This window comes from Amycolatopsis sp. NPDC021455, from assembly GCF_040640995.1.
Taxonomy (GTDB): Bacteria; Actinomycetota; Actinomycetes; order Mycobacteriales; family Pseudonocardiaceae; genus Amycolatopsis.
Map to the genome: position 1 here is coordinate 1 of NZ_JBFACT010000071.1, position 45,367 is coordinate 45,367.

Genomic DNA, 45,367 nt, shown 5'->3' on the forward strand with positions numbered 1-45,367 from the left:
CGGGCCCCCCCCGGGCGGTCCCCCCACCCGGCGGGGCGGCTCGCCCCCCGGGGGGGGGGGGGCCCCCCCCCCCCCCCCCGGGGGGGGGGGGGGCCCCCCCCCCCCCCCCCCCCGCCACATTGGGGCGCTTGGTTCAGCCCGTGGCGCGGTCGGCCAGGCCGGCCAGGAAGCGCTCGGCGAACGCTTCGCCGGTGACGTGCCCGACCGCGTGGTAGCGGGCGCGGGCCTCGCGGGCCGTGCCGTCCGCGAGCATCGAGCGGCCCGCCGCCGCCTCCACCGCCGCCAGGCCCAGCAGGGCCGCCGCCTCCAGCACGCGGAACCCGCCCGCGCGGGCCGCGTCCAGCGCCGTCCGCGCGTGCTCGCCCGCTTCGGCCGCTCGGCCGTCGGCCGCCAGTACCCGCGCGAGTGTCGCCGACGCCTCCGCCAGCAGGCCCCGCAGGCCCGACTCCGCGGTCAGTTCCCTGGCCTCGCGCAGCACGCGCTCCGCCGCTCCCAGGTCACCGTGACCCTCGTAGGCCCGGCCCAGCGCGATCAGCACGGCCGCCTCCACCTGCCGGTCGCCGTCGCGGCGGACGCACTCCAGGGCCGCCTCCGCCGTCGCCACCGCCGAGTCGTGCTCGCCTCTGGCGACCTGCAGCGCGCTCACCGCGTTCAGCGCGGTGGCCTCGCCGAAGCTGGACCCCAGGTCGCGGAAGGCCCGCAACGCCTCGTCGAGGACGTCTCCCGCTTCCGCCTGCCGTCCGGTGGCGAGCAGCACCCAGCCCAGATCCGCGAGGTTCGCGGCCTCCCAGAACGCCAGGTCCTCCTTGCGGGCCAGCGCGATCGCCTCCACCAGGCAGTCTTCGGCCTGCTCCAGCCGGCCCAGCTGCCGGTAGTGGCAGCTCAGCGAGTTCAGCGCGAGTGCCTCGCCCGAGCGGTTGGCCAGCTCGCGGAACAGCTGGATCGCGCGCCGGCTGTGTTCGACCGCCTCCGCGAGCCTGCCCGTCCACTCCAGCATCGCCCCGAGGTTCGCGACCGCCGTCGCCTCGCACTGCCGCCAGCCGCACGCCCGGCTGGCCAGCACCGCCTTCTCCGAGTGCCGGATGCCCGCTTCGTGCTGGCCTTCGCGGAAGTACGCGCCGCCGATGGACAGGTGCACCAGCGCTTCGGCGGGCTGCGCGCCGCGCTCCTGCGCCGCGCGCAGCACGATCGGGGCCAGCTCGAGCCACTCCGCGCGACGGCCGTGGTCGTGGAAGAACCGCCGCAACGCGTCGGCGAGATACCACGCGCCGGGGAACGGCCCGCGCGTCGCGGCCTGGCGCAGCGCGGCCGACAGGTTCGGCACCTCGACGTCCAGCCAGGCCACGGCTTCGGCGGCGTCGCCGAAGACGATCGGGCTCGGTGCCGGCGGCGCGTCTTCGCGGGGGAGCGCCACGATCCGCGCGCCGAGCTGGGCGACCGCCGCGTCCGCCGCCGCGCAGTAGCCGGTGAAGAGCCGCGCCCACGCCGCTTCGCGCTCGGTCTCGTCCTCCTCCGCGAGGACGCACTGCTCGGCGTAGCGCCGGGCGAGGTCGTGGAACCGGTAGCGGCGGGGCGCGTGCGCATCGAGGAGGTTCGCCGCGATCAGCCCGCGCAGCCGCCGGGTCGCCTCCTCGGCCGGCACCGCCAGCAGGGCCGATGCCGCCACCGCCGTGAAGTCGGCGCCCGGCACCAGCGCCAGCAGCCGGAACGCGTGCCGCAGCACCGGCGGCAGCGCCTGGTACGACACCGAAAACGCCTTGGCGACCGCGCTTTCCCCGTCGAAGCCGAGGTGGGCGAGGGGGTCGCCGCGCAGCTCGTCGACGAGCTCCCCGATGCTGGCGACCCCGGTGTTCGCCGCGGCGATCCGCAGGGCGAGCGGGTGGTGGCCGCACAGGCGGGCCAGCTCGGCCGAGGCTGCCGGCTCGGCGGCCGTCCGGTCGCCGAGCAGGGCGGTCAGCAGCTCCCGGGAGTCCTCCTCGCGCAGCTGCGCCAGGCTCAGCAGCCGCGCGCCGGTGCGGGCGACGAGCTCGTCGAGCCGGTGGCGGCTGGTCACCAGCACCCGGCCGGACGACGGCAGCAGCGGCAGCACCTGGGCCGTGTCGCGGGCGTTGTCCAGCACGACGAGGGCCTGCCGGTCGGCGAGCAGCGACCGGTAGAGCTTGCTCTGGTCGTCGACGCCCGGCGGCACGTCCCGCAGGTCGACGCCGAGGGTCCGCAGCAGCTGCGCGAGCGCGGCGGCGGGCGTGAGGGGCTCGTCGTCGGCGTCGAAGCCGCGCAGGTTCACGTACAGCTGGCCGTCGGGGTAGCGCTCCCGCGCGGTGTGGGCCCAGTGCACGGCCAGCGCGGTCTTGCCGACGCCGGCGGTGCCCGTGATCACCCAGACGTCGCCGGGCTCGTCGAGCGCGGCCAGCTCCGGCGCCCGGCCGGCGAACCCGCGGACGTCCAGCGGCAGTTCGGCCGGCCGCGGCGGCGCGACCGGGACCGCGGCCGGTTCGCCTTCGCCGCGCAGGATCCGCATCCGCAGGTCCTGCAGGGCCTGGCCGGGTTCGATGCCCAGCTCGTCCACCAGCAGGTCGTGCGCCCGCGTGTACGTCTCCAGCGCTTCCCGGCTGCGGCCGCAGCGGTGCAGCGCGAGCATCAGGGCGGCCCGGAGCCGTTCGCGGAACGGGTACTCCTCGACGAGCTGCCGCAGCTCGCCGACCACTTCGCCGTGCCGTCCCGAAGCCAGCTCCTGCTCGTACAGCTCCTCCAGCACGACGAGACGGCGTTCGGCGAGCGCCGGGCCTTCGCGCTCGGTCAGCTCTTCGCTCGCCCCGCCGAGCGGGGTGCCGTCCCACAGCGCCAGCGCGGCCCGCAGGTGCGCGACGGCGGCCGGCCCCGCGGTGGCCCTGGCCTGGGCGACCTCGTCGTCGAACACGTCGAGGTCCCGGTCGCCGGGCGCGACCTCGATGACGTAGCCCGGCGCGCGCCGCACGATGACGTCGCGGCCGAGGAGCTTCCGCAGTTCGGAGATGTGTACCTGCAGCCGCCCGCGGACGCTCGGCGGCGCGTTCTCGCCCCAGGTCAGGTCGATGAGCCGGTCTTCGCTGACCACGCGGTTCGGGTTCAGCAGGAGCGCGGCCAGCACGGACGTCTGCTTCTGGCCGCCGGGACGGACCGGGCCCGGGTCGCCGAGGACCGTGACGGGTCCGAGCAGGCGGTAGCGCACGTGATACCCCCCGGAAGACGGACCGAAGCGAAACGGAAGTGCCGTGGCCGACCCTATCTCCGGACACGCGGGAAAGGAGGCCACGGGTGGACCGAGACGGCGAGGAGCGCTTGTTGTTCGTCTGTTTCCCCGACGCGGGCGAAGCCGCGGGCCACTACCGGGCCTGGCGCGATCCGCGGATCTCCGTGCAGGTCGTCGAGCTGCCGGGCCGCGGCGAGCGCCGTGACGAACACCCGTACCGGGACATGTGGCTGCTGGTGGAGGCCCTGTCCGCGGAACTGGTGGACGTGCTCGCCCGCCCGCACGTCCTGTTCGGAGCCGGGCTCGGCGCGCTCGTCGCGTACCGGCTGGCGCAGCGGCGGGTGGCCGCGGGACTGGGGGTCCCGCGGGCACTCGTCGTGGCGCACCAGGCACCGCCCGCCCGGGTCGCGCGGGCGGTGCCCGAGCAGGCGGAACGCGCCGACGTGAGCCTGCTGATGAGCGACGCGCACGTGCCGGTGGCGCCGCCGCTGCCGTGCCCGATCCGCGGGTTCGGCGACCCGCAGGTGATGACCGGCTGGGGTGAGCACACGGGGGCCGGGTTCGTGCTCGCCCCGGCGCGGGCGCAGGACAGCGCCGCCCTGCTGCGCGACGCCGTCCTGCGGTCGGCCTACCTGATCTCCGCCATGGCCGGGCGGGGGCAGGCACCGGAGAGGCCCGGGACGAAGGTCGCCGAGTCGCCGAGGTAGCGAGCTTTCACGGGAAAGCTCCATCCGAGGGCGGCCTCCCGGATATATAAGCGCTGTTATAGTTGGCGCGTGATCCGGTCATGCCCCTGACGCGAACTCTCGTCGACCTCGCTCCGCTTCGCACCTCGCCGCCGTTCCGGCGGCTCTGGCTGGGCCGGGTCTTCTCCGGCTTCGGCGCCCAGATGACCCTCGTCGCCGTGATGTTCCAGGTCTGGGAGCAGACCCGGAGCAGCGTGTGGACCGGTGCCGTCGGGCTCGCCCAGGCCCTGCCCGTGGTCGTGTTCGGGCTGTTCGCCGGGACGCTCGTGGACCGCGTCGACCGGCGGAAGTTCGCCCTCGTCACCACCACCGGCCAAGCCGTCTGCTCCGCGCTCCTCGCCGTGCAGGGGTTTCTCGGCGACGTGCCGGTCGTGGTGGTCCTGGGCCTGGTGGCCGTCCAGTCCTGCTTCGTCGCCGGTGGCGGGCCGGTCGCGCGGACCTTCGTCGGGCGGTTGCTGCCACCCGAGCAGCTCGCCGCCGGGCTCGCGCTCAACCGGATCGCCTTCCAGGGCGCGATGCTGCTCGGCCCGGCGCTCGGCGGGCTCGTCCTCGGGTGGCTCGGCGTCGGCGGTTGCTACCTCGTCGACGCGCTCACCTTCGGCATGGCGTTCCACGGCATCGTCGGGCTCCCGTCCCTGCGGCCCGGCGGTGAACCGTCGCGGCCCGGGCTGCGCGGCGTCCTCGACGGGCTCTCGTTCCTCGTGCGGACGCCCGTCGTGCGCGGCGCGCTGCTCACCGACCTCGCCGCGACCGTGCTGTCCATGCCGATCAGCCTCTTCCCGCTGGTCAACGACGAGCGCTTCGCCGGTGACCCCCGCACGCTCGGCCTGTTCCTCTCGGCGATCGCGGTCGGCGGCGTGGCCGCGTCGGTGTTCTCCGGGGCGTTCACCCGGCTGCCCCGGCCGGGCCGGGTGATGCTCGCGGGCTCGTCCGCCTGGGGTGCCGCGCTCATCGGGTTCGGGCTGGCGCCGGATCCCTGGCTCGGCCTGGCCTGTCTCGTCCTCGCGGGTGCCGCAGACACGGTCTCGGTGGTTTCCCGCGGCGCGCTCGTCCAGCTCGCCACCCCCGACGCCCTGCTCGGCCGGGTCGCCGCGGCCGAGCAGATCGTCGGGCAGGCGGGCCCGGACCTCGGCAACTTCCGGGCCGGCCTCGTCGCGACCGCCACCTCCGGCGCGTTCGCCCTCGTGAGCGGCGGACTGTTGTGCGTCGTCGCGGTGGTCCTGGTCGCCGCGGCCACGCCGGGCCTTCGCCGCTTCGCGACACCCGTCGGGAACTGATCCGGCTGAGTTGCCCGGTTCGGCGAACGGCGGGGGGCAACCGGTGTTTCGTCTCGCCGGCAAACCTCCTGCCGAACATCCCACCAGCTTTCCCCGAGGATCCGCGGGAAATCGTTCTCCTTGGCGGCCGGAGCCCGGACGACGCCGGAAAGCGCCTTGACGAGTCCCGTTGTTTCGCGGCCCGGATGCGCCGTGCGCGGCGAGGATCTCCGCTCTGTGCGGGGCTTTCGCCCGGCTGGGCTGATCGGCCCAGCCGGGCTTCGTCCGTTCGGAGCTTTCTGATGACGATGGCGGCGACCTCGTGTATTCATTTGCCGCCGCGGGGCCGCACGGGTCGAATCCGGAGCGGTCCGTTCGTCAATTTCAAGAATTGGCGGAGGGGGTAAAAGTTCATTTTCACCACCGCATTTCCACTCCTGGCAGGAGGTGGCGGGGTCCCCGTGTCGCCGGAGGCTGCATTCAGCGGGTCGCGGCGCGATTCCGCTCTGTTGCGGCAGCTGGGAGCGCGACCACCTGCGGTGGCTAGATCACCGAGAACCGGTACATTCCGGTGGGTTTGTTTCCTTGGTGAACATGCTGCGACGTATTTCTCGGCAACGTATTTGCGGACCCGGAAATCGTCATCTACAGTCCGGCGAATCACGGCTCGACGAGCCGGACTTCGTGATCGAAAAGATTCTTTCTCCAGGAGAGCTATGCCCCATCGCGCCTCGCCCCGCCGGCTCGCCGCGCTCGCTCTCGTCGTCGCCGCTCTGCTCAGCGCGTGCAGTCAGCCGGGCCGGTCCCAGGCCGCCGGTGACGTCGAAAAGCCGTCGATCCGCGTCGCGATCCTCACCACCGTCGACCTCGCGCCCCTGTGGCTGGCGCAGGAAGGCGGGTACTTCAAGGCCGAAGGCCTCGAGGTGCAGACCGACGTCGGCGCCAGCGGCCAGGAGACGCTGAACCGGATGACGAACGGCCAGGACGACCTCGCGCTGTCCACCTACACCCTGTTCTTCCTCGCGAAGAACAGCGGGACGGACGTGAAGCTGGTCAGCGACGGCACGTCGGCGAGCCCGCGCAGCAACGAGATCGTCACCGTGCCGAACTCGCCGGTGAAGACCGTCAACGACCTGGGCGGCAAGCGGATCGCCATCAGCTCGAAGAACGCGGCTTCGGACGTGCTGACCCGGTCGGTCATGCGCGACCACGGCGTCGACGTCGACAAGGTGCAGTGGGTCCCGATGCCGCTGCCCGAGATGGGCGTCGCGCTGGCGCAGGGCCGGGTCGACGCGGCTTACCAGCCGGAGCCGTTCCTCACCCAGGCCGCCAAGGCCACCGGGGCGTACCCCGTGGTCGACGCGGCGAGCGGCAGTACGCAGGCGTTCCCCCTCACCGGCTACGGCGCCACCGCCAAGTGGGTCCAGGAGCACCCGAAGACGGTGCGGGCCTTCCAGCGCGCGATGCTCAACGCCACCCGTGCCGCGGTGGACCGGGCCCGGATCGAGCCGCTGGTCGTCCGCAACGCCCGGGTCGACCAGGACATCGCGAGCCTGATGGTGATGCCGGCCTTCGGGTCCACCCTGGACGCCCGCCGCATCCAGCGGGTGCCGGACCTGCTGCAGCAGCTGGGCGTCGTCCAGACCAAGATCGACGCCTCCTCGATGATCGCCCCGCAGACCGGGACCGGCTGAGCGGAGGACGGACCGCGAAGGGCGGGTGCGCGAACGCGCACCCGCCCTTTTTGTCGCGTCCGGTTTCGGCGGTTCGCACCCTTGACATGACCGCCGTCACAGCCCACCCTCTTCATACCGACCGTGCGGTACGGGTCCACCTGTTGAGACAGGAGTCATCGATGACGCTCCCCGGCGAGGACTTGCTCGTGGTCGACGGCCTCACGGTGCGCTTCGGTGGCCTCACCGCGTTGCACGACGTCCGGCTGAGCGTCGACGCCGGCACCGTCGTCGGTGTCATCGGACCCAACGGCGCCGGCAAGACGACGCTGTTCAACGTCGTCTGCGGGTTCGTGCGGCCGCAGGCCGGCCGCGTGCTGTGGCGGGGACAGCCCCTCGTGCGGCACCGCACCGAACACCTCGCCCGGCTCGGGATCGTCCGGACTCTCCAGGGCCTCGGCCTGTTCCCGGGGCTGACCGTGCTCGAGAACGTGCTGGCCGGGGCGGGCCGGCACGCCCGGACCGGCGTGCTGCCCGCCCTGGCCGGCGCCGGACGTTCGGCACGCGACGAAGCCGCGTTGGCCGCCCGCGCCCGCGAAACCCTCGGGGAGCTCGGGATCGCCGATCTCGCCGACCGGCTTCCCGGCGTTCTCCCTTATGGGGTGAGGAAACGCGTCGCGCTCGCGCGGGCGCTGGTGGCCGGCCCGGACCTGCTGCTGCTCGACGAACCCGCGAGCGGGCTGTCGGCGGCCGAGCTCGACGAGCTCTCGACGTTGATCCTCTCCCTGCGCCGGCACATGGCGGTCGTCCTCGTCGAACACCACATGGACCTCGTCATGCAGGTCTGCGACCGCGTGGTGGTGCTGAACTTCGGCGAGGTGATCGCGGCGGGCACCCCGGCCGAGATCCAGGCCGACCCCCGCGTAGCCGAGGCCTACCTCGGCGACCCGGCCGAGGAGGCGCCCGGTGCTTGAGATCGACGACCTTTCCGTGGCCTACGGCGCGGTCCGCGCGCTCGACGGCGTCGGTCTCACGGTCGAGCGCGGCGGGATCACCGCCGTGCTCGGCGCGAACGGGGCCGGCAAGACGACGCTGCTGCGCACGATCAGCGGCCTGCAGCCCGCCCGCGGCGGCCGGATCTCCTGGGACGGCAGGGAACTGACCGGCCTGGCGCCGGACCGCATCGCCCGCGGCGGGATCGCGCACGTGCCCGAGGGCGGCGGCGTGATCACCGAGCTGACCGTCGACGAGAACCTCCGGCTGGGCGCGCTGTGGCGGCGTGACCGCGCCGACCGCGCGGCCGCGCGCGAGGAGGTGTACGAGCTTTTCCCGCCGCTGGAAGAACGTTCGGCGAAACCCGCGTCGACGCTGTCGGGCGGCGAACGGCAGATGCTGGCCATCGGCCGCGCCCTGATGAGCCGACCGGCGCTGCTGCTGCTGGACGAGCCGTCGCTGGGGCTGGCCCCGCTGATCACCGCCCGGATCATGGGCATCCTGCGGGACCTGCGGGCCACGACCGGGCTCACCGTCGTGCTCGTCGAGCAGAACGCACACAGCGCGCTGTCCATCGCCGACCGCGGGTACGTCCTCGCGCTCGGCCGCGTCGTGGCGGTCGACACCGCGGCGGAACTGCTGGCCGACGACGGCCTCCGCCACGCCTACCTGGGTTTCTGATTCTTGGAGGTGACCGGTCCGGTATGCAGGACTTCTTCGACCTGACCCTCGGCGGGATCTCGGCCGGCGCGGTGTACGCGGCGCTCGGGCTCGCGCTGGTCATCATCTACCGGGCCACCCGGGTGGTGAACTTCGCGCAGCCCGCGCTCGCCCTGATTTCGACGTACCTCGCGTACTCGGTCACGAAGTCCTCCGGCAGTTACTGGCTCGGCTTCGCCGTCGCGATCGCCGCCGGGACGGTGCTGGGCGTCGCCACCGAGCGGCTGCTGATCCGGCCGTTGCGGCACCGCTCCGAGCTGAGCTCGATCATCGTCACCCTCGGGCTTCTGCTGGTGCTGCAGGCGGTCGCGGGCATGATCTGGTCCAACGAGCCGCTGGCGTTCCCGTACGCCTTCGACTTCCGCGGCCGGTTCTCCGCCAACGACCTGTTCGTGGTGCTGGTGGTGCTCGCCATCGCCGCGTTCGTGCTGGTGGTATTCAAGTACACGCCGCTGGGCCTGCGGATGCGCGCGGCCGCGTTCGCCCCCGACGTGGCGCGCACACTCGGCGTACGAGTCGGGCTGATGCTCACCATCGGCTGGGGACTGGCCGCGGGCGTCGGCTCGCTGGCCGGGCTGCTCGCCACCCCGCCGTTCCTCTTCCCGAACGTGCTGGACGGCGTGTTCGTCTACGCGCTCACCGCGGCGGTGATCGGCGGTCTCGAGAACCCGCTCGGCACCATCGCCGGCGGGTTCGTCCTCGGCGTCGGACTGTCCTATGTGTCCGGCTACCTGGGACCGGAGCTGGTGACGATCGCCGCGCTGGCGATCCTGGTGGTCGTGCTGACGCTGCGGCCGAGCGGGCTGTTCGGCCGGGCCAAGGCGAGGCGGGTATGAGCGTGCGCACGGAACTCCCGGAAACCGCGGTGGAAACGCCGAAGCGACGCCGGGTGCTGCCGCCGGTGGTGGTCCACGCGCTGGCCGCGCTGGGCGCACTCGCCGTCGTCGTCGCGCTGACCCTGGTCACCGACGAGTTCACCAATCTGCGGATCGCGACGATCGGCTACTACCTGATCGCCGTTGCCGGGCTGACGCTGCTCACCGGCCTCACCGGCCAGGTGTCGCTGGGGCACGGCGCGTTCATGTTCATCGGCGCCTACACGGTCGCGTTGCTGGTGCGCCGCGTGCCGTCGTTCCCGCTGTGGGCCGACCTGCTGCTGGCCTCGGCCGCCGGCGGGCTCGCCGGGCTGCTGGCGGGCGCCGCCGCGGCCCGGCTGCGCGGTCCGTACCTCGCCGGGGCGACCCTGGCCCTGGCCGTCGGCCTGCCCGCGCTCACCCGCCGGTTCCCCGACTTCCTCGGCGGCAGCAACGGGTTGAGCTTCACCGTCCACAGCAGACCGTCCATCGTGGTCGGTGTCATCCCGGAGCTGCGTTGGCAGACCTGGATCGTCTGGCTCAGCGTGCTCATCGCGCTGGTGCTGGTGGTCAACATCGTCCGCGGCCGGCTCGGCCGCGACTTCCGCGCGGTCCGCGACGACGAGGTCGCCGCCGCGCTGGCCGGGATCGCCGTCGGGCGCACGAAAATCCTCGCGTTCCTGGTCAGCGCGGTCTGCGGCGGGCTCGCCGGCGGCCTGCAGGCGTTCCTGCTCGGCACCGCCGCACCCGGCTCGTTCACGCCCGCGCTGTCGCTGAGCCTGCTGGCGGCCGTGGTGCTGGGCGGCCTGGGCTCGCTGTGGGGCGCGTTGTGGGGCGCGGTCGCGCTCGTCTACTTCCAGGCCTGGTCCGAGGACCTGGCCGACGTCCTGCACCTGAACACCGACGTGGCCAACAACCTCCCGCTCGCGGTGTACGGCGTGATCCTCATCGTCGTCGTCCTCGTCTTCCCGCGCGGCATCCAGGGCGGCTTTCGGTGGCTGCGCACCTCTCTGACCTCGATCCGCCGAGCAAAGGAGAAGCATGAGAACCACTAGGTACGGCGCGGGTTTCCTGGCTCTCGCCCTCACGCTGACCGCGTGCGGCGGCGCGGGCGAGAGCGACGGCGGTGGCGCGAAGACCGCAGACTCGGCCGTCGGCGTCACGAAGGACGCCGTCGTCATCGGTACCCACCAGCCGCTCACCGGCCCGGCCGCGCCCGGGTACAGCCGGATCTCCGTCGGCGCCCGCGCGGTGTACCAGGCGATCAACGACGGCGGCGGGGTCAACGGCCGCAAGATCGACTACCGCGTCGAGGACGACGGCTACAACCCGACGAAGACCGTCGAGGTCGTCAAGAAGCTCGTGCTGCAGGACAAGGTGTTCGCGATCGTCGGCGGCCTCGGCACGCCGACGCACTCCAAGGTGGTCGACTACCTCAACTCCGAAGGCGTGCCGGACGTGCTGGTGTCGTCGGGCGCGCTGGCCTGGGACAACCCGCAGAAGGCGCCGATGACCTTCGGGTACCAGGTGGACTACACCCGCGAGGGCAAGATCCAGGGCAAGTACATCAAGGACACCTTCGCGGGCAAGAAGATCGGCTACTTCACGCAGAACGACGACGTCGGCCGCGACACCCAGGCCGGGCTCGACCAGTTCGTCAAGGATCAGACCGTCGTCCGGCAGGGTTATGACACGGCCAACACCGACGTCACGCCGCAGCTGTCCGCGCTCAAGGCGGCCGGCGCGGAGGTCGTCGTCTGCGAGTGCATCCCGGCGTTCACCGCGCTCGCGATCCTGTCCGCGGCGAAGATCGGCTACCACCCGCAGTTCGTCGTCAGCAGCATCGGCGCCGACCCGACGACGCTTTCCGGGCTGTTGCAGGACTTCGCCAAGCGCGGCGGCGCCAGCGTCTCGAGCGCGCAGCTGCTGTCCGGCCTGATCGGCACCGGCTACCTGCCGGACGTCGCGCTGACTTCGGACCCGTGGGTCGCCTACTTCAAGGGCATCCACGACAAGTACATCCCGAAGGAGCCGTTCACCAACACGCTGTTCTACGGGATGGTGCAGGCGTTCACGTTCGCGCAGGCGCTGAAGGCGGCGGGCCCGGACCCGACACGGCAGAAGCTCGTCGACGCGATGAGCTCGGGCGCCCTCAAGGGGCCGGGGCTGACGCCGTTCGGGTTCTCGAAGGACTCGCACTCCGGTTACACCGGCGCGTACGTGTTCAAGATCAACCCGGACACCACGACGACGGTGATCCAGCCGCCGGCCGTCACCGACCGGGGCACCGGCGCGATCACGCCGTACACCGGTGAGCGCGCCACGCCGGAACAGGTGAACCCGCAGGGCAAGTGAGGACCGGGCCGGGCTCGTGGCGGGCCCGGCCCGTCCCGCTCACTCGAATAGGGTGACGACATGACGGTCAGGGAGAAGGTCGTGCGGGCGGCGGTGCGCCTGTTCGCGGAGAAGGGGTTCGAGGCGACCACGGTCCGCGAAATCGTCGAAGAGGCCGGCGTGACCAAAGGCGGGCTGTACCACTACTTCGAGTCCAAGGACGACCTGCTCTTCGAGATCTACGCGGCCATGCTGCGGATGCAGACCCGCCGCATGGTGACGATCGCCGAGTCGGACCTCCCGCTGCCGGAACGGCTGCACGCGATCATCGCGGACGTGGTGGTTACGAGCATCGCCGACCTCGACGCGGCGACCGTGTTCTTCCAGTCGTTCCCGCTGCTGGAAAAGTCCAAGCAGGTCCAGGTGCGCGCCGAGCGGCGCACGTACCACGAGCGGGTGCGGGACCTGGTGTCGGAAGGCCAGCGAACGGGCGTGTTCCGCGCCGACGTCCCGGCCGACCTGGTCATCAACTACCATTTCGGCGCCATCCACCGGCTGGGTATGTGGTACCACGCCGACGGCGAGCTGTCGGGGGAGCAGGTGGCCGATCACTTCGCCGACCTGATGCTGCGCAGCCTCCGTCCTTGATGGACGGTCCCCTGCGCTCGCTCGGGCGCGCCGCGGCTCTCTAACGCCCCAATGTGGCGTTGGGTGCGTTGGACGCACCGAACGCCACATTGGGTGCGTTGGACGCAACCAACGCCACATTGGGGCGCATGGGTCGGGCCGTCCGCGCTACCCCGCGTCCCGCCCGAGGTACGCCAGGACCGCCAGCACCCGGCGGTGTCCGGAACCTTCGTCGGACGGCAGCCCGAGCTTCTGGAAGATGTTGCGGATGTGCTTGAGCACCGCGCCGTCGCTGACCACGAGCAGCTCGGCGATCGTGCTGTTGTTGTAGCCCTCCGCCATCAGCCCCAGCACTTCGCGCTCCCGGGAGGTCAACGCCTCCAGCGGGTCGGCGGTGCGGCGGCGGGCCATCAGCCGGCCGATCACCTCCGGGTCCATCGCCGTGCCGCCCTTCGCGACCCGCCGGAGGGCGTCGAGGAACCGCTCGACCTTGCCGACGCGTTCCTTCAGCAGGTAACCCACTCCGCCGACGCCGTCGGCGAGCAGCTCGACCGCGTAGCTCGTCTCCACGTGCGCCGACAGCACCAGGACCGGGAGCGCCGGGTGGATCTCGCGGGCTCGCACGGCCGCGCGCAGGCCCTCGTCGCGGTGGGTCGGGGGCATGCGGACGTCCATCACGACCGCGTCGGGCCGGTCGCTCTCGATGAACGTCAGGAAGTCCTCCGCGTTGTCGACCGCGGCGGCCACTTCGATGCCCGCCGTCTTCAGCAGCAGGGCGAGGCCTTCGCGCAGCAGTGCGTCGTCCTCGGCGATCACGACCCGCATGGCAGCTCCACTCGCAGCACGGTCGGCCCACCGGGTGGGCTGGTCAGGGTGAGGGTCCCGTCGAAGGCTTCGGCGCGGCGGCGGATCCCGGCCAGCCCGCTGCCGCGCGAACCGTCGGCGCCGCCGCGGCCGTCGTCGCGGATCTCCAGGTACAGCAGTGAATCCGTGCCGCCGAGGGTGATGTCCACAGTGGACGCGTTGGCGTGCTTGGTCACGTTGGCCAGCGCCTCCGCGACGACGAAGTACGCGGCCGCCTCGACCGCGGCCGGGCGGCCGGTCTCGCATTCGACGTGGACGGCGGCCGGGACCGGGCATTGCTCGGCGAGCGCGCGCACCGCCCCGGCCAGGCCGCGCTCGCTCAGCAGCGGCGGGTGGATGCTGCGCACCACCGTGCGCAGCTCGGCCAGCGCGTCCGTGGCCGTGTCCTGCGCCTTGACCAGCAGTTCGCGCGCCGCGTCCGGGTCGCGGTCGTAGAGCTGGCCGGCCACCCCGAGCTGCAGGACGACCGCCGCGATCCGGGCCTGCGTGCCGTCGTGCAGGTCACGCTCGATGCGGCGCAGCTCGGCCCCGTGCGCCTCCAGCGCCGCGGCCCGCGTCGCGGTCAGCTCGGCGACCCGGTCGGCCAGGACGACGCCCGGGGCGGGCCGGAGCAGCTTCCGCGCGGTCCGCGCCTGCCAGCGGGCGACGCGCGGCAGCTGCAGCGTCGCCGCGACCATGGCCGCCGCGACCAGCAGGTCCAGCGCGGCCTTCGGCCAGGAGTCGACGACGATCCCCAGCGAGCCTTCGAGCCCGCCGGGGACGAGCGGCCAGACGAAGACGGTGACGACCTGCTGGACCGCGCCCAGCGGCAGGCCGAACGCGAGGGCGCCGATGATCAGCCCGGTCGCGGCGTGGATCGCGAGCCAGGCGAGGTCGCGGCGGGTGGCCGGGTCCTTCAGCGGGGAGCCGTCCCGGTACGGCTCGGGGATCGGCTCACCGAGCCGGCGGGCGGCGCGACGGCGGTCGGCCCCCAGTGGCCACCGCGCCAGCCGGATCGCGGGCGCCAGCGCGGGGATCCCGACGCCGAACGGGCACAGCAGCAGCACGGCGAACAGCCCGGCGAGGGCGAACAGCGACAGCAGCGACGTGCCGGCGCCGACCACCAGGTAGCGAGCCGCCGACCAGCACTCGCGCAGGCGGGTCGTCACGGCCCCAGTGTCCCACCCCACCACCGTGGTGGTGCTGGCGCTACCCCGGATCCACCTCTCCACGGGATCGATCCCCCGGCGGCGCCGACCTAGTTTTCCTTACGAGAGAACGAAGGGGATCGAAAATGACCACAACGAGCGCGTATGCGCTGGAGCTGGCCGGGGTGCGGAAGGTGTACGGCTCCGGCGACGGCGCGGTCACCGCGCTGGACGGCGTGTCGGCGGGCGTCGCGCGGGGGACGTTCACCGCCGTCATGGGCCCGTCCGGCTCGGGCAAGAGCACCTTCCTGCACTGCGCGGCCGGGCTGGACCGGCCGACGTCGGGACGCGTGCTGCTCGGCGGCACCGAAATCGGCGGGCTGAAGGAAAACGCGCTGACGCGGCTGCGGCGCACCCGGATCGGGTTCGTCTTCCAGGCCTACAACCTGCTGCCGTCGCTGAACGTGCTGCAGAACATCACGCTGCCGATGCGGCTCGCCGGGGTCAAGCCGGACCCGCAATGGCTGCGGCAGGTCGTCGACGGCGTGGGGATCGCGAACCGGCTGGAGCACCGCCCGGCGGAGCTGTCCGGCGGGCAGCAGCAGCGCGTCGCGATCGCGCGGGCGCTCGTCACCAGGCCCGAGGTGGTGCTGGCCGACGAGCCGACCGGTGCCCTCGACACGCGCACCGCGCGGCAGGTGCTGGACCTGCTCCGCGCGGTCGTCGAGGGGATGGGGCAGACCGTCCTGATGGTCACCCACGACCCCGTCGCGGCCTCCGCCGCGCACAGCGTCCTGTTCCTGGCCGACGGCAAGCTGGCCGGTCACCTGCCGCACCCCACCCCCGAGCGGGTGGCGGAGCGGATGACGCACCTCGGGGAGTGGTGACCGTGCTGACCCTGGCCTGGCAGACGATCCGGACGCGGCTCGGCGGGTTCGCCGGCGCGTTCATCGCGATCCTGTGCGGCACCGCCCTGGTGGCGGCGTGCGGCGTCCTCATGGAGTCCGGCCTGCGCGCCGGCGTCCCCACGCAGCGGTACGCCGCCGCGGCCGTCGTCGTCGGCGGCGCCCAGTCCGTCCGGCCGCCGGGCGCCGACGCGCTTTCCTTCGAGCAAGTCGGCGAGCAGCCTGCGGTCCCGGCGGCGCTCGCCGGGCGGATCGCTTCCGTGCCCGGAGTGCGCGCCGCGGTGGCGGAGCAGAGCTTCCCCGCGCAGGTCGTGGCCCGTGACGGGCAGCTGCTCGGCGGCAGCGAGTCGCTCGGCCACAACTGGGACGCGACCGTGCTGGCGCCGTTCACCCTGCGTGGCGGCGACGCGCCCGCGGCCGCCGACGAGGTCGTCCTGGACGCCGACCTGGCGCGCCGGGCCGACGTCGGCATCGGCGGGCAGGTGCGGATCACGACCCGGTCGGTGCCGGCGACGTTCAAGGTGAGCGGTGTCGTCGACAGCGTGCCGCGCCAGTCGGCGTTGTTCTTCACGCCGGAACGGGCCGCGCAGCTGGCCGGGCAGTCCGGCCGGGCGCACGCGATCGGCGTCCTCGCCAACCCTGGGGTGACGCCGGAAACCCTGGCCGAGCGGGTGCGCGCGGTCGCGGACGGCGCCGAGGTCACCACCGGCGTCGAGCGCAGCAGCGTCGAGTTCCTCGACGTCAGCCAGACGCGGACGCTGCTGCTGGCGATCGCCGGCTCGTTCGGCGGCTTCGCGTTGCTGGTCGCCGTGTTCGTGGTGGCGAGCACCCTGGCCCTGACGATCAACCAGCGCCGCCGCGAGTTCGCGCTGCTGCGCGCGGTCGCGGCGACCCCGAAGCAGATCCGCAAGCTCATCGGTACCGAGACGACGCTGGTCGCGCTCGTCGCCGGCGTGCTGGGCAGCGCGCTGGGCCTGGCGGTGGCGTCCGGGCTGCGGGACGCGTTCGCCGCGATCGGCGTGATCCCGGCCGACTTCGGGCTGGCGATCAGCCCGCTGCCGCTGCTCGCCGCGGTACTGCTCGGCCTGGGCGCGGCCCGGCTGGCGGCTTGGGCGGCGTCGCGGCGGCCGTCGTCGATCCGGCCGGTCGAGGCGCTCGGCGAGGCCGCCGTGGAGCGGCGCGAACTCGGCCGCGGCCGGCTGCTCACCGGCTGGGGCCTGGTGCTCGCCGGCTTCGGCGGCGCGCTGGTCCCGCTGTTCCTCCGCGGCGACATCGCGGCCGCGATCTCGTCGATGGCGACGCTGGTCGTCGTCATCGGGCTGGCCGTCGTGGGCCCGCAGGTGACCGGGCTGGTGGTGCGGTTCCTGGCCCCGGCACTGGCCCGGGTGTGGCGGATCAGCGGGTACCTGGCGGGTGCGAACGCCCACGCCAACGCCCGGCGCGTCGCCGCCGCGGTGACGCCGCTGATGCTCGCGGTGGCGTTCGCCCTGGCCACCTTCTACGGCCCGATGGCCGCCACGGCGGCCGCCGAGCAGCAGACAGCGCGGTCGACCACGGCCGACTACGTGCTCGCGAGCCCGGGAGGCGTCTCCCCTGAGGTCGCGGAGGCGGCCCGCCGGGTGCCCGGCGTGGCGGCGGCGACGCCGGTGGTGCGCACGTCCGTGATCACCGCGAGCAAGCTGGGCGACAGCGTCGAGGTCCAGCGGACGCCGGCCCAGGGCCTGGCGGCCGAGCAGGCGGGTGGCGCCCTCGAACTGGGCGTCGACGCGGGGCGGCTCACCGACCTGACCGGCGACACCGTGGCGTTGAGCCGTTCGGAAGCGGACTGGCTGGACAAGAAGCTCGGCGACGAGGTTTCGTTCTACTTCGGCGACGGCGTGCCCGCGAAGCTGCGGCTGGTGGCGACGTACACGCACGACTTGGCGTTCGGCGACTTCGTGCTGCCGGTCGCGCTGGCCCGCGAGCACATCGGCGGCCGCTTGGACGACTCGGTGCTGATCCGCCGCCAGCCGGGCGCCGACGCGACCGCGGTGGCGACGGCGTTGCGGGCCCTGCCTTACCCGGGGCTGGTGCTGACGACCCCGACGTCGGCCGCCCCGGAAGGCGGCGAGCGGCAGGCGCAGTTCTACCTGAACCTGGTGGCGGCGGGCGTCATCGTCGGGTACCTGGCGATTTCCGTGGCCAACACGCTGGTGTTGACGACCGCACAGCGAAGCCGGGAGTTCGCGCTGTTGCGCCTGGTCGGCACGACCCGCCGCCAGGTGACCCACATGATGCGGCTCGAGGCGCTGACCACGGTCGGGATCGCCATGGCGCTGGGGACGCTGGTGGCCCTGATTCCGTTGGGACTGCTGAACTTCGGGTTGCGCGGTAACGCCGTCCCGGCGGGACCGCCGTCCGTCTACTTCGGAATCATCGCGGGCGCGGCGCTGCTCGGGATGGTGGCGATCGGGGTGGCGACGCGGGTGGCGCTGCGAGCCCGGCCGATCGACGCGATCGGCGTGCGCGAGTAGCCGGGTTTCACGGGCCGGGTCCCGCGGGCCACAGCCCGAGCCGGCCGAACTGGGCGCGGACGTGTTCGTGCACGGGGCCGTCGAGTTCGGCGATGAGCGCGATGGTCTGGCGGGACTCGTTCCACGCTTCGGCCTGCCGCCCCGTGGCCGCGAGGGAACGGACCAAGGCCACCAGCGCGCGGACGGCCTGGCCGCGGTCGGCGGAGGAGCGGGAAATGCCGAGTGCCTTCCGGGCGTGCAGCAGGACGTCGCCGTGCTCGCCGGCGTCGCACCCGGCCTCGCTCAGCTCGACGAGCGCGGCGAGTGTCTGCTCGTGGTCGGCCGGGTGGCGGTCGTGCAGCGTGACCGCCTCGGTCAGGAAGCGGATCGCTTCCCGGGTCCGGCCGGCCCGGCGGTTCAGGAGACCGAGCTCCAGGGCCATGGCGGCGGTGCGCCGGTGATCACCGAGCTCGGTGTAGAGCAGTTTCGCCTCGGAAAGGTGCCCCGCCGCCTCCTCGAGCCGTTCCCGGCGGCGAAGATGCGCGCCGAGCGCACCGTGCACCACCGCGCTCTGGGCGGGTTCGTCCAGGTCGGCCTGGAGTTCCAGGGCCTGGCGCAGGCACGACTCGGCGTAGGCCAGGTCACCGGAGTCCTCCGCGTGGCCGGCGAGCAGGAGCAGGACCTCGGTGGACGACTGGTTGTCCCCAGTGATGCGGAAGATCGTGATCGCGAGCTGGAGCGATTCCTCGGCAGCCGCCGGGTCGCCGAGTGCCCGGTGGATCCGCGCCAATGCGGTCAGCGCCTGGCCCTCGGCGCCGAGATCGTTCGCGGCGCGGGCGGCCAGCAAGACGGCTTCGGCGGCTTCGCGCCATCCGGGGCCCGTGAAATCGAGGTGGGGCCGGAGCAGCCGCAGCAGCGTCACCGCCCGGTCGAGGTCACTGCTCGCCGCGCGGTGGATCGCGGCGGGCAGATACGTTTCCTCCTCGGCGAGGAACGCCTTGGCCGCGTCGTGGTCCGGCAGGCGACCGGCCGGATCCGCGACGCGCCACCGGGTGGGCGCCAAGGCTTCGGCGGCTTCCTCGACCCGGGCGATGTACCAGTCGAGCAGCCGTGCTCGCGCGCGCGAGCGGTCGGCCGGCGGATCTTGGGCGAGTGCCAGGCGTTCCCCGGCCGCCCGGGTGAGCGCGTCCATCCGGAACCGGCCGTCTTCCTTGAAGACCAGGTAGCGGGCGCCCAGTTCGGCGAGCGCGCCGCGGGTGGTCTCGTCGTCGGTCCCGTCGAGGGCGCACACCGCTTCCACGCCGAGGCCGGGTTCGACGTGGACCGCGAGCGACCGGAACAGCCGGGCGGCCTGGGGGCCGAGCGCGTCGCAGGACCACAGCAGCGAAGTGAGGATCGTTCCCGACGCGAGCTCGCCGGCCAGGAGCAGCTCGGCCGGGCTCGGGAGTTCCCCGGTTTCGGGGAGGAGTTCGGCGAGGGTGCGGACGGCCTGCGGGGTGCCGCCGGTGAGCGCGAGGACCGTCGCCGGCTCGGGTGGTGCGACCGGCGAGTCCCGGAGCAGGCCGGCGAGCAGCCGGGCCACCTCGGTCTCGGTGAACCGTCCGGCCTCCAGCCGGTAGGCGCCGTGGCCGGTCACGAGGTCGCTCAGCCGGTGCCGGCTGGTGACGATGACGACGCACTGGGCGCTGCCCGGCAGCAAGGGCACGACCTGCCCGGAGTCCCGCGCGTTGTCGAGGAAGAACAGCGCCCGGCTGTCGTCGAGCAGGGTGCGCAGCATCGCCGTCCGGGCGCTCAGGCTCGCGGGAATCGTCGCCGCCGCGACGCCCAGGGCGTCGAGGAACTCGCCCAGGACGTCGCCCGGATCGCGCGGTGGTTCGCTGCCGTACCCGGAGAGGTCCGCGTGCAGCTGGCCGTGGGGGAACTGTTCGCGGATGCCGTGCGCCCAGCACAGGCCGAGCTCCGTCTTGCCGACCCCGGCCGGCCCGGTGATGGCGACGATCAACGTCGCCGGTGAGCCGCCGACGCGGGAGCGAAGGAGCAGCTCGTCGAGCCGGGCGAGATCCGCGGAGCGATCGACGAACTCGCTGACCCGGGACGGCAGCTGGGCGGGCGGCAGGGCACGGAGCGCGGCCTGGGTGCGGTGCAGGTCCGCCGGGGCCAGCGCGTCCCGCGACTGCAACAGCCGCCGGTGCAGTTCCTGCAGTTCGCGGGCGGGCCCGGTGCCGAACGACCGGGCGGAGCGGTCGTAGACTTGTTTCCAGTAGGCGTCGAATTCCTCGTAGTGGCCGAGACCGTCGAGCGCGACCAGCCGCTGCGCGATGTATTCGGTGTCGAATTCGTGCTCGACCATCGCGACGTCGAGGATTTGCAGCACCTCGCGGAAATGGCCGCGTTCGAGCTCGACGGTGCACAACGCCTGATAACCCGCGACGCGGTCGTAGCGGTCGAGGTCCTCGCGCTTGCGTTCCATCCAGACGGTGTCGAGGTCTTCGATCGCGGGCCCGCGCCACAGGTCCATCGCTTCGCGCAAAGCGGCCGCGGCCTCGTCCAGCCGCCCGGCCCGCCGCGCGTCCCCGCTCTCGCGGACGAGGGCCTTGAACCGCGCGTAGTCGAGTTCGTCGTCCCCGGGCAGGAACAGGTAGCCACCGCGCTGGGTGACGATTCGAGCGGAGGCGCCGTATCCACGCAACGCGGCCCGCAGCCGGCTGACGTAGGCCTGAAGGTCTTTCTTGGCGTGGGCGGGCGGATTGTCGTCCCAAAGCGCCTCGGTGACGGTGCCGAGGCTGACGACCTTGCCGTGGTTGAGCATCAGCACACCCAGCAGCGAACGTTCTTTCGCGCGCCCGAGCGCGACTTCCCGGTTGCCGAGCCGCAGCTCGACAGCCCCGAGGATCCGGAACTCCATCGGGCTTCCTCGTCCACCCCTGGCCTGCCGGCAAGGACTTCTCGACCAGCACAGTAACCCGCGGAGCAGGCCGGTTCAGCGCAGGTCAACCGGCTGTCAAGAATTTGTCCAGCGCCCGGCAACCGAAGCGTCAACCACCGGCGTTCACGATCATCCCGGCACGAGTGGCCCGGCGGAGGGAGGTCAGATGTGGTGGAAGGACTGGACCGGATGGATCCGGAAGCGCCTGTGCTGCCCGTTGCCGGACGGCCTGGCCGAACCGGTCGCGGATCCGGTGCACCACACCATTCTGGCGCTCGCCATCGAGGGATTTTCCGCACCGGACCGGACGACCATGCACCGGCTGGCGGCGCGCGCGGGCCTCTACCGCGTGGCCGAGCAGGCGCTGTCGGCCGCCGGAGTGGCGTGGGACGACTGCTACCGCGCCGACCTCGGCGACGGCGTCCTGATCCTGGTGCCGGCGGGCTACCCGAAGGCGGTGTTCAGTGAGCTGGTCCCGGCCGAGCTCACGGCATCCCTGGCCGTCCACAACGCACCCCGCGACCGGCTGGAAAGGATCCGGCTTCGTGCGGCCCTCCACGCGGGAGAGGTGAGTTACGACGTACACGGCACGACCGGGGCGGCGATCGTGCACACGTTCCGGCTGCTGCGATCGAGGGTACTCTCGGACGCGGCGGCGTGCGCGGGCGGAGACCTGGCGATGATCGCGTCGGCCTGGATCTACGACGAGATCATCCGGCACAGCCCGGTCAGCAGGCCGGACCTCTTCCGGCAGGTGCTGGTCCAAGAGAAGGAAACCGCTGCCTGGGGCTGGGTTCGCCTGCTGGGACCGGGAGAAGGAGCGTGGCGGCAGCCCACGGGGTGATCACGGCTTGGAGGAGCGTTGCCCGGAGGCGTTCTCGGCCTTCTGTTCTTTGCGGTGGTGCTCGAAGGCGGCCCACGCAGCCGGACGGACCTCGATGAACGGAGAGCCGGGTCCGCAGTCCGTGGTGTCCCGGACTAGGGTGGCCCCACACGAGTAGCAGGTCTGTATGAAGTCATCACGGTCGCACGTGGCGTGGTGAGCACAGTGCTTCTTCTTCAAATGATGATCCTTTGCGTGAGTGTGCATCGTTTTTCGGGTTTCGGGCATGACAACAGGCCCGCACAGGAATGGTTTCCTGCGAGAGTTCGGTGAGCCGCCGCGGCAGGCCGGAGGGTTTGTGAGCGCCGGGATGAGGGTTTCCGGCCGAACCCTCATCCTTCCGCCCCGTCAGTCCGAGGTTAGTAATCCCTCCAGGTCACGACGTTGATAAAGGACTTCCAAGCTGTCGACTTGAACTCGATGATCGGGGAGTCGGGACGTCGATCCTTGCTGTCCCGGACCAGAGCCACATCGGCGGAGAGGTTGGTTTCGACGCAACTGCCTCCGGCGTTCGAATAGCTGCTGGTGAACCACCCGGTGAGGACGCGTCGGGCGTGGGATATGATTTCCTCGGTCAATCGATTTCCTCGCTGTGATGTTTGATCATTTCCAAGGTGGCTCTCGTGCTGAGAGCCAGCCGGTATGCGTCCTCGAACGTGGTCGTGAGATTTCTGACCTGCGTCGGGTCGTCGATGATGCCCCAAGTCGTGACGGTTTCCTGCCAGGCGACGGTGGGCAGCTGCGGATTGTCGAAGTCGATGAGGACGACCGTGGCTCCGCCGAAGAGTCCGCACGCCGTCGCGGTGAACGGGATCACCCGGATGTCGAGTTTTCCCGGATATCGCTCGATCAGGGTGGCCAGGTGCTTGAGCTGGTTCCGCAGCACGCGCGGGCCGCCGATTTGCTGGCGCAGGGTTGCTTCGCTGAGGAGTGCCGTGAAGGTGAATGGGTCGTTCTCGTCGAGGAGACGGGCCTGGCGGCGCAATCGGGCCTCCACGCGCTGGTCCACCTCGACCGGGCGCATGGTCACGTCGGGCATCATGATGGCCCTCGTGTAATCGGGAACCTGCAGCAGCCCGGGGACCAGTAAGTTCTCGTAGTCCCGGACTCCTCGTGCGCCTTGCTCCAACCCGTAAAGCCGCTGGATCTCATTGTCGAAAAGCGCGGAATACCGCGTCCACCAGCCACGCTCTTTGGCGGCCGCGCGCAGGGCGAGCAGTTCCTCTTTTTCCTCGTCGTCGAATTCGAACAGCTCGATGATTCGGGTGAGGCTCTCCAGCGACAAGATCTTGCGCTCGTTCTCGACCGCGGACCAGTAATTGCGGGTGAAGCCGAGTCTCTCGGTGATCGTCCTGACTTCGACGCCGAGCTGCTCGCGCCGCCGTTTCAGCCGAAGGGCGAGTTCCCAGGACGCGACGACGGGAGACGCGGGCGCGGACACGTCGGCGCTCCGCTAGTGTCCGAAGTGGTCGGACGAGGTACGGACCGGGACAGCCATGTTCACGACCTTCTGCACGAGCAGACGCAGCTGCGAGGGACGTACGTGGTTACGGTAACCGAACGATGGTACCAGTGTGGTGCCGGTACTCTCGCCGCTTACGTACGCTGAGAGTAGTCATCAGCACCCGGTGAGACGCGCCGACGGGCGCTCCCGAACGGCTGATGCTCGGCGGAGGAAACGCACCATGCCCGACCCCGACGCGACCAGGCCACCGGTGCCCCGGCCCGGCGGGCGGACGCACGCGCCGGCGCGGGTGCGGACCGGGCGGGCTCCCGGCGCCATCGGGATCGCTCCGCTGCGCGGGGCGGCGCCGGGTCCGGTGGACTGGCGGGGCAGCGTCGAGCTGGACACCGCGCACTGCACGATCGTCGTCGTCGATGTCGAAGGGTTCGGCAGCCGCGGGCGGACCAATCCGAACCGGTTGCGTGTCCGGCACGGGATGTACCGCGCCCTCGAACGGGCCTTCGCGGCCGCCGGGATCCCGTGGTGCGGCTGCCGCCACTCGGACCTCGGGGACGGTGTGCTCGTGCTGGCCTCGGCGGAGATCGCCAAGACGTTGTTCGCCGACCTGCTCCTCGGCGCCCTCGCCGACGAACTGGCCGGCCACAACGGCGTTCATCCCCCGCAGGAGCGCTTCCGGCTCCGGCTGGCGCTGCACGCCGGCGAGGTGTCCTACGACGAGTACGGCGTGACCGGTTCGTCGATCCTGCACGCCCAGCACCTGGTGGACTCGCCGCAGCTGAAGCGCGAGCTGGCGAATGCTTCGGCAGTGCTGGCGGTGATCGCGTCGGACTGGTTCTTCGACGAAGTCATCCGGCACAGCGAATACAGCGGGGCCGGCGCGTACCGGCCCGTGGCCGTCGCGGGCGGCGAAGGGACATCCGGCGCGTGGATCCGGCTCTTCGCTCCCCGAACGATCGTGCGACCCCGGGGCCTGCTGCGGGCCCGGCGTGACCCCTTCGCCTGACTCACGCGGCGGCCGCCGGCTCGAGGTCGAAACTTTCCGAAAGTGATTGCCCCACCGCCGTCGGTGATCGCATGCTTTCGCCATCTTGGCCGGCCTCGACGAGGAGGAAGAATGCGTACCAAGAACCGCTTCAGGGTGTTCGCCGGTGGGGCCGCGCTCGCGGTGATCGCCGCGTTGGTGCCCGGGGTGGCGCGGGCCGACACCGTCATCACCAGCAACCAGACCGGGACCAACAACGGGTACTACTACTCGTTCTGGACCGCCGGTGGTGGCTCGGTCTCCATGACGCTCGGCTCCGGCGGCAACTACCGCACGAACTGGAGCAACGTCAACAACTTCGTCGCCGGCAAGGGCTGGAGCAACGGCAGCCGGCGGAACGTGAACTACTCCGGCAGCTTCAACCCCTCCGGCAACAGCTACCTGTCGCTCTACGGCTGGACGTCCAACCCGCTCGTCGAGTACTACATCGTCGACAACTGGGGCAGCTGGCGGCCGACCGGGACGTACAAGGGCACCGTCACCAGCGACGGCGGCACCTACGACATCTACCAGACGACCCGCTACAACGCGCCGTCCGTCGAAGGCAACAAGACCTTCAACCAGTACTGGAGCGTGCGGCAGCAGCGGCGGACCGGCGGGACCATCACCACCGGCAACCACTTCGACGCCTGGGCTCGGGCCGGCATGCGGCTCGGCAGCTTCAACTACTACATGATCCTCGCGACCGAGGGTTACCAGAGCAGCGGCAACTCCAACATCACGGTGGGCTGACCATGCGATCGCGCAGTTTGCTGGTCGTGGCGGCGATGGCCGTGGCGAGTACCGTCGCCGTCACCCCGGCGCACGCCGCGGCGTGCACCGGGTACGTCGGCCTCACCTTCGACGACGGGCCGTCGAACGCCCACACCCCGGCGCTGCTGAACGCGCTGCGGCAGAACGGGTTGCGGGCCACCATGTTCAACGAGGGCCAGTACGCGGCCGCGTACCCGGCCCAGGTCCGCGCCGAGGTCTCCGCCGGCATGTGGGTGGGCAACCACAGCTACACCCACCCGCACCTGACCCAGCAGAGCCAGGCCACGGTGGACTCCGAGATTTCCCGGACGCAGCAGGCGATCTCGGCCGCGGGCGGCGGCACGCCACGGCTGTTCCGCCCGCCCTACGGCGAAACGAACGCGACGGTCCAGGCGGTCGAGGCGAAGTACGGCCTCCGGCAGATCATCTGGGACGTCGACTCGGGAGACTGGAACAACGCCAGCGTCGACGCGATCGTCGCGGCCAACGCCCGGCTCACGAACGGGCAGGTCATCCTGATGCACGAATGGCCGGCCAACACCCTGGCCGCGATTCCCCGCATCGCCCAGACGCTGACGAGCCGCGGGCTGTGCGCGGGGATGATCTCGCCGCAGACCGGGCGGGCGGTCGCCCCGGGCTGATGGGGACGGTGGTGCGGCGGTTCCGGTGCCGCCGCACCACCTTTCCTAGTTCACGTACCAGTCCACGCGCGCCGAGGTCTCCGAGAACGTATAAAGCCTGGCGCACGCCTTGTGGGTCACCAGGAGCCCCGTGGTGCGGCAGAGCAGTTCGGCTTTCGGGATGGCCGACGGCGCGGGGATGAAGCGGCGGGCGGTGAGGTGCTCGCGCAGCACGTCGGGGGCGTGGTCGCCGGTCGCGGTGATGTCCCGCCAGCAGCCACCGGAACCGCAGTCGATGCTCTCGGCGGTCCGCAGCTGCGCCGGCCAAGGCGACACGCCTTCGTCGCCGGGCGGGGCGTCCCACTCGGTGAACAGGACGCCGCCGGCGATGACGAACCCGGCGACCACCAGCGCCGTCAACCGGGCGGCGCCGCGCCGGGCGCCGATCGCGCACACCACCGCCGCCAGCGTCGTGTAGAGCCAGTAGACCTCGATCTTCGCCGGTACCCACCGTCCGGACAGGCCCAGTTCGCGCGGAACCACGAACCAGGCCAGCAGCGCCAGCAGGACCAGCCCGACGACCACCCCGCTCCGGGGCGACGGCGCCAGTGAGCACCACAGGATGACGGGGACCAGGGCGAACACCGCCGCGAACGGCGCTTCCCGCGCGAACGCGGCGACGGCCACCGCCACCACCACGAGCGCCAAGCGCCACCAGTGGTTCTTCAGTCGCTCAAGGATCGGCACCCCGCCATTGTGCCCGCGCCGAGTAGCCTGCCTTCGGGCGAAGCGGGAGGCGAGCATGGGGGAGCCGCGGACGATCAGGGTGATCGTCGTGGACGACCGGCAGCCCGTGCGGGAAAGCCTGGTCGCGCTGATGACCCCGCTCGAGGACGTCGAGGTCGCCGGCTCGGCCGCGGACGGCGCACAGGCACTCGAACTCCTCCGGCGGCTCGACGGCGTCGACGTCGTCCTGATGGACCTGAACGCGGCCCTCGAGGCGATCCGGCGGATCACCGGGGACCACCCGGACGTCGCCGTCGTGGTGCTGACGACGGGTGCGGACGACGAGCCGCTCGCCGGCGCGCTGGCCGCCGGGGCGCGCGGGTTCCTCACGAAGGACGCGGGCCGCGGCGAGATCGGTGTCGCGTTGCGAGCCGTCGCCGCCGGGCAGCTGACGTTCGGCGCCGGCGTGTCGAGCCGGCTCGCGAGCGTCCTGGCCGCCGCGGCCGGCCCGGGGGTGAAGGCCTTGCCGCGCAAGGAAGGCCGGCTCACCGCGCGGGAAGCCGAGGTGCTCGGCCTGATCGCCGCCGGGCTGAGCAACGGCGAGATCGCGGCCGAGCTGTTCATCGGCGAGGCGACGGTCAAGACGCACATCAACAACGCGTTCGCCAAGATCGGCGTGCGCAACCGCGTCCAGGCGATCCGTTACGCCGCCGGTCACGGGCTGACACCCTGACCGGCGCCCCCGCGTCAAGGCAAGACGAGGGTTAACCCGCACGCAACCCGGACATTTCACCGCTCCGGCCGCGGCCGGTCGGCTCCCGTTCCGCGTCAGTTCACCTCACGCGCCCGCCGCCTTCACTTGCGGTACCTAAGTTTCTCCGCGCAAGCCGGGAACGGAAGGGACCCATGGACGCACCCTTGGCAGTGAGAGCGCGCGGGATCACCAAGTGCTTCGGGGACGTCGTCGCGCTCGACGGCGTCGACCTGGACGTGGCGCCGGGGCGGATCCACGGGCTGGCCGGTCCGAACGGCGCCGGCAAGACGACCCTGCTCGGCCTGCTGCTGAGCCTCGCCGTCGCCGACGAAGGCCGGCTGGAGATCCTCGGCACGCCCGTCGGACGGGCGCTCGCCGCTCCCGCCGGTGTCGCGGGGTTCGTGGACGGCCCCGGTCTCTACCCCTCGCTCACCGCCCGGCAGAACCTCGCCGCGCTGGCCAAGCTCGGCGGCCACAGCGTCGGCGACGTCCTCGACGAGGTCGGGCTCGCCGACGTCGCCGACGACCGGGTGCGCGGCTTCTCCCTCGGCATGCGCCAGCGGCTCGGCCTCGCCGCGGCGCTGCTCACCGAGCCGCGGCTGCTGGTGCTCGACGAGCCGGCGAACGGCCTCGACCCGGCCGGCAAGAAGCACGTCCACGGCGTTCTCGACCGGCTCGCGGCGGGTGGCGCCGCGGTGGTGCTGTCCAGCCACCGGATGGACGACCTCGAGGCGCTGTGCGCGGAGGTGACGATCCTCGCGACCGGCCGGGTCGTCTTCACCGGCCCGCTCGCCAAGCTGTCGGCGGAAAACGGCGAGCTCGCCTACCGGCTGCGCACCTCCGACCCGGCCGCCGCGCGACGGATCATCGCGGACACGCGGGGGATCAAGCTCGCGGACGCACCAAGGGACGCCGACGGCGTGGTCGTGCGAGCGCTCGTTCCCGCGCTCGACGAACTGGTGCTGCGGCTGGGGCGGGATGGCGTCGCGGTGCGCGAACTGGCGCCGGTGGTGTCGCCGCTGGAAGCGGCCTTTCTCGCGCTGACCGAGCAGGAGACCAGCCGATGACCGACGTTCTCGCCCGGCCCGTTCCGCTGGGGCGCACCTACCGGTTCGAGCTGGTCAAGCTGTTCGCCACCGGGCGCATCCGCCTGCTCGTCCTCGCCTGCTGGCTCGCTCCCGCGATCTTCGTCGCCGCGGTGAGCGAGCAGAGCTCCTTGCCCGTCGACACCCTCTTCGGCCGCTGGATGAACGCCACCGGGTGGGCCGGGCCGCTGGTCATGCTCGGCTTCGCCGGGACCTACGCCCTGCCGCTGCTGACGTCGGTGGTCGCCGGGGACGTGTTCGCCGCCGAAGACCGGCTCGGCACCTGGCGGCACCTGCTGGTGGCCGTCCGGTCCACCCGGGGGATCTTCGTCGCGAAGGCACTGGCCAGCCTCACGGTGATCGTCCTGCTGGTCGCCGGGATGGCCGTGTCCAGCACGGCGGGCGGCCTCCTCACCGCCGGGAACCGGGCCCTCGTCGGCTTCGACGGCCACCTGCTCACGCCCGGCGACGCCGCCGGTCGGGTCCTGCTCGCCTGGGTGACCGTGCTCGCCCCGACCCTGGCCCTGGCCGCGCTCGGCCTGCTCGGGTCCGTCCTCGGTGGACGGTCCCCGCTGGGGCTGCTGCTGCCCGCCGTCGTCGCGCTGGTGATGGCGCTCGCCCAGCTGTTGCCGCTGCCGGTCGCTGTCCGCCTCGCCCTGCCCAGCTACGCCTTCATCGCGTGGAACGGCCTGTTCACCGACCCCGGCCAGCTCGGCCCGCTGCTCGTCGGCGTGGGTGTCGGCCTGGCGTGGGCCGTGGCCGCGACGACGCTCGCGTACCTGCTGTTCGTTCGCCGCGACTTCACCGACTCGGCCCACGACGGCCCGGGACGCCGGGCGCTCGCCGCCCTGCCCTTGGTCGCGCTCTTCGCCGTGACGGCCGGGATCATCGCCGCCGCGACGCCGTCCTTGGGGTCCGGCATCGGCCAGGACAAGGTGCAGCGGTCGGTCGCGACGGCGTTCGCCCACCTCTACCGCCTGCAGACCGCGCAGCTCGGCCGCCCCGACGTCACCGAGGCGCAGCTGGCGGCCACGGCGGCGTGCACCAAGGGCGACGGCCTGGTCGCGCCCGAAGGACCGGGGAACGACTGGCGGTGCGTCGTCTCCTGGCACCTCCCCGGCGTCGCGGCCACCGGGACGGCGATCTACCAGCTCGACGTCACCTCGGACGGGCGGTACGTCGCCGACGGCGACGGGCCGAAGGAAGTGAACGGCTACTTCCAGGTGCGGACCCCGGCGGGGGACCAGCCCAACCCGCTCTGGCAGTTCGATGCCGACGTCGAGCTGCTCACCACCACGAAGGGATGAGTCCGATGCAGGTAACACGCCGCAGAAGGCGGCCCGGGAAGGGCGGCCGCGCCCGGCACCGGATCCGCTTCGCGACCGCCGGCTCCGCCACGCTCGTGCTCGTCGCCACGGGCACCGGCGTCGGGGTCGCGTCGACGCAGCAGTTCGGGCACGACCAGGTCGGCCAGGTCACCGGCCAGGGCCAGGTCGTCGCCGCCGACCAGTACCTCGACCCGATCGGCGACCGGCTGGTCGTGCCGGGCGGCAAGATCATGGCGTCCTCGCTCAGCCCGGACGGCGGCCACCTCGCCGCGCTGACCACCGACGGCGGGATCGCGCTCACCGTCGTCGACCTGAAGAACTGGAAGGTGCAGCAGCTCGTCGGGAACTCCGCGACGGCGAACCTGCGCATCCCCGGCAACGACGTGGGCCAGGAAGGCCCGTCGTACTCGCCGGACGGCAAGACGCTGTGGCTGGCCCAAACCGACGGGTACACCCGGTTCACGGTGAACCCCGACGGGACGGTCGCGGCCCCGGTCGCCGTCAAGATCCCGGCGGACGGGCCGAAGCACGCACTGGTGGCACAGGCGGTGTTCTCGCCCGACGGGTCCACTGTGTACTCCGCCGTCAACGGCCAGAACCGCGTCGTCGCCCTCGACGCGGCGACCGGCGCGATCAAGCAGAGCTGGGCCGTCGGCAACGCGCCGCGTGACCTGGTCCGCCTCGGGACCAAGCTCTACGTCAGCAACGAAGGCGGCCGCCCGGCCAAGCCCGGCGAGCCGACGCTGAACTCCTACAACACCCAGGTGCCCGCCAACCGGTTCACCGGCGCCACGACCAGCGGCACGGTCAGCGTCATCGACCTGGCGCACCCGGCCGCCGCGCCGGCGAGCATCGACGTCGGCCTGCACCCGACCGCCGTGTACGCGAAGAACGGCGCGCTCTTCGTCACCAACACCGCGAGCGACACCGTCTCGGTCATCGACCCCACCCGCGACCGGGTCGTCCAGACCATCGCGACGCAGCCGTGGCCGGAGGCGTCGGTCGGCTACGAGCCGGACGGCGTCACCCTCACCGGCGACGGGCACCTGCTGGTGACGCTCGGCCGCGCCAACGCCGTCGCCGTCTACCGCTTCAGCCGGGCGCAGGAGCCGGTGAGCTACGTCGGCCTGCTGCCGACGGACTACTTCCCGACCGCGATCGCCGCGTCCGGCCCGGACGTCGTCGTCTCCAACACCCGCGGGATCGACGCCCGCCGCCCGACGACGGCGGCCGGGCACGGCACCCACGACACGACGTCGAGCGTGCAGCGGTTCCGGCTGCCGGACGACCGCGCGATCCGCGGGTACACGGCGAAGGTCTTCCGCCAGAACGGCTGGACCCCGGGCTCGGTGCAGGTGGCGAACGACCACGGCCACCGCGGCCCGGTGCCGGTCCCGGCGCGGCTCGGCGACCCGTCGACGATCAAGCACGTCTTCCTGCTGGTCAAGGAGAACCGGACCTACGACCAGGTCTTCGGCGACGACCCGCGCGGCAACGGCGACCCGTCCGTGACGCAGTTCGGCGAGAACGTCACGCCGAACCAGCACGCGCTGGAGCGGCAGTTCGGGTTGTACGACAACACCTACGACATCGGCACGAACTCCGCCGAGGGCCACAACTGGCTGATGCAGGCCGACAACCCGGAGTACACCGAGTCTTCGGCCGGCGAGTACCTGCGCAGCTACGACACCGAGGACGACGCGCTCGGCCACCAGACCAGCGGGTTCCTCTGGACCGGCGCGCTGGCGGCGGGGAAGTCGGTGCGGGACTTCGGCGAGTTCCAGCAGTTACTGACCAAGCCGGACGCCGCGAGCTGGCAGAACTTGTACTGCGACGCCAAGAACATGGCCGCGACCGGCGAGCCGAGCGCGTACCCGCTGGTGTCGTCGTCGCCGATCCCGTCGCTGAACAACGTTTCGGTGCCGGCCTTCCCGAAGTTCGACACCTCGGTGCCGGACGTGTACCGCTACCAGATCTGGAAGGACGACTTCGAGAAGAACGGGCCGGCCGACCTGAACATGTTCTGGCTGTCCAGCGACCACACCGGCGGCCCGCCGAACGCGGCCGCCCAGGTCGCCGACAACGACCTCGCCGTGGGCAAGATCGTCGACGAGATCTCGCACAGCCGGTACTGGAAGGACTCCGCGATCTTCGTCGTCGAGGACGACTCCCAGGCCGGTCTGGACCACGTCGACGGGCACCGGGCGCCGGTGCAGATCATCAGCCCGTACGCCCAGCACGGCGTCGTCGACAGCCACTACTACTCGCAGATCACGATGATCCGCACGATCGAGCAGATCCTCGGCGTCCACCCGATGAACCAGAAGGACAGCGCGGCGACGCCGATGAGCGCGGCGTTCACCCGGAAGCCGGACTACACGCCGTTCACGGCGGTCCCGAACCGGACCTCCCTGACGGCCGGGCTGGCGACCCAGCCGTCCTGCGGCGCGGACACGCCGGCGCCGGCGAACCCGGCTGCCGCGCCGGTCCCGTCGTCGGCGGTACCCGCGGACAAGCAGCACGTGGCGGCGCAGTGGCAGGAGTGGACGACGCACCAGCGTCTCACCGGCCCGGACGCCGTCGCGGACTACGCCAACCCCGCGCAGATGAACCACTTCACGTGGTACCAGACGCACGGCTGGCAGCTGCCCTACCCGGGTGAGCCGCAGGTGTACGCCCCGGACCAGGTGCCCGGTGCCTACCTCCCGTCGGCGGAGTCCGACGGCTGATCACCCGAACCGGGAGGCCTCCGGGCCTCCCGGTTCGGTGGCTTTGCCGGTTGTTCCTCACCCGGTCGGCGACCCAGATCTCACTCGATCGTGTGGTTTGAAATCACCGAAAACGGTTTCCGATTCACCCGTCTTCACCGGGTGACTCACTCTGTCCGGATCTTAAACTCGCCACAACCGTCTGCATTGGACAGTGGCCGTCGAAGGCCCGGGCTTGTGGAGTGAGACTTGAAGAGACTGACAGCTCTCGGGGCGGTGCTCATGCTCGCTTCGACGGTGTTCCCGTTCGTGGCGCCGGCCGCACCGGCTGTCGCGGACGCCTCCGACGGCACTCTGACCGTCCGGGTCGTCCGCGACCTCAACGGCAACGGCGACTACGAGCCCGCGCTGGAAACCGGCGTGGCCGGGATCCCGGTGAAGGCCACCGACTCCGCGGGGGCCACGGCCACCGGGACCACCGCCGCGGACGGCACCGTCAAGCTGCCCACCACCGGCCTGGCCGGCGGGAAGTACCGCGTCGAGGCGAGCATCCCCGCGTCGATGCCGTACCTGAAGCCGGCCCCGGCGGGCGGAGGGCTGAGCAGCCTCACCTCGTTCGTCGACGTCTCCGGCGGCAAGGCGGCCAACCTCACGATGGGGGTGTGGAACCCCGCCGACTACTGCCAGGACAACCCGGCACTGGTCACCGCCTGCCAGCGCAACGCCATCGCGCCGGGGATCGACCAGAAGGCCCGTTCCCTGGTGAGCTTCCCGTTCACCGCGCGGGGGACGGGGACCGCGCCCACCTCGCTGGCCACCCAGGGCGACACCGGGACCGTTTACGGCATCGCGTACCGCAAGCAGGACAAGCGCGTCTTCTCCAGCGCGTTCGCCAAGCGGGCCACCGCCTACGGTCCCGGCGGGTCAGGCGGCATCTACGTGACGGACACCGCGGCCAAGACCACCAAGCTCTTCACCAAGGTGACCGGCGCCGGCAACACCGCGCACGCCATGCAGGCGAACTTCGACGGGGCGTTCGCCGACGTGGTGGGCAAGGAGAGCCTCGGCGCGATGCGCATCAGCGAGGACGGCTCCACGCTGTTCGTGGTGAACCTCGTCGACCGCAAGCTCTACCTCTACGACGCGACCGCCGCGACCGCGGCCGCGCCGAAGGCGAGCTACGCGATCCCGGATCCCGGCTGTCCCGCCGCCGGTGACTGGCGGCCGGGCGGCTTGGGCGTCCACGACGGCCTCGTCTACGTCGGTGGGGTGTGCTCCGGCGAATCGACGCAGAAGACTTCCGACATGCGGGTGGTGATCCGCACGTTCGACGCCGCCGCGGGCACGTTCGGCGCGGTGATCGTCAACCAGAAGCTGGACTTCAAGCGGGGCGACGCCCTGTGGAACGGCAGCAACACCCACTTCTGGAACCCCTGGCACGCCGCCTACCAGGCGCCGCCGCCCCAGGGCGGGAAGCTGATCGCGCACCCGGAACCGCTGCTGACCGACATCCGCGCCGAAACCGGCGGTGACCTGGTGCTCGGGTTCCGGGACCGCTTCGGCGACCAGGGCGGGTACGCCCTGCCGCCGGCCGCGGGGTCGGCCGACCGGTTCGACACCATCAGCGCCGGCGACCTGAACCGGGTCTGCAAGCAGGCCGGCGGCTACGTCTGGGAAGGCACTTCCGGCTGCCCGAACAACAACAGCGACGCGGCCAACGGCGGAGGCGAGCCGACCGACGTCGTCGAGTACTACCCCGGTGAGTACTTCAGCGACACCGAGCACGGCAAACCGCACAACGAGACCGCCCAGGGCGCCATCGCGGTCGTGTACCCGGCCGCCCGGATGCCCGCCACGGTGATGGACCCGACGGCGATCAACACCGGCGGCATCGGCTGGTTCGACCGGGCCAAGGGCACGATGATGAACGCCGACTTCTCGAACAGCTACCTCATCAGCGATTCGAAGACCGAAGGCTGGGGCAAGGCCAACGGCCTGGCCGACCTGGAGGCGCTGTGCGACAGCGCGCCGGTCCAACTGGGCAACCGGGTGTGGTTCGACACCAACGCGAACGGCATCCAGGACCCGGCCGAGCCCGCCGTGGCCGGGGCAAAGGTGACGCTGCTGCCCTGCGACGGCACGGGAGCGGCGCTGGCGACCAAGACGACCGGGGCGAACGGTGAGTACTACTTCGGCGCCGCGGACGGGCTCAAGGCCGGCACCTGCTACACGGTGAAGTTCGACTACTCGGGCGTCGACCCGGCCACCCTGCCGGGTGCGCCACCGTTGTCGAGTGTCAAGTGGACAGTGCCGAAGGCGGGCGACGCGACGATCGACTCCGACGTCGACCCGGCCACCGGCACCGTGAAGGTGACGATGGGCCCGGCGGGCTCGGTCGACCACACCGTCGACGGCGGCCTGATCGCCGCGGCGAACAAGCTCGGGGACCTCGTGTGGGCGGACCTGAACCGCAACGGCATCCAGGACCCGGGGGAGCCGGGTGTGCCGGACGTGCCCGTGGTGCTGAAGGACGGCTCGGGCAAGCAGCTCGCCACCACGAAGACGGGCCCGGACGGGAAGTACCTGTTCGACAAGCTGCCGGACGGGTCGTACCAGGTGTGCTTCGACCGGTCGAAGCTGACGGGCGACTACGCGGGCTGGCTGTGGACCAAGCCGAACGCGGGCGACGACGGCAAGGACTCCGACGCCGACCCGCCCACCGGGTGCACCCAGGTGACGACGCTCGGCCCGGGCAAGCACGAGGACCTCACCCTCGACGCCGGGATCCGGCCGCCGAACCGGCTGGGCGACTTCGTGTGGGCCGACACCAACGGCAACGGCCTGCAGGACCCGGGGGAGCCGGGTGTGCCGGACGTGCCCGTGGTGCTGAAGGACGGCTCCGGCAAGGAGATCGCCACCACGAAGACGGGCCCGGACGGGAAGTACCTGTTCGACAAGCTGCCCGATGGCGCGTACCAGGTGTGCTTCGACCGCTCCAAGCTGCCGCCGGACTACGCGGACTGGCAGTGGACGAAGCCGGACGCCGGGGAAGACGGGAAGGACTCCGACGTCGATCCGGGCACCGGCTGCACGCCGGTCACGACGCTCGGGATCGACCGCCCGGAGGACCTGACCCTGGACGCCGGCCTGGTCTCACCGACGAACCGCCTCGGCGACTTCGTGTGGATCGACACCAACCGCGACGGCCTGCAGGACCCGGGTGAGCCGGGCGTTCCGGACGTGCCGGTGATCCTCAAGGACGGCACCGGAAAGCAGGTCGCCACGACCAAGACGGACAAGGACGGGAAATACCTGTTCGACAAGCTGCCGGACGGGTCGTACCAGGTGTGCTTCGACATCGCGCACCTGCCGGCGGCGGTGGCCGACTACAAGCTGACCAAGATGGACGCCGGTGACGACGGCAAGGATTCCGACGCCGATCCGTCGACCGGGTGCACGCCGGTGGTCAAGCTCGGGGTGGGCAGCCGGGAGAACCTGACCCTGGACGCGGGCCTGGTCGCGCCGCTGAACCGGCTCGGCGACTTCGTGTGGGCCGACCTGAACGCGAACGGCCTGCAGGACGCCGGTGAGCCCGGTGTGCCGGACGTGCCCGTGGTGCTGAAGGACGGCAACGGCAAGGAGATCGGGACCACCAAGACCGACAGCGGCGGGAAGTACCTGTTCGACAACCTGCCCGACGGGTCGTACCAGGTGTGCTTCGACCGGTCGAAGCTGCCGGCGGACTACGCCGACTGGCAGTGGACCAAGCCGGACGCGGGCGACGACGGGAAGGACTCCGACGCCGACCCGGCCACGGGCTGCACGCCGGTGGTGAAGCTCGGTCCGGGCGCCCGCGAGAACCTGACCCTGGACGCGGGCCTGGTCGAGCCCACGAACCGCCTCGGCGACTTCGTGTGGAAGGACCTCAACGCGAACGGGCTGCAGGACCCGGGTGAGCCCGGGGTGCCCGACGTGCCGGTGATCCTCAAGGACGGCAACGGAAAGCAGCTGGCCACGACGAAGACCGACAGCGGCGGCAAGTACCTGTTCGACAAGCTGCCGAGCGGGTCGTACCAGGTGTGCTTCGACATCGCGCACCTGCCGCCGGCGGTGGCCGACTACAAGCTGACCAAGATGGACGCGGGCGACGACGGGAAGGACTCGGACGCCAACGCCGACACCGGGTGCACCCCGGTCGTGCCCCTCGGCGTGGGCAACCGGGAGAACCTGACCCTGGACGCGGGCCTGGTTTCGCCGCCGAACCGCCTCGGCGACTTCGTGTGGGCCGACCTGAACCGCAACGGCCTGCAGGACCCGGGTGAACCGGGTGTGCCGGACGTGCCGGTCGTGCTGAAGGACGGCACCGGCAAGCAGCTCGCCGGCACGAGCACCGGGCCGGACGGGAAGTACTCGTTCGACAACCTGCCGGACGGGTCCTACCAGGTGTGCTTCGACCGTTCGAAGCTGACGGACAAGTACGCGGGCTGGGTGTGGACCAAGCCGGACGCCGGGGACGACGCCAAGGACTCCGACGCCGGCCTGGCGACCGGGTGCACGCCGGTGGTCACCCTCGGCGTGGGCAAGCGGGAGAACCTCACCCTCGACGCGGGCCTGGTCGAACCCACGAACCGCATCGGCGACTTCGTGTGGCTCGACCGCAACGGCAACGGCCTGCAGGACCCGGGTGAGCCCGGTGTGCCGGACGTGCCGGTGACGCTGAAGGACGGCAGCGGCAAGCAGCTGGCGTCGACGAAGACCGACAGCGGCGGGAAGTACCTGTTCGACAACCTTCCCGACGGCGCGTACAAGGTCTGCTTCGACACCGGCGGCCGCAAGCTGACCCAGCCGGACGTCGGCACCGACGACCTGCGGGACTCCGACGCCCAGCCGTCCGACGGGTGCACCCCGGTGCTCTCCGTCGGCCCGGCGAAGCGCGAGGACCTGGGTGCGGACGCCGGCCTGCTGCCCACGCCGGCCCCGGCTCCGGTCACGCCGCCGAAGAAGGGGCCGCTGGCCAGCACCGGTTTCCCCGGCTACTGGCTCCTGGGCCTGGGCAGCCTGGCCGTGGCCGCCGGTATCGCGGCCCTGATCGCCGCGCGCCGGGCCCGCAGGACCGAGTGACTGGCCGTGAAGGCCTCCTTACCGGCTCTTATGGCCGGTAAGGAGGCCTTCACGGACTTACGCCAGCAGTGCGTGGCCGAGCGGGACGTCGGCGCTGAAGCCGGGCAGGATCAGGAAAGTGGCGGACGCGGTCGTCGTCGCGTAGCGCAGGAGTGCGTCGCCTTCGCTCATCCGGTGCTGGGTCGCCACGAACGTGCGCAGTTCCTTCTGGAACGAGATGAACAACAGGCCCTCGTCCGAGTTGTACGACCGCCGCAGCATGACGCCGGCGCCGACGGTGAGCGGGTGCGCTCGCCGGATGTGCGCGTCGGCGGGAATGAGGTACTCGCCGTCCGGGGTCTTGGCGCCCAGGTCGAGTTCGGGGCCGGACAACGGTTCCGCGGTCGCCTTGCGGCGCCCGATGACCTGTTCCTGCCGCGTCACCGGCAACGCGTGGAAGGCCGCGGTGTCCAGCCGCATCGCCCGCAGGACCGCGATCGTGCCGCCGCGGACCGCGGGCGGGCCGCCGAGCCAGACGTCGGCGGCCAGTTCGGCGTCGCTCTTGGGCAGCACGATGCCGTCGGCGAAACCGAGGACGTTGCGCGCGGAACCGTCCGATGCGGACGGTCCGCGGAAGCCGGTTTTCCGCCACCGCGGGGAAAGCCCGGTGCCGGCCGTCAGCTCGGTCACCGCGAGCGCGGCGGCCAGCGGCTCGTCCGCGCACACCTGGAGCAGGAAATCGCCGCCGCGGTGGCGTTCCTCGACGTCGTCGCCGGGGAACACCGGGAGGTCCTGCGCGCCGGGCAGGTCCGGGCCGGCGGCCGCGACGATCCGCGGGCCGAGCCCGGCGGTGACCGTCAGCCTGGCGGGCGGGAGGTCCGCGAGCGCGGCGTCCCCGCCGGCGCACAACGCCGCCGCCCGCCGTCCGAGTGTCGCCAGCAGGGCACCGAGCCGGATGTCCGGGGGAACGTCCCAGACGGACAGGTCGACGTGCCGCTGCGGCGGGGCGGGCCGGGCGATCCCGGCCTGCTGCGCCCCGAAGACGTCCACCACGCCCGGGTCGGAGGCGGCGGCCGGGGCGGAACACGCGGACAGCAGGCCGGCGGCACCGGCGCCGAGCAGCACCGCCCGCCGGGACAAGGGGGGAGGAGTGACCACGCGCGGATTGTGCCGCCTCGCCGCCGCCGAACCGGTGGTTGTCACTCCACCAGGTGGCATTTCGCGTCGTTCGGGCTGCGCGGTGCGGAACCCTCCTATGGTTTCGCCGTGCGTGCGCTTCCCGTCCTCATGCTCTGCGCGCTGGCCGTCGCCGGCTGCGCTTCCGCCGACCGGTCGTTCCGGCCGGACGCCGCCGGGGCCGCGACCATCCGGGTCCCGCAGGACGCGCCGACCGTCCAGCAGGCCGTGGACGCCGCGCGGCCGGGTGACCTGGTGCTCGTCTCCCCGGGCGTGTACCGCGAGTCGGTGCGGATCACCGTGCCCGACCTGGTGCTGCGCGGCACGGACCGGAACCGGGTGGTGTTCGACGGCGAAGTGCGCCGGGCCAACGGGATCGTGGTCACCGCGCCGGGTGTGGCGGTGGAGAACCTGACCGTGCGCGACCACGTCCTCAACGGCGTCCTCGTCACCGGCATGGCCGGCGAGAACGGCGGACTGGCCAGGGGAAGCGACGGCTACACCCGGCTCGACCCGGCGAAGTTCCCGCCGGTGCAGGGTTTCCGCGTCTCGTACGTGACGGCGAGCAACAACGGGCTGTACGGCGTTTACGCGTTCGACTCCCAGCACGGCCTGATCGAGCACAGCTACGCCTCCGGCAGCGCGGACTCGGGTTTCTATGTCGGCCAGTGCGACCCGTGCGACATCGTGGTCCGCGGGAACGTGGCCGAACGCAACGCGGTGGGCTACGAGGGCACGAACGCGTCCGGGCGGATGTCCGTGGTGGGCAACCGGTTCGTCGGCAACCGGGTGGGCCTGTCGACGAACTCGGACTACCAGGAGGCGTTCGTGCCGCAGCGGGACGCGGCGATCGTCGGCAACCTCGTGGCGGCGAACGCCCAGCCGGGCAGCCCGGCCCAGGCCGACGGCGGGTTCGGCGTGGGCATCGGCATCGCGGGCGGCACCCGGAACCTGCTGGCCCGCAACCTGGTCACCGGCAACCCCGGCGCCGGGATCGCGCTGGCGTCGGCCGAGGACCTGGCGCCGTCGGACAACCGGCTGGTGGGCAACGTGCTCTCCGGCAACGGCGTCGACGTCGTCTACGCCGCTTCGGACCGCGCCCCGGGGAGCGGCAACTGCCTGCAGGACAACGTCCTGACGAACACCGCCCCGGCCGGCCTGGCCGGGACGATGGCCTGCCCGGCGAGTCCCGCCCAGATCGCCGGCGTGCGCCTCGCCCTGCCCCCGGCGCCCCGCGGCGTGCCGTTCCCCGATGTGGCCGCCCCGCCCGGGCAGCCGGACCTGCCGGACGCGGCGACGGCGCCCCCACGGCCGGCGCGGGACCTGCCGGGGCCCGTCGACCTCGACAGTTATCCCGTGCCACCGCTCGCGCTGCTGGCCGAGCACGCCGGGGTCAAGCCGTGAAGCGCTTGGTGGCGCTGGCTGCGCTGCTGCTGGTGGCGTGCGGCGCCGACCCGCAACCCCGGCCGTTGTCGGCGGCGGAAGCCGAGCGGCTGGCACTGGCCCGGTTCGCGAACTACCGGTTCCGGACGGAGAACTTCACGGCCACGGTCCCGACCGGCGCCGGCCGGATCGCGTTGCGGGGACGGGTGGACTTCGTCGGGAACCTGGGCTACGCGGAGATGAGCACGGACGACCGCCACGACGACGCGTCGGCCGGACTGCTGCAGTGGACACCGTCGGCGCTGGCGTTCCGCGCCGGCCCCGGCCAGGCGGCGACCGACCCACCGCCCGCGGACCGCTGGCAGTACCGCCCGCTCCAGCAGGGCGCGGAGCTGGACACGGCGCTGCGGCTGGTGCTGGGCCTGGGCGCGGACCGCCCGGACAACGTCCAGCTGCTCAGGCAGAGCACGGCCCGCTGGCTCCGCACGGACCGGGTGGGCGACACCCCGGTGGACGTGATCGACGGCCCCCAACCGGCCCACCAGGACACGACGAAGGCAGCCCGGGTCAGGTACTGGCTGGACCCGGCGGGGTTGCTGCGCAGGGTGGAGGCCCGCATCGGCGACCGGCCGGACCCGGTGGTGGTTTCGTTCACGCCGGCGGCGTCGCCGACGCCGGGACCGGTGGCGGCGTTCGCGCGCTGACCCGGCGGGGAACTGGCCGGCCTCGGCAGGCGGCGCGAATGCGCCCCAATGTGGCGTTGGTTGCGTCCAACGCACCGAACGCCACATTGGGTGCGTCCAACGCACCGAACGCCACATTGGGTGCGTCCGACGCACCCAACGCCACATTGGGGCGCTTGGGTCGAGCGTTGAAGTACCTGCGGCGCACGACGTCAGCGGCGTTCGCACGGTGAGCCGAGGTGGCTCGGGCGGCGGTGACCGGCCGGATGCGGCGGCCGTAGCCGCACCCCTCGCCGCAGCCGCACCTTGCCGCATCCCTCATCCCACCGCGGCCGCGGGGCGATCTCAGCGGGCCGGCCGCGGAAGGCGTCCCAGGTGTTCGGCGCGCCAGTGCCGGCCACGCCGTGGCGTGCGCCAGTGCCGTCCCCGCGAGGGCCGCACGGGACCGCGGGCGGCGAGGAACGCCGGCCGGTGCTGGGCGAACCCGTCCGCGGTCAGCCCCATCAGCACCGGGTACCGGATCTCCCCGCGGAGCAGCTCGGTGTCGCGCGTCCGGCCCTCCTCGCGGAAACCCAGCTCCCCGTGGAGGGCCAGCGAGGCGAAGTTGCCGCCGTTGACGCTGACTTCGCATTTGTGGTAGCCGCGCAGCTCGAACATGACCGCGAGCAGCGTCGTGACCGCGTCGGCGGCGTAACCGCAGCGACGGTGCTGGGGCCCGATCCCGATGCCGTAGCTGAAGCGCCCGGAACCCGGGTCGGCCTGGACCCAGACCGAGCCGACCAGCGTTCCGTTGTGCAGCGTCTCGATCGCGAAGTGGAAGTCGTCGCCGGAGCCGTCGGAGCCGCTGCGGTGCGTGGCCCAGTGGCGGTAGCCGCCGACCTGCGGGTCGTGCGCGCGGGCCGAGTCGCGGTCGAACCCGATCAGGGTGCGCCGGTCCGCCGGGCGGACCTCCCGCAACCGCACCTTCCACCCCGCCCAGCTCATCGGCAGAGATGATACAGCCGGCGCCGGTACCTCCAACGAGTGCGATGGATCACCCACCCGTGTACAGATATTCGTTGGCAATCCCAACGATTCTGCTATCGTTGGTCGAGCCAACAGTAAGGAGTCGAGACCATGATCGAACCGTTCCGCATCGCCGTCCCGCAGGCCGACCTCGACGACCTGAACGACCGGCTCGCCCGCACCCGCTGGCCGAACGAAGTGGCCGACGCGGGGTGGGACTACGGCTTCCCGCTGGCCCGGCTGAAGGAGCTGGCCGCCCACTGGCGCACCCGCTACGACTGGCGCGAGCAGGAAGCCGCGCTCAACGAGCTGCCCCACTTCACGACCGAGATCGACGGCCAGAACATCCACTTCGTGCACGTCCGGTCGGCGAACCCGGACGCGCTCCCGCTGATCCTCACCCACGGCTGGCCCGGGTCGTTCCTGGAGTTCACCGACGTGATCGAGCCGCTGTCGCGAGACTTCCACCTGGTGATCCCGTCGATCCCGGGGTACGGCTTCTCCGGACCGACGCACGAGCGCGGCTGGGACGTCGCCCGCATCGCGCGGGCGTGGGCCGAGCTGATGCGCCGCCTCGGCTACGACCGCTACGGCGCGCAGGGCGGCGACTTCGGTTCGGGCATCTCGCTGGCGCTCGGCGCGGTGGCTCCCGAGCAGGTCGTCGGGGTGCACGTGAACTTCCTGCCGACGCGGCCGGACCCGGACGCCGGCGTCGAACTATCCGAAGTGGACGAAGCCAGGCTGGACAAGGTCCGGCAGCTGATGGCGAACCGGCCGCCGTACCAGGCGTTGCAGGCCCTGACGCCGCAGACGATCGGCTACGCGCTGACCGACTCGCCGGTCGGCCAGCTGGTCTGGATCGCCGAGCGCTTCGCCCAGTGGACGGATCCCCGGGCGGGGATCAGCGACGACCGGCTGCTCACCGACGTTTCGCTGTACTGGCTGACCGCCACGGCGGCGTCTTCGGCGCGGCTGCACCACGACGCCCCGCGGGCCGCGCAGCCGTGCCCGGTGCCGGTGGGCGTGGCGGTGTTCGCGCACGACATCACGCTCCCGGTGCGCCCGCTGGCCGAGCGGCGCTACGACATCAGGCACTGGTCGGAGTTCGACCGCGGCGGCCACTTCGCCGCGATGGAGGTGCCGGACCTGTTCAGCGCGGACGTCCGGAAGTTCTTCCACGACCTCCTGGGCCGTCCGGACGAGGTCCGCGTGGCGACTGTTCGACGGCCTGGCCCTGTACCTTCGGTTCCGTCCGCGTGAGATCCGGAGAAAGCCGGGGCACAGCATGACTTCCACGAGGCACGAAGGCGACACCTGGGATCTGGCGTCCAGCGTCGGCGCGACGGCCACGATGGCCGCGGCGGCCCGGGCGATCGCCACCCGCACGGACCGGCGGCTCATCGACGACCCGTTCGCCGAGCCGCTCGTCCGCGCGGTCGGCGTCGATCTGCTCACCCGGCTGGCGAGCGGCGAAGTGCCACCCGGCGACCTCGTCGAGCAGGTCTGGATCGACGTGGCGAAGATCCGGACCAAGTTCTACGACGAGTTCTTCCTCGAAGCGGCGAACGCGGGCGTCACGCAGGCCGTGATCCTGGCTTCAGGACTGGATTCCCGCGCGTATCGGCTGCCTTGGCCGGCCGGGACGGTGGTGTACGAGGTCGACCAGCCGCGCGTCGTCGAGTTCAAGACGCGCGCGCTGGCCGAACTGGGTGCCGAGCCCACCGCGGACCGGCGAGCGGTCGCGGTCGACCTCCGCGAGGATTGGCCGGAGGCCTTGCGCACCGCCGGGTTCGACCCGGCCCGGCCGGTCGCGTGGAGCGCCGAAGGCCTGCTGGGCTATCTGCCGCCCGAAGCGCAGGACCGCTTGCTGGACACCATCACCGAGCTCAGCGCGCCGGGAAGCCGGCTGGCCACGGAAAGCAAGCCCAACCCGCGGCCGGGCGACGAGGAGCGGACGAAGGACCGCCTGCGCGGCATTTCCGAACGCTGGCGCGCGCGGAGTTTCGACACCGACATGGCGAAACTGCGTTATTACGGCGAGCGCAACGAAGCGGCGCCCTACCTCGCCGCCCGCGGCTGGGCGCTGACCGGAACCACGATCCGGGACCTGCTCGCCGTCAATGACCTGCCACCCTTGAGCGACGACGACGCCCGCATGGGCGACATGCGGTACGTCAGCGGCATTCTCGAGAAGAAGTAGCGCCTGATCAGCTGCGGCCGAGCATCTCGGCGGTCAGGACGTTGCCGCCCAGCCCCCATCCGCCCTCGGCGACTTCGTCGACGAGCACGAGCGTGTTCGCGCGGGCGCGTTCACCGTAGACATCGGCGTAGGCGTCGGTGACGGCGTCGATGAGCTTCTTCTTCGACTCCGGCGTCAGGGTGTCGGCGGGGACCTTGAGGTTGGCGAAAGGCATGTCTTTCCCTTGCTTAGCGGTGATACTGATCGTTCGTTTCGACGATAGCACGAAGTCCGAATCGACGGTAGCGCGATGTCGTATCATCGATTCATGGAGTCTGAGACAGCCCGGCGACGCCGTCGCGGCGCGGTAGGCCCGGCCGACGACGTCACGGTGCGCAGGGCGTTGGTGGAGACGGCCGAGCGGCAGCTGGCGGACTCCACGGACGGCGACATCGCGACGCGCGCGGTGTGCGAAGAGGTCGGCGTGACCCAGCCCGTTCTCTACCGGCTGTTCGGGGACAAGCGCGGCTTGCTGGACGCGGTCGCCGACGCGGGCTTCGAAAGGTACGCCCGGCGCAAGCAGGAGCTGGAGGTCACCGACGACCCGGTGGCGGACCTGCACGCGGGCTGGGCCGACCACATGGCGTTCGCGGCCGGGAACCCGGCGCTGTACCAGCTGATGTTCGCCCCCCGCCCCCAGTCGGCTTCGACGGCGCACCAGCGCATCCTGGAGTTGCTCGAGGCGACGCTGGTGCGCTGCGCCGCGGCCGGAGCCTTGCGGACGACCCCGCGTCAGGCGGCCCAGCTGATCTTGTCGGCGAACGTGGGGGTCGCCTTGGGCCGCATCGCCCAGCCGTCCCTCTACGACGACCCGTCGTTGTCGGAGCGCGCCCGAGACGCGGTCTTCGCGGCGGTCCTCACCGACGCGGACACGCGATCCGGCCCCGACCCGGTCGGCGCGGCCGCCCGGCAGCTGCGTTACCGGCTTTCCCTGAGCGGCACGGAGAACCTGGAGCCGGCCGAGGCCGCGTTGCTCGACCGGTGGCTCGAACGGCTGGACCAGCCGGACTGAGCCGCTCCGGGGTGTGAGGCCTGGCTCACCCGTTTGCGGCTTCCGGACAGTTCGCGATCTCTGCTACTTTTCGACCGCTTTGGGGGGAGATCAAGGGCGGGTCAGGGCGCGGAGAGCGCTCTCTTCTTTCTCGCGCGCCGGGAAACTCCGGTGCGCGTCTTTCCCTCGTGGCGGCTGGGTTTTCGTCGTGCGCACGGGAGGGCTGGGGCGTGGTGCGGTTGCGGGGAGTGTTCGCGGGGAGAGCTTCGCTGGCTGCGGTGGTGGTGGCCGCGGTGGCTTCGGGTGCGGTGGCGGTGCCGGCGCGGGCGGCGGAGGTGCCGGCGGCGAAGGAACGCGCGCAGGTGGTGGCGTTGTGGCAGGCGGGTGGTCCGGCTACGAAGGACGCGGCCGCGGCGGCCCTGGTGGGCTCGGACGCTGAGGTGCACACGTTCCTGACCGCTGGTCAGGCGGTGGCGGCTGAGCATGATGATCGGATCAAGGTCAGTCAGCTGTTGACGGTGGCCGGGTCCGGTCTGCGGCGCGCGGCGCAGGCGGCGCTGAGCGGCACGGCGGCGGATGTGCACTCGTTTTTGGCGTCGGGGTGGCAGGGGCCGTGGCGGGATGACAATCGGGTGCAGGTGTCCCGGTACATCACCACGGGTGGGCATTGGGTGCAGGTG

At 71.9% G+C, this 45,367-nt stretch carries 36 protein-coding genes; 26 read left to right on the forward strand and 10 right to left on the reverse strand.

The window, feature by feature from the left end; all coding sequences use genetic code 11:
* Positions 1-133: 133 nt before the first annotated feature.
* Complete coding sequence (locus AB0G28_RS41380) at positions 134-3,208, reverse strand: BTAD domain-containing putative transcriptional regulator (protein ID WP_361102813.1); 3,075 nt, start codon at positions 3,206-3,208, stop codon at positions 134-136.
* Positions 3,209-3,294: 86 nt separating this feature from the next.
* Between AB0G28_RS41380 and AB0G28_RS41385 the strand changes: the two genes are divergently transcribed.
* From AB0G28_RS41385 to AB0G28_RS41425, 9 genes are all read left to right on the forward strand, one after another.
* A complete protein-coding gene (locus AB0G28_RS41385) occupies positions 3,295-3,936 on the forward strand; it encodes a thioesterase domain-containing protein (RefSeq protein WP_361102815.1) in 642 nt (213 codons plus the stop codon).
* Positions 3,937-4,016: 80 nt separating this feature from the next.
* Positions 4,017-5,252 carry an MFS transporter gene (locus tag AB0G28_RS41390; protein WP_361102817.1) on the forward strand — a complete coding sequence of 412 codons (1,236 nt, stop codon included), beginning with the start codon at positions 4,017-4,019 and terminating at the stop codon, positions 5,250-5,252.
* A 695-nt stretch (positions 5,253-5,947) separates the two neighbouring features.
* Positions 5,948-6,925 carry an ABC transporter substrate-binding protein gene (locus tag AB0G28_RS41395; protein WP_361102819.1) on the forward strand — a complete coding sequence of 326 codons (978 nt, stop codon included), beginning with the start codon at positions 5,948-5,950 and terminating at the stop codon, positions 6,923-6,925.
* Between the two features lie 161 nt (positions 6,926-7,086).
* Complete coding sequence (locus AB0G28_RS41400) at positions 7,087-7,878, forward strand: ABC transporter ATP-binding protein (RefSeq protein ID WP_361102821.1); 792 nt, start codon at positions 7,087-7,089, stop codon at positions 7,876-7,878.
* Entirely contained in the window at positions 7,871-8,578 is a 708-nt protein-coding gene (locus AB0G28_RS41405) for an ABC transporter ATP-binding protein (protein ID WP_361102823.1), read from the forward strand. The genes AB0G28_RS41400 and AB0G28_RS41405 overlap by 8 nt, the downstream gene beginning before the upstream one ends.
* 23 nt (positions 8,579-8,601) lie before the next feature.
* The gene (locus tag AB0G28_RS41410; protein WP_361102825.1) at positions 8,602-9,453 is read left to right on the forward strand and encodes a branched-chain amino acid ABC transporter permease; all 852 of its coding nucleotides are present in this window, start codon (positions 8,602-8,604) and stop codon (positions 9,451-9,453) included.
* Positions 9,450-10,526: a branched-chain amino acid ABC transporter permease gene (locus AB0G28_RS41415; RefSeq protein ID WP_361102827.1), complete on the forward strand. Its 1,077-nt coding sequence runs from the start codon at positions 9,450-9,452 to the stop codon at positions 10,524-10,526. Before AB0G28_RS41410 ends, AB0G28_RS41415 begins: the two co-directional genes overlap by 4 nt.
* Positions 10,513-11,826: an ABC transporter substrate-binding protein gene (locus AB0G28_RS41420; protein ID WP_361102829.1), complete on the forward strand. Its 1,314-nt coding sequence runs from the start codon at positions 10,513-10,515 to the stop codon at positions 11,824-11,826. Before AB0G28_RS41415 ends, AB0G28_RS41420 begins: the two co-directional genes overlap by 14 nt.
* A gap of 60 nt (positions 11,827-11,886) precedes the next feature.
* Entirely contained in the window at positions 11,887-12,453 is a 567-nt protein-coding gene (locus AB0G28_RS41425; RefSeq protein ID WP_361102831.1) for a TetR/AcrR family transcriptional regulator, read from the forward strand.
* A 147-nt stretch (positions 12,454-12,600) separates the two neighbouring features.
* Here the strand turns inward: AB0G28_RS41425 and AB0G28_RS41430 are convergent, their stop codons facing one another.
* Together AB0G28_RS41430 and AB0G28_RS41435 are read right to left on the reverse strand one after the other, a co-directional pair.
* A complete protein-coding gene (locus tag AB0G28_RS41430; protein WP_361102833.1) occupies positions 12,601-13,257 on the reverse strand; it encodes a response regulator transcription factor in 657 nt (218 codons plus the stop codon).
* Positions 13,245-14,444 (reverse strand): sensor histidine kinase, encoded by a 1,200-nt coding sequence (locus AB0G28_RS41435; protein ID WP_361102835.1) that lies wholly within the window; start codon positions 14,442-14,444, stop codon positions 13,245-13,247. The genes AB0G28_RS41430 and AB0G28_RS41435 overlap by 13 nt, the downstream gene beginning before the upstream one ends.
* A 125-nt stretch (positions 14,445-14,569) precedes the next feature.
* Between AB0G28_RS41435 and AB0G28_RS41440 the strand changes: the two genes are divergently transcribed.
* Both AB0G28_RS41440 and AB0G28_RS41445 read left to right on the forward strand, forming a co-directional pair.
* Positions 14,570-15,310 (forward strand): ABC transporter ATP-binding protein, encoded by a 741-nt coding sequence (locus AB0G28_RS41440; RefSeq protein WP_361102837.1) that lies wholly within the window; start codon positions 14,570-14,572, stop codon positions 15,308-15,310.
* Positions 15,304-17,841: an ABC transporter permease gene (locus tag AB0G28_RS41445; RefSeq protein ID WP_361102839.1), complete on the forward strand. Its 2,538-nt coding sequence runs from the start codon at positions 15,304-15,306 to the stop codon at positions 17,839-17,841. Before AB0G28_RS41440 ends, AB0G28_RS41445 begins: the two co-directional genes overlap by 7 nt.
* Before the next feature lie 7 nt (positions 17,842-17,848).
* On the opposite strand, the gene AB0G28_RS41450 is transcribed toward AB0G28_RS41445, so the two are convergent.
* Positions 17,849-20,725 (reverse strand): BTAD domain-containing putative transcriptional regulator, encoded by a 2,877-nt coding sequence (locus AB0G28_RS41450; protein WP_361102841.1) that lies wholly within the window; start codon positions 20,723-20,725, stop codon positions 17,849-17,851.
* Between the two features lie 187 nt (positions 20,726-20,912).
* On the opposite strand from AB0G28_RS41450, the gene AB0G28_RS41455 reads away from it, so the two are divergent.
* Positions 20,913-21,590 carry a hypothetical protein gene (locus AB0G28_RS41455; RefSeq protein WP_361102843.1) on the forward strand — a complete coding sequence of 226 codons (678 nt, stop codon included), beginning with the start codon at positions 20,913-20,915 and terminating at the stop codon, positions 21,588-21,590.
* A 398-nt stretch (positions 21,591-21,988) separates the two neighbouring features.
* On the opposite strand, the gene AB0G28_RS41460 is transcribed toward AB0G28_RS41455, so the two are convergent.
* Both AB0G28_RS41460 and AB0G28_RS41465 read right to left on the reverse strand, forming a co-directional pair.
* Positions 21,989-22,207, reverse strand: a complete 219-nt coding sequence (locus AB0G28_RS41460; protein WP_361102845.1) for a DUF397 domain-containing protein — start codon at positions 22,205-22,207, stop codon at positions 21,989-21,991.
* Positions 22,204-23,070: a Scr1 family TA system antitoxin-like transcriptional regulator gene (locus AB0G28_RS41465; protein WP_361102847.1), complete on the reverse strand. Its 867-nt coding sequence runs from the start codon at positions 23,068-23,070 to the stop codon at positions 22,204-22,206. The genes AB0G28_RS41460 and AB0G28_RS41465 overlap by 4 nt, the downstream gene beginning before the upstream one ends.
* Before the next feature lie 244 nt (positions 23,071-23,314).
* On the opposite strand from AB0G28_RS41465, the gene AB0G28_RS41470 reads away from it, so the two are divergent.
* The 3 genes from AB0G28_RS41470 to AB0G28_RS41480 all read left to right on the forward strand — a co-directional run bounded on the left by AB0G28_RS41470 (position 23,315) and on the right by AB0G28_RS41480 (position 25,530).
* Positions 23,315-24,097, forward strand: coding sequence for a hypothetical protein (locus AB0G28_RS41470; RefSeq protein WP_361102849.1), 783 nt, complete (start codon positions 23,315-23,317; stop codon positions 24,095-24,097).
* Between the two features lie 111 nt (positions 24,098-24,208).
* Positions 24,209-24,868 (forward strand): glycoside hydrolase family 11 protein, encoded by a 660-nt coding sequence (locus AB0G28_RS41475; RefSeq protein WP_361102851.1) that lies wholly within the window; start codon positions 24,209-24,211, stop codon positions 24,866-24,868.
* A 2-nt stretch (positions 24,869-24,870) separates the two neighbouring features.
* Positions 24,871-25,530 carry a polysaccharide deacetylase family protein gene (locus AB0G28_RS41480; protein ID WP_361102853.1) on the forward strand — a complete coding sequence of 220 codons (660 nt, stop codon included), beginning with the start codon at positions 24,871-24,873 and terminating at the stop codon, positions 25,528-25,530.
* A 45-nt stretch (positions 25,531-25,575) separates the two neighbouring features.
* Here AB0G28_RS41480 and AB0G28_RS41485 read toward each other — a convergent pair whose 3' ends face one another.
* A complete protein-coding gene (locus AB0G28_RS41485) occupies positions 25,576-26,256 on the reverse strand; it encodes a hypothetical protein (RefSeq protein ID WP_361102855.1) in 681 nt (226 codons plus the stop codon).
* 55 nt (positions 26,257-26,311) lie between these two features.
* On the opposite strand from AB0G28_RS41485, the gene AB0G28_RS41490 reads away from it, so the two are divergent.
* The 5 genes from AB0G28_RS41490 to AB0G28_RS41510 all read left to right on the forward strand — a co-directional run bounded on the left by AB0G28_RS41490 (position 26,312) and on the right by AB0G28_RS41510 (position 37,231).
* Positions 26,312-26,968, forward strand: coding sequence for a response regulator transcription factor (locus AB0G28_RS41490; RefSeq protein ID WP_361102857.1), 657 nt, complete (start codon positions 26,312-26,314; stop codon positions 26,966-26,968).
* A 191-nt stretch (positions 26,969-27,159) separates the two neighbouring features.
* Positions 27,160-28,056: an ABC transporter ATP-binding protein gene (locus AB0G28_RS41495; protein WP_361102884.1), complete on the forward strand. Its 897-nt coding sequence runs from the start codon at positions 27,160-27,162 to the stop codon at positions 28,054-28,056.
* Complete coding sequence (locus AB0G28_RS41500; protein WP_361102860.1) at positions 28,053-29,381, forward strand: ABC transporter permease; 1,329 nt, start codon at positions 28,053-28,055, stop codon at positions 29,379-29,381. Before AB0G28_RS41495 ends, AB0G28_RS41500 begins: the two co-directional genes overlap by 4 nt.
* A gap of 5 nt (positions 29,382-29,386) precedes the next feature.
* Positions 29,387-32,131: a bifunctional YncE family protein/alkaline phosphatase family protein gene (locus AB0G28_RS41505; RefSeq protein WP_361102862.1), complete on the forward strand. Its 2,745-nt coding sequence runs from the start codon at positions 29,387-29,389 to the stop codon at positions 32,129-32,131.
* Between the two features lie 228 nt (positions 32,132-32,359).
* Positions 32,360-37,231 carry an SdrD B-like domain-containing protein gene (locus AB0G28_RS41510; protein ID WP_361102864.1) on the forward strand — a complete coding sequence of 1,624 codons (4,872 nt, stop codon included), beginning with the start codon at positions 32,360-32,362 and terminating at the stop codon, positions 37,229-37,231.
* A gap of 57 nt (positions 37,232-37,288) precedes the next feature.
* Here the strand turns inward: AB0G28_RS41510 and AB0G28_RS41515 are convergent, their stop codons facing one another.
* Positions 37,289-38,368 (reverse strand): Dyp-type peroxidase, encoded by a 1,080-nt coding sequence (locus tag AB0G28_RS41515; protein WP_361102866.1) that lies wholly within the window; start codon positions 38,366-38,368, stop codon positions 37,289-37,291.
* A 108-nt stretch (positions 38,369-38,476) separates the two neighbouring features.
* On the opposite strand from AB0G28_RS41515, the gene AB0G28_RS41520 reads away from it, so the two are divergent.
* On the forward strand, positions 38,477-39,790 hold the full coding sequence (locus tag AB0G28_RS41520) for a right-handed parallel beta-helix repeat-containing protein (RefSeq protein WP_361102868.1): 1,314 nt from the start codon (positions 38,477-38,479) through the stop codon (positions 39,788-39,790).
* Positions 39,787-40,473 carry a hypothetical protein gene (locus tag AB0G28_RS41525; RefSeq protein WP_361102870.1) on the forward strand — a complete coding sequence of 229 codons (687 nt, stop codon included), beginning with the start codon at positions 39,787-39,789 and terminating at the stop codon, positions 40,471-40,473. The genes AB0G28_RS41520 and AB0G28_RS41525 overlap by 4 nt, the downstream gene beginning before the upstream one ends.
* Before the next feature lie 324 nt (positions 40,474-40,797).
* Here AB0G28_RS41525 and AB0G28_RS41530 read toward each other — a convergent pair whose 3' ends face one another.
* Positions 40,798-41,436 carry a GNAT family N-acetyltransferase gene (locus tag AB0G28_RS41530; RefSeq protein WP_361102872.1) on the reverse strand — a complete coding sequence of 213 codons (639 nt, stop codon included), beginning with the start codon at positions 41,434-41,436 and terminating at the stop codon, positions 40,798-40,800.
* A gap of 132 nt (positions 41,437-41,568) precedes the next feature.
* Here AB0G28_RS41530 and AB0G28_RS41535 point away from each other — a divergent pair, with 132 nt between their 5' ends.
* Both AB0G28_RS41535 and AB0G28_RS41540 read left to right on the forward strand, forming a co-directional pair.
* Positions 41,569-42,717: an epoxide hydrolase family protein gene (locus tag AB0G28_RS41535; RefSeq protein WP_361102874.1), complete on the forward strand. Its 1,149-nt coding sequence runs from the start codon at positions 41,569-41,571 to the stop codon at positions 42,715-42,717.
* A 25-nt stretch (positions 42,718-42,742) separates the two neighbouring features.
* Complete coding sequence (locus tag AB0G28_RS41540; RefSeq protein WP_361102876.1) at positions 42,743-43,657, forward strand: class I SAM-dependent methyltransferase; 915 nt, start codon at positions 42,743-42,745, stop codon at positions 43,655-43,657.
* A 7-nt stretch (positions 43,658-43,664) separates the two neighbouring features.
* Here AB0G28_RS41540 and AB0G28_RS41545 read toward each other — a convergent pair whose 3' ends face one another.
* Positions 43,665-43,871 carry a 4-oxalocrotonate tautomerase family protein gene (locus tag AB0G28_RS41545; protein ID WP_361102878.1) on the reverse strand — a complete coding sequence of 69 codons (207 nt, stop codon included), beginning with the start codon at positions 43,869-43,871 and terminating at the stop codon, positions 43,665-43,667.
* Positions 43,872-43,964: 93 nt separating this feature from the next.
* Here AB0G28_RS41545 and AB0G28_RS41550 point away from each other — a divergent pair, with 93 nt between their 5' ends.
* Positions 43,965-44,708: a TetR/AcrR family transcriptional regulator gene (locus AB0G28_RS41550; protein ID WP_361102880.1), complete on the forward strand. Its 744-nt coding sequence runs from the start codon at positions 43,965-43,967 to the stop codon at positions 44,706-44,708.
* A gap of 209 nt (positions 44,709-44,917) precedes the next feature.
* The coding region (locus AB0G28_RS41555; protein WP_361102882.1) for an ALF repeat-containing protein at positions 44,918-45,367 on the forward strand (450 nt) is incomplete at its 3' end.

Excerpts from the sequence above, each read along its gene's own strand:
- AB0G28_RS41475 (WP_361102851.1), top strand. The coding sequence starts at position 24,209 with ATGCGTACCAAGAACCGCTTCAGGGTGTTCGCCGGTGGGGCCGCGCTC.
- AB0G28_RS41400 (WP_361102821.1), top strand. The coding sequence starts at position 7,087 with ATGACGCTCCCCGGCGAGGACTTGCTCGTGGTCGACGGCCTCACGGTG.
- AB0G28_RS41470 (WP_361102849.1), top strand. The coding sequence starts at position 23,315 with ATGCCCGACCCCGACGCGACCAGGCCACCGGTGCCCCGGCCCGGCGGG.
- AB0G28_RS41455 (WP_361102843.1), top strand. The coding sequence starts at position 20,913 with ATGTGGTGGAAGGACTGGACCGGATGGATCCGGAAGCGCCTGTGCTGC.
- AB0G28_RS41390 (WP_361102817.1), top strand. The coding sequence starts at position 4,017 with ATGCCCCTGACGCGAACTCTCGTCGACCTCGCTCCGCTTCGCACCTCG.
- AB0G28_RS41425 (WP_361102831.1), top strand. The coding sequence starts at position 11,887 with ATGACGGTCAGGGAGAAGGTCGTGCGGGCGGCGGTGCGCCTGTTCGCG.
- AB0G28_RS41415 (WP_361102827.1), top strand. The coding sequence starts at position 9,450 with ATGAGCGTGCGCACGGAACTCCCGGAAACCGCGGTGGAAACGCCGAAG.
- AB0G28_RS41450 (WP_361102841.1), bottom strand. The coding sequence starts at position 20,725 with ATGGAGTTCCGGATCCTCGGGGCTGTCGAGCTGCGGCTCGGCAACCGG.
- AB0G28_RS41535 (WP_361102874.1), top strand. The coding sequence starts at position 41,569 with ATGATCGAACCGTTCCGCATCGCCGTCCCGCAGGCCGACCTCGACGAC.
- AB0G28_RS41530 (WP_361102872.1), bottom strand. The coding sequence starts at position 41,436 with ATGAGCTGGGCGGGGTGGAAGGTGCGGTTGCGGGAGGTCCGCCCGGCG.
- AB0G28_RS41545 (WP_361102878.1), bottom strand. The coding sequence starts at position 43,871 with ATGCCTTTCGCCAACCTCAAGGTCCCCGCCGACACCCTGACGCCGGAG.
- AB0G28_RS41420 (WP_361102829.1), top strand. The coding sequence starts at position 10,513 with ATGAGAACCACTAGGTACGGCGCGGGTTTCCTGGCTCTCGCCCTCACG.
- AB0G28_RS41550 (WP_361102880.1), top strand. The coding sequence starts at position 43,965 with ATGGAGTCTGAGACAGCCCGGCGACGCCGTCGCGGCGCGGTAGGCCCG.
- AB0G28_RS41410 (WP_361102825.1), top strand. The coding sequence starts at position 8,602 with ATGCAGGACTTCTTCGACCTGACCCTCGGCGGGATCTCGGCCGGCGCG.
- AB0G28_RS41540 (WP_361102876.1), top strand. The coding sequence starts at position 42,743 with ATGACTTCCACGAGGCACGAAGGCGACACCTGGGATCTGGCGTCCAGC.
- AB0G28_RS41395 (WP_361102819.1), top strand. The coding sequence starts at position 5,948 with ATGCCCCATCGCGCCTCGCCCCGCCGGCTCGCCGCGCTCGCTCTCGTC.
- AB0G28_RS41500 (WP_361102860.1), top strand. The coding sequence starts at position 28,053 with ATGACCGACGTTCTCGCCCGGCCCGTTCCGCTGGGGCGCACCTACCGG.
- AB0G28_RS41430 (WP_361102833.1), bottom strand. The coding sequence starts at position 13,257 with ATGCGGGTCGTGATCGCCGAGGACGACGCACTGCTGCGCGAAGGCCTC.
- AB0G28_RS41505 (WP_361102862.1), top strand. The coding sequence starts at position 29,387 with ATGCAGGTAACACGCCGCAGAAGGCGGCCCGGGAAGGGCGGCCGCGCC.
- AB0G28_RS41480 (WP_361102853.1), top strand. The coding sequence starts at position 24,871 with ATGCGATCGCGCAGTTTGCTGGTCGTGGCGGCGATGGCCGTGGCGAGT.
- AB0G28_RS41490 (WP_361102857.1), top strand. The coding sequence starts at position 26,312 with ATGGGGGAGCCGCGGACGATCAGGGTGATCGTCGTGGACGACCGGCAG.
- AB0G28_RS41440 (WP_361102837.1), top strand. The coding sequence starts at position 14,570 with ATGACCACAACGAGCGCGTATGCGCTGGAGCTGGCCGGGGTGCGGAAG.